Origin of the sequence: Delftia sp. ASV31, from assembly GCF_016428765.1 — a bacterium.
Lineage (GTDB): Bacteria > Pseudomonadota > Gammaproteobacteria > Burkholderiales > Burkholderiaceae_C > Comamonas > Comamonas acidovorans.
In genome coordinates this window covers 1-46206 of sequence record NZ_JAELTK010000048.1, presented here as the reverse complement: position 1 = coordinate 46206, position 46206 = coordinate 1, and the positions used below count along the sequence as shown (strand labels likewise).

Sequence of the window (46206 nt, the reverse complement as noted above, 5' to 3'; positions counted from 1 at the left end):
TGTCAAAGACCACGCCCTGGTCGCGGTGCGCATGGCGGTCCAGAACGGCGTCGATGCGCAGGCGCTCGGGCGCGTCCAGCGCCTGGTCCATCAGGCCCTGGGAAGATTGCCAGACCAGTTGTGCGCCCTGCACGCAGATGTTGAGCGCCACGCCTATGGCCACGGCCGCATCCAGCCACAGCCAGCCCGTCAGCGATGCGCCGATCAGGCCGATGACGACGCCGGCCGAGGTCCAGACATCGGTGAGCAGGTGGCGGGCATCACCCTCCAGCGCCATGGAGCGGTGCTGGCGCGCCGAGCGCAGCATGGCCACCGCCAGCAGGCCGTTGAGGGCCGAGCTGACCACGGACAGCGCCAGGCCCCAGCCCAGTTGCTCCAGCGGCTGCGGGTTCCACAGCCGCGCCAGCGCCGCCCAGGCGATGGCCAGGCTGGCGCCGATGACCAGGATGCCCTCGAAGCCCGCAGAGAAGTACTCGGCCTTGTGGTGGCCATAGGGATGATCGGTGTCGGCCGGCCGCTTGGCGATGGTGACCATGGTCAGCGCGAACACGGCACCGGCCAGGTTGACGAAGGATTCGAGCGCGTCCGACAGCAGGCCCACCGAGCCCGTGAGCCACCAGGCCAGGGTCTTGAGCACGATGGTCAGCAGCGCCACAACGACCGAGATGCGCAGCAGGCTGTGCGGCGCCATCCAGTCGGGTGCGTTGGCGGTAGATGGAGTGGACTCGGCCATGCTGCGCTGCGATAGGTGGGGGTGCTGCGGATTAGACCACTGCCTGCGCGGGCCGCATGCCAGAATCCGCGCCATGAATGGATGGCAGCGATCAGCGGGGTGGGTGCTGGCCTGGGCCGTGGCCGCAGGCTGCGGCGCGGCCTGGCTGGCGCATGGGCGCCTGCAGTCGCTGCGCGAGGTCTTCGATACCGATGCCCGCATTGCCCACCGGCTGCTGAGCCAGCGCATGGTGCAGCACGATGCCATCCTGGGCACGCTGGCGCTGCTGCAGCCGCGCCAGCCCGCGACCGACCAGACCTCGTGGAAGCAGTTGCCGCGCCTGTATCCGCAGGTGCTGGATGTGGCGCGCCGCTCGGCCGCCGCAGGCGAGTCCTGGCCCGCGCCCTGGCCGCACGGCATGGCCGAGGCCGAGCGCCGCTCCCAGGCCAGCGGCCATGCCGAACTGGCCCTGGCCGATCTCACCCGGGGCCGCCTGTACCTGGTGCAGGCCGGGCTGCCGGCCAGCTATGCATTGCTGCTGGACCTGAGAGCCACCATTCCCGCCGACGAATGGCCCATGCCACCGGCCACCAGCCCGGTGCGCGCCTGGCTGGCCCTGGGCGGGCAGGAATTCCTGATCCAGCCCGGCAGCACCGGCTCGCCAGGCTGGAACACATGGTCCTGGGAGGTGAGCAAGACCCTGGCCTCACCCAGCCAGCCGCTGGTGCTGTACCTGCGCCAGCCGCTGGACGCCTCGGTGCTGCCCTGGACGGCCATGCTGGGCTGGGCCCTGGGCTGTGCGCTGGCCGTGGCCGCGCTGCGCGCCCTGCTGCGCCAGCGCGTGGCCCGCCGCCGCGCCGAGCAGTTGCTGCAGCTGGGCCAGGTGGCACGGCTCAATACGCTGGGCGAACTGGCCGCAGGCATGGCGCATGAGCTGAACCAGCCGCTGACGGCCGTGCTGTCCAACAGCCAGGCCGCGCGCCGCCTGCTGGCCGAGGACCCGCCCGAGATGGACGCCGCCCGCCAGGCCATGACGCAGGCGGCCGAGCAGGCCAAGCGCGCGTCCGCCGTGGTAGGCCGGCTGCGTCGCCTGGTGGAGCAACCGGGGCTTGCGCCCCAGGCCGAGCCGCTGGATCTGAACCAGGCCGTTGCCGAAGCGCTTTATCTGCTGGAGCCCGAGCTGCGGCGCCGCCAGGTCCAGGTCAAGGTGCAGATGAAAGTGCAGGCCGCCGATCTGCCCGCCGCCCAGGCCGACCCCGTGGCCGTGCAGCAGATACTGCACAACCTGCTGGTCAATGCGCTGCAGGCCATGCAAGAGCAGCCGCCCGCAACACGCCATCTGCGGGTGGAGCTGGAACGACGCGACACCCGCCTGCTGGTGGCGGTGCAGGACAGCGGACCCGGCGTGGCGCCCGAGATGCGCCAGCGCCTGTTCACCCCGTTTGCCACGGGCCGCACCCAGGGGCTGGGCCTGGGCCTGACGTTGAGCCAGAGCCTGGCCGAATCCATGGGCGGCAGCCTGGAGCTGGCCGCCTCGGGACCGGGCAGCGGAGCCCGCTTCGAGCTGCTGCTGCCTGCGGCGTGCGCCAGTGCATGCGCCAATGCATCCACGGCACGCGCCGCCCCCACCGCATCCACACCACCACCACCGAACCCATGACCGCCGCGCCTGCCCAAGACCTGTCCCCGCTGATCCATCTGGTCGATGACGACGAGGCCGTGCGCGACAGCCTGGCCCTGCTGATCGGCACCGTGGGCCTGCGCGTGCAGTGCTGGGCCGATCCGCTGGCCTTTCTCGAAGGGCTGGACCGCCAGGGCATAGGCGCCATCGTGATGGACGTGCGCATGCCCGGCATCGGCGGGCTGGCCCTGCTGGGCCGGCTGGTGGAGCAGGGCGTGGACCAGCCCGTGATCATGCTCACCGGCCATGGCACGGTGGACATGTGCCGGCGCGCCTTCAAGGCCGGCGCGGCCGAGTTCCTGGAAAAGCCCGTGGACGACGAAGTGCTGATCGACGCGCTGCAAGGCGCCGTGCGCCAGCATGTGCAGTCGCGCGAACGCCAGCAGGCCGACCGCGATGCGCAGCAGCGCTTCGCCCAGCTCTCGGCACGCGAGCGCGAGGTGCTGGCGCTGATCGTGCAGGGCCTGACCAACAAGGAGATAGGCCGCAGCCTGGAGCTGTCGCCGCGCACGGTGGAAACGCACCGGGCCAACCTCTTCGCCAAGCTGGAGGCGCCCAGCCTGGCCCAGCTTATACGCCGCTACGCCAGCCTGGCGGACACGGCGGCAGGCGCCTGAGGCGCCACCTCCTCGCCCAGCAGCGCGCCTGGCTTCTCCGTATTTCTACGCAGCGCCGCGCGTAGCCGTCCGAATGGTGTGCGGCGGCGGCATTTTCTACAGTGCATGCATGCCGTCCGGGCTTGTGGCCCGGGCCGTCCTGCCCCCCCAAGGAGAAGACCATGCAACGCCACGCCACCAAGCTCGCCACCCTCGCTGCCCTGACCCTGGGCCTGATCACCACCGCCGCCCAGGCCGAGGCCGTGCGCACGGAAAAGAACATGTCGCTGGAGCTGGCCAACCAGATCGCCGCACGCAGCGTGGCCGCCTGCGCCGCCGACGGCTATGCCGTCACCGCCACCGTGGTGGACCGTGCCGGCACCGTGCGCGCCGTGCAGCGCGCCGACAATGCCGGCCCCCACACGCTGGAGGCCAGCCGGCTGAAGGCCTATACGGCCGCATCGGCCAAGAACAGCACGCTGGCCATCATGGAAGGCGCGCAGAAGAACCCCGGCGCCGCCAACCTGGTGAACATTCCCGGCTACCTGCTGCTGGGCGGCGGCCTGCCGGTGAAGGTGGGCAACGAGGTGATCGGCGCCGTGGGCATCGGCGGCGCGCCCGGCGGCCATCTGGACGACAAGTGCGCCCAGGCTGCACTGGGCCAGGTGCAGGACCTGCTCAAGTAAAGAAGCCGCGCCGCACGTGATGCGGCGCTGCAAAAAAAAGACAAGCCGCCACGGCCGCCCCGGAGGCTCGACAGCCGCACGCGCTCCCTCGCGTCAGCGGCCGCTCACCCTCGCACAAGAGCGCTATCAAAATCTCGGCGATTCCGCTATAAATCCCCAGCGAGGGGGACGAATGCCAGAGAACGTCGATGCGCAAATCACGGGGCCCAACGATACGCTGCTGCGGCTGATAGCAGATACGGCTCCGGCCATGCTGGCCTACTTCGATGCGCGCACGCTGCGCTGCCGCTTCGCCAACATCAACTACGCACGCAATTTCGGATTGACGCCCGCCGAGGCGATCGGCAAGACCGTGCGCGAGATCGTGGGCGAAGCCGTGTGGCAGCTCATCGCCGAGCATGTGGAGCGCGGCCTGCGCGGCGAACATGTGCGCTACGAGCGCGAGGTGCCACAGCCGGATGGACCGCCTCGCCATATCGAATCGCTGCTGATGCCGCATTTCGAGCACGGGCAGCTGCAGGGCGCCGTGGTGCAGATCACCGACGTGAGCCACCACCACCATGTGGCGCAGAAGGTGCGCGACAGCGAAGAGCGCATGCGCAAGTTCACCGAGGTCACGACTGAGGCCATCGTCATGCACCGCGACGGCCTGATCATCGACGGCAACGAGGCCCTGTCCCGCCTGGCCGGCTACACGCTGGACGAGCTGACCGGCCGCCCCATCCTCGACTACATCTGCCCCGAATTCCGCCTCTACGCACTGCAGTACATGCGCAGCGGCCGCGAGGACCGCTTCGACGGCGCCATCCAGCACAAGGACGGCCACCGCATCCCCGTGGAGATCGAGGCCAAGACCATGCCGGCCGAGGGCGGGCCCTACCGCATCGTGCTGGTGCGCGACATCACGCTGCGCCAGCTGGCGCAAGAGCGCATGGACTTCCTGGCCCAGCACGACCAGCTGACCCAGTTGCCCAACCGGGTGCGCCTGATCCAGATGCTGCGCCAGGCGCTGTCGCTGGCCTCGGTCAAGCAGCGCACGCTGGCCGTGCTCCTCATCGACCTGGACCATTTCAAGACCATCAACGACTCGCTGGGCCACCAGGCCGGCGACCTGCTGCTGTGCGAGGTCGCCCAGCGCCTGCGCGGCAGCGTGCGCGCCCATGATCTGGTGGCGCGCGTGGGCGGCGACGAATTCGTGGTCGTGCTCACCGATGATCCCGATCCGCAGGAAACCGAGACACAGGCCAGCCACCTGCAGCGCATCATCGAGGCGCCCTGCGCCATCGATGGCACGCCGCTGGTGATCTCGCCGTGCATGGGCATCGCCATGTACCCCGGCGACGGGAAAAACGCCGAAGAGCTTCTCAACCGCGCCGAAAGCGCCATGCACATGGCCAAGGACAGCGGCCGCCGCAACCTGCAGTTCTATGCACCCGCCCAGGACGGCCAGGCCACCCAGGCCCAGATGCTGATGCAGGAGCAGCAGCTGCGCGGCGCGCTGGAGCGCGGCGAGTTCGAGCTGTACTACCAGCCCCAGACCTTCACGGCCGATGGCCGGCTGGCGGGCTTCGAGGCCCTGGTGCGCTGGCGCCACCCGCAGCGCGGCCTGGTGCTGCCCGGCGAGTTCATCGGCTTTGCCGAGGCGCGCGGCCTGATCTCGGCCATAGACCACTGGGTGCTGCGCGAGGCCTGCCGCCAGGCGCGCCAGTGGCAGGACGAGGGCCTGGCGCCGGTGCCGCTGTCCGTGAACCTCTCGGCGTTGGAATTCCGCCAGCGCGACATGGCGCGCGAGGTGGCACAGGTGCTGGAGGAAACGGGGCTGGAGGCGCGCTGGCTGCACATCGAGCTGACCGAGTCCACGCTGATGCACACCAGCGGGCAGGTGCAGGACACCTTGCAGGCGCTGCAGGCCCTGGGCGTGGGCCTGGCCATCGACGACTTCGGCACCGGCTACTCCTCGCTGGCCTACCTGCGCCGCCACCCGATCAACCAGCTCAAGATAGACCGCTCCTTCATCGCCGACGTCCCCGATAGCGAGGACGACACGGCCATCGTCACCGCCATCGTGCAGATGGGCCACAGCCTGCACCTGGACATCGTGGCGGAAGGCGTGGAAACACCTGCCCAATTGGCGCTTTTGCGCGAGCTGGGCTGCGGCATGATGCAGGGATACCTTGTGGCGCCCCCCCTGCCGGCCGAGAGGGCGCGCGCCTGGCAATTGCACAACAGTCATCCAGTCCAACGACAATAGCCCATGGTTTTGCTTCACAACCCCTCGCAGGCCTCCAGGGCCGCAGCCACCTTGCACACCGACCCCCAGCGGGCCCTGGAGCACGTACAGCAGATCTACCGGGAGCAGATAGAGCACCTTCGCTCGAACATGCAGCGCTTCGTCTCCGGCGAAACCCCGGCCGCTCCCGTCCACGCCTACTACCCCTTCGTTCGCATGCACACGAGCACCGTGGCGCGCGCCGACACGCAGCTGGCCTACGGCTTCGTCGAGGGCCCGGGCACGCACGAGGCCACGCTCACGCGGCCCGACCTGTTCTCGCGCTACTACGCCGAGCAGTTCCGCCTGCTGATCAAGAGCCACGGCGTGCCGCTGGAGGTGGGGCTGAGCGACAAGCCCATTCCCATCCACTTCTCGTTCGCCGAGAACGACCACATCGAGGGAACGCTCACGCGCGAGCGGCGCCAGCTGATGCGCGACGTGTTCGACCTGCCCGACCTCGAAGCCATGGACGACGGCATTGCCAACGGCACCTGGCGCCCGCATCCCGGCGAGGCCCTGCCGCTGTCCCTGTTCACCGCCCCGCGCGTGGACTACTCGCTGCACCGCCTGCGCCACTACACGGGCACCCAGCCCGAGTGGTTCCAGAACTTCGTGCTGTTCACCAACTACCAGTTCTACATCGACGAATTCATCCGCCTGGGCCACGCAGAGATGGCCCGGGAGGACAGCGAATACGTGGCCTTCATCGAGCCCGGCAACGTGGTCACGCGCCGCACCGGCCTGCCGGCCCAGCCCAATGACGAGCTGGGCACGCCGCCGCCGCGCCTGCCGCAGATGCCGGCCTACCACCTGGTGCGCGCCGACCACAGTGGCATCACCATGGTCAACATCGGCGTGGGCCCGGCCAATGCCAAGACCATCACCGACCACATCGCCGTGCTGCGCCCGCACGCCTGGATGATGCTGGGCCACTGCGCGGGCCTGCGCAACAGCCAGCAACTGGGCGACTACGTGCTGGCCCACGCCTATGTGCGCGAGGACCATGTGCTGGACGAGGAACTGCCGCTGTGGGTGCCCATTCCCGCGCTGGCCGAGATCCAGCTGGCCCTGCAGCAGGCCGTGGCCGACGTCACGCAGATGGACGGGCCCGACCTCAAGCGCATCATGCGCACCGGCACCGTGGCAAGCACCGACAACCGCAATTGGGAGCTGCTGCCCAACAACCTGCCCCAGCTGCGCTTCAGCCAGAGCCGCGCCGTGGCGCTGGACATGGAAAGCGCCACCATCGCGGCCAACGGATTCCGCTTCCGCGTGCCCTATGGAACGCTGCTGTGCGTGTCCGACAAGCCGCTGCACGGCGAGATCAAGCTGCCCGGCATGGCCAACCACTTCTACCGCGAGCGCGTGGACCAGCATCTGCGCATCGGCATGCGCGCCATCGACATCCTGCGCGAAGGCGGCACCCAGCGCCTGCACAGCCGCAAGCTGCGCAGCTTCGCGGAGGTGGCGTTCCAGTAGCGCCCCGCCACCGGCCACCGCTTCTCACGGGCCACGCTTCGCACCGCCATCCAGGGACGCACATGCCATCCACGCTGCCCACCCTGGACTTTTTCTCCATGACTGCCGTCGTGGCCATCAACATGATGGCCATGTCGGCCGCCCTGCCGCTGGCCATGGGGCGGCGCGTCAGCGGTGCGGCGCGCCATGCGCAGCACTTCTTCCTGATGCAGGCCCTGGCATGGATCCTCATCCTGATCGCCAGCCGCCTGCCCCAAGGCCTGATGGGACGTGACCTGCTGTCGCTGGGCGCGGCGGCGTTGGCCGCCACCGCCCAGTGGCAGATGGCGCGCGCCCTGCGCGAATGGCTGGGGCCGCGCCCGGTGCTGCTGGAACGCGGCCTGATCGCGCTGTGCGTGCTGGGGCCGCTGGGCTTTGCGCTGCTGCTGCCCCAGCCGGCCCTGCGCACCGGCTGGTTCAGCGCCGTCCATGGCCTGTGCCTGATGGCGCTGGCCGGCCTGTGCCTGGACCCACAGCGGCCCGTGGCGCGCAGCTGGCGCTACCTGATGTGCGGCGTGGCCGCCTTCATGGGGCTGATGCTGTTCGTGCGCAGCTACCTGGCCCTGGCCACGCCCTTCCTGCCCAGCTTCACCGCAGACAGCGGCGCCAACCAGATCTTCGCCCTGCTGACCACGCTGAGCAGCACGCTGCTCATGGTGGCCGTGCTCGTGGCCTGGCGCGACGAGACCAGCCAGCAACTGCGCGACCTGGCCTTGCAGGACATGCTCACCGGGCTGCCCAACCGCCGCGCCCTGCTGGAGCGCGCACCCGCCATGCTGGCCCATGCCCAGCGCCACCGCCAGGCCCTGGCCCTGGTGATGCTGGACCTGGACCACTTCAAGCATGTCAACGACGAGCACGGCCACGCCGTGGGCGACCAGACGCTGTGCCTGTTCGCCCGCCTGCTGCAGCAGCAGCTGCGCAGCGACGAAATCGCCGCGCGCTGGGGCGGCGAGGAGTTCTGCCTGCTGCTCTACACCACGGACGACGGCGTGGACACCCTGTGCACCCGCCTGCAGTCCGCGCTGCTGCAGGCCTCGCGCAAGGTGCTGGGCTTCGAAGTGCGCTTCAGCGCCGGCTGCGCCCACGCACCCCAGGCCTGGAACGGCCTGTGCCTGGAACTGATGCTGGCCCCCGCAGACGCCGCCCTCTACGCCGCCAAGCGCCGCGGGCGCGACTGCTGGACGCAGGTGCGGCTGAGTCCGGTGGCCGCGTCCGAGGAGCAGGGGCCGCAGCCGTCGGCCTCCATCCCGGAGCAGGCCATGGCGCACGGGCGCACGCCAGGCACCTAGCGCGCGCCGTGGCGGATCATGTCCACCGCCTTCTCCGCGATCATCACCGTGGGCGCATTGGTGTTGCCGCTGACGATGCGCGGCATGACCGAGGCATCGACCACGCGCAGGCCCTTGATGCCGTAGACACGCAGCTGCGCATCGACCACGTCCATGGGCCCCGGCCCCATGCGGCAGCTGCCCACGGGGTGGTAGATGGTGTCGGCATGGCTGCGAATGAAGGCCTCGATGCCCGCATCGTCCTGCGCGCCGGCCGAGGCCGGCATCTCGCGCCCGCCCAGGGCCGCCAGCGCCGGCTGGGCCAGGATCTCGCGGGCGCGGCGCACGCCGTTCACCATGCGCCGCAGGTCCTGCGCGTCGGAGAAAAAGGCCGGGTCCACCAGCGGCAGGGCCAGCGGGTCGGCACTGGCCAGGCGCAGGCTGCCCCGGCTGGCCGGCTGCAGCACGCAGACATGCAGCGAATAGCCATGGCCCCAGACCGTCTTGCGCCCGTGGTCCACCAGCTTGGCGACGACGAAATGCAATTGCAGATCGGGCGCAGGCTCGCCAGGGCTGCTGCGGATGAAGCCGCCCGCCTCGGCAAAGTTGGTGGTCAGCATGCCGCGCCGCTGGCTGCGCCATTGGCCCACGGCGGCCAGCAATCTGCGCGCACCGCCCAGTGAAAGGCCGAAGCTGTCGGTCAGCTGCGCGCCATCGACCACCAGCACCACATCCGGGTGGTCATGCAGATGGGCGCCCACGCCGGGCAGATGGTGGACCACATCGATGCCCAGCGAACGCAGGTGATCGCCCGGCCCCACGCCAGACAGCATCAGCAGCTGCGGCGACAACAGCGCGCCGCCGCAAAGCAGCACCTCGCGCCGGCAGTGCAGTTGCTGCACCGTACCGCCCTGCAGGTACTCCACGCCCACGGCGCGCCGGCCCTCGAACAGAATGCGCAGCACCTGGGCACCCGTTTCCACGCGCAGATTGGGCCTGGCACGGTGCGGCGCCAGATAGGCCTTGGCGACGTGGTGGCGCTCGCCGTTGCGCTGGGTGACCTGGTACAGGCCCACGCCCTCCTGCGCCTGGCCGTTGAAATCCGCGTTGTGCGCATGGCCGGCCTGCACGCCCGCCTGCACGAAGGCCCGGGACAGCGGGTTGGGATCGCGCAGGTCGGCCACGTTCAGCGGCCCGCCCGCGCCATGCCAGGCATCGGCGCCGCGTTCGTTGTGTTCGGCGCGCAGGAAATAGGGCAGCACCTCGCTCCAGCTCCAGCCCGGGTTGCCCTGGGCCGCCCAATGGTCGTAGTCGGCCGGCTGGCCGCGCACATAGACCATGGCGTTGACCGCGCTGGAGCCGCCCAGCACCTTGCCGCGCGGCTGGTGGCCACGCCGCCCGCCCAGGCCCGGCTGCGGCACGGTGGACAGGCCCCAGCTGTGGCGCCCGCCCTTGGCCATGGCGGCCATGCCCGCCGGACAATGGATGAGCACGCTGGAGTCGGGGGGCCCGGCCTCCAGCAGCGCCACCTGCGTCTCGGCATCCTCGCTGAGCCGCCCGGCCAGCACCGAGCCCGCCGATCCCCCTCCGATCACGATGTAGTCCAGCATGTCTCCCCTCCCCTGCGGTGTAACCATCCACTGTTGCAGTCGCCTGCGCGGCGCCGCAAGCCGGGGCAAACCCGGTGGATGCTCCGAATCCCGCTACGATCGCCGGATCGCATTCACGTTCGCATTCACTTTGTTCGTTTGAGGAGACTGACAGTCATGGCAATTCAAACCGTAGGCATCATCGGCGCAGGCACCATGGGCAACGGCATCGCGCAGGCCTGCGCGGTATCGGGCATCGACGTGGTCATGGTGGACATCTCTGAGGCCGCCGTCCAAAAGGGCGTGGCCACCGTCTCGGGCAGCCTGGACCGCCTGATCAAGAAGGAAAAGCTGACCGAGGCAGAGAAGACCGCCGCCCTGGCCCGCATCAAGACATCGACCGACTACGCGGCGCTCAAGGGCGCGCAACTGGTCATCGAGGCCGCCACCGAGAACTACGAGCTCAAGGTCAAGATCCTCAAGCAGCTGGACGCCCTGCTGGATGCCGATGTCATCGTCGCCACCAACACCTCGTCCATCTCCATCACCCAGCTGGCCGCCGTGACGGGCCGTGCCGACAAGTTCATCGGCATGCACTTCTTCAACCCCGTGCCCATGATGGCGCTGGTGGAGATCATCGTCGGCCTGCAGACCAGCGACGAGACGCACGCCACGGTCAAGGAACTGTCCGAGCGCCTGGGCAAGAGCCCCATCACCGTGAAGAACGCCCCCGGCTTCGTGGTCAACCGCATCCTGGTGCCCATGATCAACGAGGCCTTCTTCGTGCTGGCCGAAGGCCTGGCATCGGCCGAGGACATCGACGCCGGCATGAAGCTGGGCTGCAACCAGCCCATCGGCCCGCTGGCCCTGGCCGACATGATCGGCCTGGACGTGTGCCTGGCCGTGATGGAGGTTTACCTCAAGGAATTCGGCGACAGCAAGTACCGTCCCTGCCCCCTGCTCAAGGAAATGGTGGCCGCCGGCCGCCTGGGCCGCAAGACGGGCCGCGGCGTGTACAGCTACTGATACACGGCCTTTGCCTGCCTGCCGGCCCGCTCGGGCCGGCCGTCTTCTGCGCGACTGCGCCCTCCAGCGGCCTGCTCTAAGGTCCATGCGCAGGAGACAACCATGGACATCAACACCCCCACCCCGCCGCCCGAAGGCTGCATCAGCTGCGAAGTGCGCGGCCATGTGCTGCTGCTCGGCATCAACCGCCCCGCCAAGCGCAACGGCTGGACGCCGCCCATGTTCCAGCAGCTGGCCGAGGCCTATACGCGCCTGGACGACGATCCCGAGTTGCGCGTGGGCGTGCTGCATGCGTTTGGCAGCCATTTCACGGCGGGGCTGGACCTGCCGGTGATGGCGGAGTACCTGCGCTCGGGCAGGAAGGCCATTCCGCAAGGCCTGGTGGAGCCGCACGACTACGGCCTGGTCGGTTACCGGCGCCGCGCCAAGCCCATGGTGGTGGCGGTCAAGGGCATTTGCTTCACGGTGGGCATCGAGCTGATGCTGGGCGCCGACATCGTGGTCGCGGCCGATGACTGCCGTTTTTCCCAGCTGGAAGTGCAGCGCTGCATCATGCCCACGGGCGGCGCCACGCTGCGCATGGCCGAGCGTGCGGGCGTGGGCAATGCCATGCTGCACCTGCTCACGGCCGATGAGTTCGACAGCGCCGAGGCCTATCGCCTGAACTTCGTGCAGAAGGTGGTGCCGGCCGGCGAGGAACTGGCCGAGGCCCTGCGCATTGCCGAGCGGATTGCCGCCCAGGCCCCGCAGGCCGTGGTGGCCACGCGGCTCAATGTGCTCAAGGCCATCGAGCTGGGCCAGGCCGCCGCAGTGGCCGACTTCATTCCCGTGCAGCAGCGCCTGGCCAGCAGCGAGGATGCCGCCGAAGGCGTGCGCTCCTTCATCGAGAAACGCCCCGCGCGCTTCACGGGCCGATAGGCCTTTCTCGCCCTCCCGATCTTCCCCCTCCGATCTGGAGGGATTTCATCAATTAAGTTGTGCACAATTTAATTGACAGCAATAATTCCACCCATGCCACGCAACGCCCTGCCCACCGACACCCCCGAGCTTCTGCGCCTGGACAACCAGGTCTGCTTTGCGCTGTACTCGGCGTCGCTGGCCATGACCAAGCTCTACAAGCCCCTGCTCGACGGCATCGGCCTGACCTATCCGCAGTACCTGGTGATGCTGGTGCTTTGGGAGCGCGACGGCCTGACCGTGTCGGAGATCGGCGAGCAGCTGACCCTGGATTCGGGCACGCTGACGCCGCTGCTCAAGCGGCTCGAAGGCGCGAACCTGCTGGAGCGGGTGCGCGATGCGCAGGACGAGCGCCGCGTGCGCATCACGCTCACCCCGCAAGGCCGGGCACTGCGCGATGCGGCTGAAAAGATTCCCGCCTGCGTGCTGCAAAGCACGCAGTGCACGCTGCCCGAGCTGCAGGCGCTGACGCAGCAACTCGGCGCACTGCGCCAGCGGCTGGCGCCGCGCCGCAGCGACTGATAACGGATTGCCGATTTCCTCCACCCGTCCGCACAGCCGGACAACTTTGCAAAAGGAAGACACCATGGCCCAGCTCGAAAAAGTCCTGTACACCGCACGTGCCCACACCACCGGCGGCCGCGACGGCGCCTCGCGCACCGATGACGGACGCCTGGACGTGACCCTTTCCTCGCCCGGCACCAGCGGCACGGGCACCAATCCCGAGCAACTGTTCGCCGCAGGCTACTCGGCCTGCTTCATCGGCGCCATCAAGGCCGTGGCCGGCAAGCAGAAGATCAGCCTGCCGCAGGACCTGTCCATCGACGCCGAAGTGGACCTGGGCACCATCCCCAACGCCTACGGCATCGCTGCCCGCCTGAAGGTCAGCCTGCCCGGCATGGACAAGGCCGCCGCCCAGGCCCTGGTGGACGCAGCCCACCAGGTCTGCCCCTACTCCAACGCCACGCGCGGCAACATCGACGTGCAGATCACCCTGGTCTGATCAGGCCCAGCCCGGCCGCTCCCGCCATTGCAGCCTGCGACCCCGGAGGTCGTAGCGTGCATGGCAGGTCAGCGGGCCGTGCAAGGCGTTGGCCGCATAGCTGACCAGCGCGATCTCGCCCACGGCGGCCTGCCAGTGCTCCAGCACCGGCAGGCCGCTTATCCATTGCAGCACCTGGGCGCGTGGCCAAGCGGCGTTCCAGGCGCCCAGCGTCACATGGGGCACGTAGGGGCGCAGCGCCTCGGTCAGCGCCAGTTCGGGTCTTGCCGGCCTGAGTGCACCATGCAGCATGCCCAGCGTGGGCCCGCCCTGGCTGCGGTCGCGCACCTGCAGATACGGCGCCATCTCGAAACTGCCCCAGCCGCCGAACTCCAGTTGCAGCGGTGCGGCCGGCAGGTCCTGCAGCGCGCGCAAGTCGCGCGATAGTTCCGCCGCGCCGTAGGCATCCGGCAGGGCCGCATCGCCATCCAGAAAACCGGCCGTGGCCAGGGTCACATGCAGCTGCCGCTCGTACCGCGGAACCAGCGCAGCGTCCAGGGCCTGGCGCGCCTGCGCACAGGCGCGGCGCACGGCTTCGCCCTCGGCAGGGCCCAGCGCCTGGAGCTCCAGCACCCAGACCGCATAGCGGCGCCGGCCCAGATGCCAGCCGCTCCAGTCGTCGGATGCGCCTGCCGCGCTGGAACTGGCGCTGGCGCTCGCTATGGCATGGGATTGCAGGAAATGGGGCAGCAGCGGCACGGCGGGCGAATCGGCGAAGGCTAGGCAGCCGCACAGCTTAAGCCAGCCCGGCGACAATCGCCCCATGTCCGCCACACCGCACGATCCTGATCTGAATGTCGTCTCCGACGACGACTCGCACGCCTATGCCCGCCTCACGCCCGACGTGGTGCTCGACGCCCTGGCCTCGGTCGGCCTGTGGGGCGACGGCCGGCTCACGGCCCTGGCCTCCTACGAGAACCGCGTCTACCAGGCCGTACTGGAGGACGGCGATCGCGTCGTGCTCAAGTTCTACCGCCCGGGCCGCTGGAGCCGCGATCAGATCCTGGAAGAGCACGCCTTCAGCGCCGAGCTGACGGCCGCCGAAGTGCCCGCCGTGCCCCCGCTGGTGCTGGAAGGCGCCACGCTGCACAGCCACGCGGGCTTTGATTTCTCGGTCAGCCCCTGGCGCGGAGGCCGTCCGCCCGAGCTGGACGACTTCGAGGTGCTGGAGTGGACCGGGCGCTTCCTGGCCCGCATCCATACCGTGGGCGAAGCCCGTCCGTTTGCGCACCGGCCCGCGCTGGATCTGGCCACCTTCGGCCACGACTCCATGCAATGGCTGCTGGACCGGCAAATGATTCCGCTGGAGGTGGAATCCACCTGGAAGGCCGCCTGCCAGCGCGCCCTGGACCTGATGGCCCCCGCTGCCGACGGCCTGAGCGCAGCCGGCCACTTCGGCCTGCACAGCGCGCGCACGCTGCGCCTGCACGGCGACTGCCATCCCGGCAACGTGCTGTGGACGCCGCTGGACGACGACGGCCGCGGCGGCCCGCATTTCGTGGACCTGGACGATGCGCGCACCGGCCCGGCCGTGCAGGACCTGTGGATGCTGCTGTCGGGCGACCGGGGCCAGCGCACGCGCCAGCTGGGCGCCCTGCTGGATGGGTACGAGCAGTTCCGTCCCTTCGACCGCCGCGAGCTGGCCCTGATCGAGCCGCTGCGCACGCTGCGCCTGATCCACTACAGCGCCTGGCTGGCGCGGCGCCAGGACGACCCGATCTTTGCCATCAACTTCCCCTGGTTCGGCACGCCCGACTACTGGCGCGGGCAGGTGGACATGCTCAACGAGCAGATCGAGGCCATGCAGGAAGAGCCTCTATACGCCTGAGGCCACCGGGCTGCCTGCCTCCCGAAGACAGATATCTTTACAAATTGTCCAGGCCCGCGGCGCCCTATCCAGGGCTGCGGGTTCCGGGGTATTCTCGGCCCGAAATCCCATCGGCCATGTCCTACTCCGCCTTCCCACCATCGCTGCCCAACCCGCTACAGCCCTTGCCTGCCGCGCAAAAGGTGCTGGTGGTGGACGACGTTCCGGACAACGCCACCGTCATCTGCCAGGTGATCAAGGATCTGTGCGGCCCGCTTGTGGCCTACACCGGCGAGGAGGCCCTGGCCCTGGCCCACCAGCACCAGCCCGACCTCATCCTGCTGGACATCCGCATGCCCGGGATGGACGGCTTCGAGGTCTGCCGCCGCCTCAAGGCCGACCTGCAGACCGCGCATATCCCCATCATCTTCCTCACCGCGCTGACCGAGCCCCATTGCGAGGAACTGGGACTGAACCTGGGCGCCGTGGATTTCGTGACCAAACCCTTTCGCCCGGCCGTTCTCAAGGCACGCGTGCGCACGCATCTGGAGATTGCGCAGCAGCGCCAGATGCTGCAGCTGCTGTCGCACAGCGACGGGCTGACGGGCGTGGCCAACCGGCGTTTCTTCAGTGCCCAGCTGGAGCGCGAGTTCATGCGCCTGCAGCGCCTGGGCGAGCCGCTGTCGCTGGTGATGATGGACGTGGACCACTTCAAGGCCTACAACGACCACTACGGCCATCTGGTCGGCGATGAATGCCTGAGCCAGATCTCCCAGGCCATTCAGGGCGCACTGCACCGGCCGGGCGACCTGCTGGCGCGCTATGGGGGCGAGGAATTCGTCTGCCTGCTGCCCCATACGGCGCTGGATGGCGCGGTGCTGGTGGCGCAGGGCATCGTCGATGCGCTCAGGCTGCTGGACCTGCCCCATGCCGCCTCGCCCCTGGGCCAGGCGCTGACCGTGAGCCTGGGCGTGGCCTGCATTGCGCCTTCGCCCACCAACAGTGCCCAGCAACTGCTGGCCGATGCCGATCGGCGCCTTTATCTCGCAAAAAACGCTGGTCGCGACCGCATCGTCTGGGCGGGGTGACAGGAAACACCCCCTGAGGCGCTACGCGCCTTTCCCCCCTCTCGCACCGGCTCAGCAACGTCCATCGACGCGGCAGGTCGGCACGACCTGACCGCTGGCATCACGCCATTGCACCTGGCCGGCCGGGGTCTGAGGCGGGGCGGCAGGCGCTGGCTCCGGGGCCGGGGCCGGTTGAACGTTGGAGCGTTGCGGATCGTGCAGCACGGTGGATGAGCCCACGCCCACGCCGACCCGCGCGCCACCCACACCCGTGGAGGCGCCCACGCCTGCGCTGCCCAGCACCTGGCCGCTCTGGTTGACGCCGACACCGACGCCGACCGGGCCCACGCCCGTGCCGACCCCGGCACTCAGCCCGCCGCTGCCCAGCCCCACGCCCACCGACACGGGGCCGACCGGAATTCCGATGCCCACGCCGCCGCCCACCGAGCCGCAGCCGGCCAGCAGCAGCGCGCAGGCGCCAAGCGCGGTCCACGCTGCCTTGCGGGATGGCTGGGAGGTCATGAAGGCGGAGGATGGAACTGGCATGCAGGACTCTCTGGACAAGGGAAAACACAGGGACGGCCACAGGGTACACCCGCCCGCCCGGCGCACGATGCCAGCGGTATGCCCGGGTCCATGCCAGGGGCTCGGAGGCAGCGAAACACTCAGGACACGCGGGTTTCTTAGAATTCACCCATTGGCCTGCGGGTCATTCCAGATTGCATGCGCTCCCGGACAGTGCCGTGGCGCCCCGGTGGCGCCAGGCCTGCGCGGCGCCGCTTTCCCTTCGCTTTCTTCGCGCTCCCTTTTCGCTCCCTTTTCTATGCAAACCCGTTGGCCACCCTATGCGTGGGTGTGTTTTTCCATGTGCGTGGGTGTCATGGGCACCGCCCTGGCCAGCCCGCTGTACCCCCTGTACCAACAGGCCTGGGGGCTGCAGCCCAGCCACATCACGCAGATCTTCGTGGCCTATATGTTCGGCGCGCTGGCCAGCCTGCTGTTCCTGGGCCGGCTGACCGACCGTTTCGGCTTTGTCACCGTGCTGCGCGCCGGGCTGATCCTGATGACGCTGGGCGTGCTGGCCTCCACCGTGGCCTGGAACGTGCCCAGCTTTGCGCTGGGGCGCGTGGTGATCGGCGTGGCTTCGGGGCTGATCACCACCTCGGCCTCGGTGGGCATGACCCGGCTCAACAACCGGGGCGACCTGCAGCGCGCCGCGGCCACGACCAGCCTGACCATTGCCTTCGGCTTCGGGCTGGGGCCGGTGGTGGGCGGGCTGATCGCGCAGTGGCTGCCCTGGCCGCTGGTCACGGCCTACATTCCCTCGCTGGGGCTGGGGCTGCTGGCCATCTATGCGCTGTACCAGGTGCGCATCGCCGAGCCGGCCGAGCTGGCATCCACCCAGGCACGCGCGCTGCACTGGCGCGATTTCATGCCCACCATCACGCTGCCGGAGCGGCGCTTTGCGCGCCACTACGCACTGGGCGGCATGTGCGCGTTCTGCGCCTTCGGCATGTTCAGCCTGTTCGCATCGCTGGCGCCCAGCTTCATGCAGCGCATGGTGCCCTGGCACGGGCCGGCTGTCTCGGGCCTGTCCATCGGCGTGATCCTGTTCCTCTCGGCGGGTTTCCAGTACCTGGCGCGCCCGCGCCCGACCAAGGGCTCGGCCATTGTGGGCTTTGCCTGCCTGGTGGCCTGCAACCTCCTGCTGCTGGTCAACAGCTTCGCGGGCTCGGCCCTGCTGTTCGCGCTCAGCGTGATCACCACGGCGGCGGGCCACGGCCTGTGCAACCTGGCGGGCATGTCCATCGTCAACAAGGTCTCCACGCCGGCCACGCGCACGGGCCTGCTGTCCACGTACCTGGTGGTCGGCTACCTGGGCACCATCGTGCCCATCCTCGGCCTGGGCTGGCTCTCGGACCATATCGGCATCACCGAGGCCCTGGTCGCCTACTGCATCGTCATGGGTGCGCTGGCCGGCTGGCTGTGCTGGATGTGCACGCGCACGCCCACGCTGCCCATGCCCAAGCACTAGTTCCGCCAAGGGCGCATGCCTGTTCAGCGAAAGTGCGGTCCCGGCCCGTCTTCGGCCAGGCAGTCGCCGTCATTGCGCAGCGGGCAGACCTTGAGGGACAGGCAGCCGCAGCCAATGCAGCCGTCGATCTGGTCGCGCAGCTGGGTCAGGCCCTGGATGCGCGCATCCAGCGCGTGGCGCCAGCGCGCGGACAGCGCGGCCCAGTCGGCCTGCGTGGGCGTGCGGCCGCTGGGCAGGTCCTGCAGCGCCTCGGCAATCTCGGCCAGCGGCACGCCCATGCGCTGGGCCACCTTGATGACCGCCACGCGCCGCAGCACGGCACGCGCATAGCGGCGCTGGTTGCCGGGCGTGCGCAGGCTCTCGATCAGCCCCTGGCGCTCGTAGAAATGCAGGGCCGAGACGGTGATGCCGCTGCGCCGGGCGACTTCGCCCACGGAAAGGATGGCCGGCCCGTCATGGTCGGACGCGGTGACACCGGCAGAAGACAGATTCATGGCAACAGGAAAATAGGCGCAGGAAAAATAGGTCCAAGCAGGCCTGCATTTGACCTCAACTTTGGTTGAGGTTTCACACTGGCAAGCCTCGCCGCCCGGTCCGGCCCACTCTCAGACTCCAAGCCATACATGCCACACGACGCACTTGCCACCTCCTCGGCACAGCCCGCCGCTTCCTCGGCCCCGCAACTGCACCATCTGCAGCCCGCCGGCCTCTACGACGCCACGCCCAACGGCTACACCCATGTGGTCACCGTGCACGAGCCGGCGCAATGGGCCTTCGTCTCGGGCCAGGGCGGCGAGAACCAGGCGGGCGACCTGCCCGACAGCTTCGCGGCCCAGGCGCAGCAGGCGCTGTCCAACCTCAAACTGGCGCTGCAGGCGGCGGGCGCGGACATGGGCCAGGTGGTCAAGCTGACCCTGCTCATCGTCGACCACTCGGAGGCCCGCTTCAACGACTGGCAGGCCGCCGTGCGCCTGCATTGGAGCGACGGCGCCCCCGGCGATGGCGCCCCCAGCAATACCCTGCCGCGCTTTCCGGCCTGCACCCTGATCCCCGTGCCCCGGCTGGCCCTGCCCGGCATGCTGATCGAGGTCGATGCCGTGGCCGCACTGCCCGCCCACGCCCAGCCCGCACGGCCGCCGCTGTGGGTCTGAGCCATCCGTTTGCCACCCATAAACAGATAACACAGGCATTCGTCAGATGAACAGATCCTCCCAGGCTTGCGCCCAGCCCTCCCCGCCCATGCAGGCCACCGCCACACCCGTGCTGCCACAGAGCACCCTGCTGCTCATGGCCACGGCCTGCGGCCTGTGCGCGGGCGCCAATTACTTCAACCAGCCGCTGCTGCACTCCATCGCCATCGACCTGGGCATCAGCGAGGCGCGTGCCTCGCTGACGGTGACCATGGCCCAGGTCTCCTATGCGCTGGGACTGCTGCTGCTCGTGCCGCTGGGCGACATGCTGGAACGCCGCCGCCTGGTGCTGGGCCTGATGCTGCTGGCCGCGCTGGGCATGCTGGCCAGCGGCATGGCGCACAGCTTTGCGCTGCTGGCGGCGGGCACGCTGATGACCGGGCTGTTCTCGGTCGCGGCCCAGGTGCTGGTGCCCATGGCGGCCAGCTTTGCGGCGCCCGGCGCCAGCGGGCGTGCCGTGGGGCTGGTCATGAGCGGGCTGCTGATCGGCATCCTGGCGGCACGCAGCGTGGCGGGCCTGTTGTCGGAGCTGGGCGGTTGGAATTCCGTCTACTGGGTGGGCGCCCTGGCCACGGCCGGCGTGGCCCTGCTGCTGCGGCGCGCGTTGCCCCTTGCTAAACCGGCCCAGCCCATAGGCTATGGCGCGGTGATGCGCTCCCTGCTCACGCTGGCGAGCGAGCAGCCGCGCCTGCGCAGCCGGGCGCTGATCGGCGGCATGGGCTTTGCCACGGTGAGCGTGCTGTTCTCGACCATGGCGCTGCTGCTGGCCGGGCCGGGCTACGGGTTTGGCGATGCGCAGATCGGCCTCATCGGCCTGGTCGGCGTGGCCGGCGCCCTCATGGCCAACATGGCCGGCCGGCTGGCCGACCGGGGGCTGGAGCAGCGCACCACGCTGGCCGGCGGCCTGCTGATGCTGGCGGGCTGGGGGGCGCTGTGGCTGGGCGGCACCAGCCTGTGGTGGTTTCTGGCGGGACTGCTCATCGTCGATGCCGCGCTGCAGGCCCTGCACATCAGCAACCAGAACGTGATCTATGCGCTGGCACCCTTGGCGCGCTCGCGCATCAATGCGGTCTATATGACGGGCTATTTCATCGGCGCCTCGGCAGGCTCGGCCGTGGGCTCGGCGGTCTGGCTGCATTGGGGATGGACAGGTGCCAGCGTGGCAGGCCTGATTCTGAGCCTGGCCACGCTGGCCGTCGTGGCCTGGGACAGGTCCCTCGCGCGCCAGGCACTCCAGACGGGCCAGGCAGATCGACAACAGGGCCGCGCGTAAGAAAGAGCACCAGCCTGCGGCACGCTGCGCAAGAATGCACTTCAAACGTGCCGTCTTGCGCGCCTTGCCATGCAGGAAACGCACCAATCCGATGCGCCAGCGCACCAGCATGGCTCAACCGCCACTGCATCGGATTGGCACGCTAAATGCATGACAAAGGCCGTTACAACCACCACGCCCTGTACCGCCCGTCACGCCCATGTCCGCAGCGCTACCGATCACCGCCGTGCCCGCTTGCGCCTCGGGCTGGCAGGCCATGCTGGACCTGCGCTTCGGGCACCGCGCCGGCCAGGGCAGCGTGCTTTCCCACGCACGCCACAGCGGTCCGCTGCGCGTGCAAAAACCGCTGCACCCTGAAGGCCCCGGCATCTGCCATGCCGTGCTGCTGCACCCGCCCGGCGGCGTGGCCGGCGGCGACCAGTTGCAGATCGATGTGACCGTGGAGCCCGGCGCCCACGCCCTGCTGACCACACCGGGCGCCACGCGCTGGTACAAGTCCCAGGGCCGCCCGGCCGCGCAGCGCGTGCGGCTGCGCGTGGAAGAAGGCGCCATCCTGGAATGGCTGCCACAGGAAAACATGCTGTTCGCCGGTGCCGACGCCACCATGGCGCTGGACCTGGATCTTGCGCCGGGCGCGCGCGCCATCGGCTGGGATGCCGTGGTGCTGGGCCGCTATGGCGCGGGCGAGCACTGGAACCACACCGGCGCCGCGCCCACCGCTGCCGCGCGCCTGCAGCTTCACAACCGGCTCGCATGCGGCGGACGGCCGCTGTGGCTGGAGCAAGGCGAACTGCACGCCGGCCATGCCCTGCTGTCCAGCCCCGTTGCCTGGGCGGGCTTGCCCATACAGGCCAGCCTCTGGGCCGTGGCCCCGGAACCCCTGGCGGCCATGGAGCCATTGAGCGAGCAACTGGCCGCCAGCCTGCCCTGGAGCGATGAAGTGCGCGCCGGCGCCAGCCTGCTGGCCGGCCAGGGCGGCGCACCCTCGGTGCTGCTGCTGCGCGTGCTGGCACGGCGCATGGAGGCAGCACGAGCCGTGCTGCATGAAGGCTGGCGCCTGCTGCGCCCGGCCCTGCTCAATCAACAAGCCCGCCCCCCGCGCCTGTGGGCCACCTGATCAACGGAGACTCATCGATGGAACTCACGCCCCGTGAAAAAGACAAGCTGCTGCTGTTCACCGCAGCCCTGGTGGCCGAGCGGCGCAAGGCGCGCGGCCTGAAGCTCAACTACCCCGAGGCCGTGGCGCTGATCAGCGCCGCCGTGCTGGAGTGGGCGCGCGACGGCAGGACCGTGGCCGAGCTCATGCACCTGGGCACCACGGTGCTGACGCGCGCCGATGTGATGGAGGGCATTCCAGAAATGATCCCGGACATCCAGGTCGAAGCCACTTTCCCGGACGGCACCAAGCTGGTCACCGTTCATCACCCAATAGTTTGACCCCCTGAGCGGCTACGCCGCTTCCCCCAAGGGGGACGGCGCCATCGCTGCGGGGCGGCCCTTGCTGGGCACCCCCAACCAGCCCGCTGCATCCGCTTGTGCCGTGGGCAGATCAAGTCTCGATAGCGATCAAGGAGATCTCCATGTTCAGATTCCGCAACACTTTCAACTACCTGCTCGCCCCGGCCCTGCTGGCCGCCGCCACGGCTGCCAGCGCCCATACGGGGGCCGGCGCCCACCTGCATGCCGGCGACGGCGCCATGCAGGCCCTGATGGCCGGGCTGTCCCATCCCATCGCGGGCCTGGACCATCTGCTGGCCATGCTGGCGCTGGGCCTGTGGTGCGGGCTGATGCTCCAGCGCCAGTGGCTGCCGCCCGTGGCCTTTGCCGCATGCATGGCGCTGGGCCTGGCGCTGACGCAGACCCCGCTGGAGCTGCCGGCCGTCGAGCCCATGGTGGCTGCATCGCTGCTGGCCTTCGGCCTGCTGCTGGTGGCCCAGCGCCGCCTGCCCGTGGCCCTGGCCATGGTGCTGGCCGGCGCCTTCGCGCTGTTTCACGGATACGCGCATGGCGAGGTCTTCCCCCACGCGCTGCCCGCAGCCGTGTTCTGGGCCTACATGGCGGGCATGGTCGCCACCACGCTGGTGCTGCATGCGCTGGGCGTGGCCTTTGGCCGGGCCATGCGCGGCGGCACGGCTTCGGCCTGGGCTGCACGCCTGGCCGGCGTGGCCGCCATGGGCTACGGTGCCGTGGCGCTGGCAGGCTGATCGCGGGAGCCGCACATGACCGAGCGCATCATCCCCGGCGAGCTGCTGGCCGAGCCCGGCGAGATCCTGCTGAACGCAGGCCGGCCCGTGCAGACCCTCACGGTCACCAACACCGGCGACCGGCCCGTGCAGGTGGGCTCGCACTTTCATTTCTTCGAGGTCAACGAGGCCCTGCACTTCGACCGCGCCGCCGCACGCGGCTGGCGGCTGAACATCGCGGCCGGCACGGCCGTGCGCTTCGAGCCGGGCCAGGAGCGCACGGTGGAACTGGTGGAAATCTCCGGCGACCGCATCATCTTCGGCTTCAACGCCAAGGTGATGGGCAGGCTTTGAAGTACCCCCTGAGCGGCTACGCCGCTTCCCCCTCTCTCGCTTCGCGGGAAGGGGACGACACCCTCGGTGCGGGGCGGCGCGGCCGGCATAGGCCCTTCCTCGGTGTCCCCGGGTTGGACCACGCCGGTTTTAAGTACAACGAGCAACGCATAGCGTCGTAGACAACAGAAAGGGAATGCTATGGCAAGCATCACGCGCCAGGCCTATGCCGAGATGTTCGGCCCCACCGTGGGCGACCGCCTGCGGCTGGCCGACACGGCCCTGGTCATCGAGATCGAGAAGGACCACACGATCTACGGCGAAGAGGTCAAGTTCGGCGGCGGCAAGGTCATCCGCGACGGCATGGGCCAGAGCCAGCGCATGGCCGCCGACTGTGCAGACACCGTCATCACCAATGCCGTGATCATCGACCACTGGGGCATCGTCAAGGCCGACATCGCCATCAAGAACGGGCTGATCGCAGGCATAGGCAAGGCGGGCAACCCGGACATGCAGCCGGGCGTGACCATCGTCATCGGCCCCGGCACGGAAATCATTGCGGGCGAGGGCATGATCGTCACGGCCGGCGGCATCGACACGCACATCCACTTCATCTGCCCGCAGCAGATCGACGAGGCGCTGACCAGCGGCGTGACCACCATGATCGGCGGCGGCACGGGTCCGGCCACGGGCACCTTCGCCACCACGGTCACGCCCGGCCCCTGGCACATGGAGCGCATGCTGCAGGCCGTGGACGGCTACCCCATGAACATCGGCCTGCTGGGCAAGGGCAACGCCAGCCAGGCCGCGCCGCTGCGCGAGCAGATCGCGGCGGGCGCCATCGGCCTGAAGCTGCACGAGGACTGGGGATCGACGCCCGCCGCCATCGACTGCTGCCTGGGCGTGGCCGACGAGACCGACACCCAGGTCGCCATCCACACCGACACGCTCAACGAGGGCGGCTTCGTGGAAGCCACGGTGGCCGCCTTCAAGGGCCGCACCATCCACACCTACCACACCGAAGGCGCGGGCGGCGGCCACGCGCCCGACATCATCAAGGTCTGCGGCGAGGCCAACGTGCTGCCCTCGTCCACCAACCCCACGCGGCCCTACACGGTGAACACGCTGGACGAGCACCTGGACATGCTCATGGTCTGCCACCACCTGGATGCCTCGATTGCCGAGGACATCGCCTTCGCCGAAAGCCGCATCCGCCGCGAGACCATCGCCGCAGAGGACGTGCTGCACGACCTGGGCGCCTTCTCCATGATCTCCAGCGACAGCCAGGCCATGGGCCGTGTGGGCGAAGTGGTGCTGCGCACCTGGCAGACCGCGCACAAGATGAAGGTCCAGCGCGGCAGCCTGCCGGGCGACAACGCGCGCCACGACAACTTCCGCGTCAAGCGCTACGTTGCCAAGTACACCATCAACCCCGCACGCACGCATGGCATCGCCCATGTCGTGGGCTCGGTCGAGGTCGGCAAGCTGGCCGACCTGGTGCTGTGGCGGCCGGCGTTCTTCGGCGTCAAGCCCAGCCTCATCCTCAAGGGCGGCAGCATCGCCAGCGCCGCCATGGGCGACCCCAACGCCAGCATCCCCACGCCCCAGCCCGTGCACTACCGGCCCATGTTCGCGGGCCAGGGCAGCGGCGTGGCGGCGGCCAGCCTGACCTTCGTCTCGCAGGCCGCCCAGCAGGCCGGCGTGGCAGACCGCTACGGCCTGCGCAAGCGCACCGTGGCCGTGGAAAACTGCCGCAGCGTCAGCAAGCGCGACATGGTGCACAACGACTGGCAGCCCGACATCAGCGTCGATCCCGAGACCTACCAGGTCGTGGCCGACGGCCAGCTGCTGACCTGCGAGCCCGCCACCGAGCTGCCGATGGCGCAGCGGTATTTTCTGTTCTGATCACCCCATGCTCACCGTCAACAAACACATGCCCCAGGGCGGGGGCCTTGCCGCCGTGCTGGTCAGGCGCGCCGCCACGCTGGAACTGGACTGGGACATGCGCCAGAAGAGCCGCTTTGCGGCCATCGACTCCATGGGGCGCGAGCTGGCCGTGGTGCTGGCGCGCGGCAGCGTGCTGCGCGGCGGCGATGTGCTGGTGGCCGAGGATGGCAGCCTGGTCGCCGTGCGCGCGGCGCCCCAGGCGGTGTTGCGCGTGACGGCGGCCACGCCGCTGGGCCTGCTGCGTGCGGCCTACCATCTGGGCAACCGGCATATCCCGGTGGAGGTCACGCCCACGCACCTGCACCTGGAAAACGACCCCGTGCTGCACGACATGCTGCTGCGCCTGGGCGCGCAGGTGGCCCTGGTGGATGCGCCCTTCGAGCCCGAGGCCGGTGCCTATGGCGGCGGCCACCGCCACGGCCATGACGCCAGCTTTGCCGAGGACCAAGCGCTGGCGCAGAGCGTGTATGCGCTGCATGACCATGGGCACGAACACGGCCATTCACACGATCATTCCCACGGGCATGAACATGGCCACGACCACAGCCATGACCATGACCATGACCACAAAGGCTGCTGCGGACACGGGCACGGCCACGACCATCCGCATGGCTGACCTGTCGATACAGGGGCTGTGCGCCCTGCTGCACCTGGCATCGCCCCAGCTGCCCGTGGGCGGCTTCAGCTATTCGCAGGGGCTGGAGGCCGCCATCGAGCATGGCCTGGTCACGGATGCCGGCACGGCGCGCACCTGGATTGCCGATGCGCTGGCCCACGGCTTTGCACGCTGCGAGGCACCACTGTGGCTGCTGCTGCGCCGGGCCTGGAGCGCAGGCGACGAGGGGGCGGTGCACGAATGGAACCAGTGGTTCATCGCCAGCCGCGACAGCCGCGAGGCCCGTGCCGAGACGCTGCAGATGGGCTGGTCGCTGCACAGCCTGCTGCGCTCCGTGCCCTGGGGCGGCGAGGCCTTTGCGCCCCGCATCGCACAACTGGGCGCCCTTGTGGAGGGACCGGGCCTGGCCTATCCCACAGCCTTTGCCTGTGCCTGCGCCGCCGTGGATGCCGACGAGGACCACGCCCTGCTGGCCTATGGCTTTGCCTGGCTGGAGAACCAGGTGGCCGCCGCCATCAAGGCCGTGCCGCTGGGCCAGGTGGCGGGCCAGAGCCTGCTGCTGGCCCTGCACCCGCTGCTGGAGCAGGCCGTGGGCGAGGCACGCCGCCGCGCCAGCGAGGCGCCGCCCCGGCTGGACACCATGCTGCCCCAATGGAGCGTGCTGCAGGCGCGGCACGAACACCAGTACTCCCGGCTCTTCCGGTCCTGATCACTCAATCCAAGTCCACCATGAACACCCGCACCAAGAAACTCCCCCCGCTGCGCGTCGGCATCGGCGGCCCGGTCGGCTCCGGCAAGACCACGCTGCTGGAGATGCTGTGCAAGGCCATGCGCGCCCACTACGACCTGGTGGTCATCACCAACGACATCTACACCAAGGAAGACCAGCGCCTGCTGACGGTGGCCGAGGCCCTGCCGCCCGAGCGCATCATGGGCGTGGAGACCGGCGGCTGCCCGCACACGGCCATCCGCGAGGACGCCTCCATCAACCTTGAAGCCGTGGACCGCATGCTGCGCCAGTTCCCCGAGGCGGACATCGTCTTCATCGAAAGCGGCGGCGACAACCTGGCCGCCACCTTCAGCCCCGAGCTGTCGGACCTGACCATCTACGTGATCGACGTGGCCGGTGGCGAGAAGATTCCGCGCAAGGGCGGCCCCGGCATCACCAAGAGCGATCTGCTGGTGGTCAACAAGACCGACCTGGCGCCCTACGTGGGCGCCAACCTGTCCATCATGGAAGCCGACACGCAGCGCATGCGCGCCCACAAGCCCTATGTGATGGGCAGCGTGAAAAGCGGCAAGGGCCTGCGCGAGGTGATCGACTTCATCACCGAGCGCGGCCTGCTGCCGCCCATGCCCGCGCAGGGCTGAAGACGGCCGCGCACGGCCTTCAGCGCTGCGGCGTGCCGCTGGTGGCCTTGGCCTTGGGCAGGGTGGCCGCGCTGCTGGAGGACACCAGCGGATGGCCGGTGGAGGTGGCCGCGCCATCGGTCTGGCGCCAGGCCGAGGGCTTGGGTGCCACCATGGGCTGGGGCGCGGCGGCAGGCGCGCGGCTGCGGTTCCAGGCCGGAAGCAGCACGCGGCGCACAAAGCCCATGTCCAGCGCCAGCCACAGCAGCACCGGGCACAGCGTGGGCACCATCAGCCCGCCCATCTGGTAGGCGTAGACGATGGCCTCCAGCTGCCATGTCTGTATGCCCAGCACGTTGAGGTCGAGCCGCGCCGCAAGGCACAGCTGCATCAGTACCTGCGAGACCACGCTGAAGGTCTGCAAGGGCAGCAGCGCCACATAGCCCACCAGGATGCGCCACCACCGGCCCGGCCCCCAGGCCGCCAGCAGCATGGCCACCAGCACCGGCAGGCCGTAGCCGTAGCGGGCGGGATCGACCTCGACGATGGCCTCGGCGCGGCGCCAGCCGGTCTGCTCGTTGGAGACCTGGACCGAGGAATTGACGACCAGGTTGCGGGGCGTCTCCAGGTCCACGCGCTGCACCCAGCCGTTGGCGGCGTTCTCCAGCACCCACTTGCTCATGCCGGACACCGGCACGGCCAGCCAGCCGGCCGCCAGCGTCCAGGCCAGGGTCAGCACCACGATGCCGCCCATGGCCAGGGCCGCGAAGCGCGAGATGGGATTGCGTCCGATCATGGCCTGCTCCTCAGGCGGCCACGGCGGCGGAAGCTGCAGCGGCGGGCGGCAGCGGCGGCTGGCCGCCATCATCCTGCGACGGCGCCTTGCGGCCGCTCCAGCGCACCCACAGCAGCCAGAACACCAGCACGTCCAGCATGATCAGCGCCTGCCAGAGGTATTCATGCGCGAAATTGAAGGCCGTGGTGCTCCACTGGCCCAGGTAGAACAGGCTGATGACGCGCAGCACGTTGATGGCCTGCACGGCCACGAAGCCGGCCAGCAGGCCCGCCAGCTTCTGGCGCCATGACGAGGGGAAGGCCATCACGGCGGCAAACAGCACGATGTAGGCCTCAAGGCCGTTGCAGCCGGCCTCGATGGAAACGCCGAAGCCCGTGGCCGTGTTCCACAGCACCTTGCCCGTGGCCGAGGCCGTGCTGTCGAACCAGGTCACCAGCGAGGCGCAGATGTGCGCCAGGAACGCCGTCCAGGGCAGCACGATGTGCTGCTGCACCCAACTGAGCAGGTTCAGCCCGAACATCGTCAGCTGGATGGCCAGAAAGATCAGAAAGAAGCGCAGCATGGCAGGTCTTGGAGTGTTGGTTGCCGGGCTTGCGACCTGGCGGTTGCGAAACAGTGTCCCTCTATAGGCTCGCATTATCTTCGGACCGCTCAAAGACGACAAAGGCCGGTGCGTGAATCACGCCACCGGCCCTTGCCGTCACGGGCGCATCACCGACGCTCGCGCCTGCGCATGGTCCCCAGCGCCATCAGCGCCAGCAGGGACGACATCAGCATCAGGCCCCACTGCGACAGCGTGGGAATGCTGGCCGTGCCGCCCGGCCCCGGCTTGAGCGGCGTGGTGGTCGTGCTCTTGTCGTTGTCGGGATTGCCATCACCGGGTACCGAGACCGTTGCCGAGTTGACCAGCGGGCGGGCGCCCTTGTAGGGCTTGTCCAGCTTGGTCTCCAGCGTGAAGACGGCCGTGCCGCCCTGGGCCAGCTGCGGCACGCTGCAGGTCACCGTGCGCGTGCCGCTGGCATAGCTGCAGCCTGCCGAGGCCGAGACGAACTCCAGCCCTGCGGGCAACACGTCGGTCACCGAGCCGCCCGCGGGCGACTGCGGATCGCGGCCGTAGTTGGTGACGGTCAGCGTGTAGCTGGCCGTGTCGCCATCGTCCAGCGGGCCGGCGGGGCCCTGCTTGCCGATCCCCAGGTCCACGGCATTGCCCTGGCGGCTGGTGGAGGTCCGGTCGGTGGTGGTGTTGTTGACGATCACATCGCCGCCATTGCTCAGCCATTCCGTCTCGAAGGGCTTGACCGAGGCCTCGTGGTAGATGGTGCCGCCCGATGCCTTGTCGGGCAGGGTCTGTGCGCGCATCTTGAACTTGATGGTCATGCTCTGGCCCGGAGCCAGCGCCGGGATGGTGCACTGCAGCGGCCCGCTGGTCGCGTTCAGCGCCGGCTGCACGCCGCACCAGGATGCGGAGGCGCCGGGAATGCCGGCCAGCGCCAGGCCGTTCTGGTAGCTGAAGGTGGCCGTGGAGCCCGATGCGGGGAACTTGTCGGTCACGACGACCTGGGTGGCGTAGGAGGGGCCGGAGTTGGTCACCGTGATGGTGTATTCGGTGTCCTCACCCAGCACCAGGCCGTCTGCCGTGTGGCGCATGCTGATGTTCACATCCAGCTCGGCGCGCTTGAGCCGGGCCTTGGCCTCGGCCTGGTTGTTGGCCTTGGTCAGCTCCTCGGTGGTGGTGTCCACGGCGACCGTGTTGAGGATCTCCGTATCGGCCGCCAGATCGCCGCGCGAGCGCATCTTGTAGGTCACGGTGTACTGCGCGCCTGCAGCCAGCTGATTGGTCCAGGCGCATTCCAGCGTGCCGCCCTGCACGCCATCGGTGGCAGCCGGAGTACAGGTGCCGCCGCCGGTGACCGTGGGCGTGCCGATGAAGATGGCGTCTGCAGGCAGCACGTCCTTGAGCGTGACATTGGCGGCCGACGAGGGGCCGTAGTTGGGCACCGTGACCGTATAGGTCAGCGGCTCGCCCGCAGCCGCCACCTTGGGCGAGACCTGCTTTTGCGCAGCGATTTCCGCGATGGCCTGCACGGTGATGCTGGCCGTAGAGGAATCGTTGCCGGGATCGGCGTCATGGATGTCCAGGGACTGGGCCGAGGCCGCGTTGGCATAGGTGCCGGTGGTGGCGCGCTTGGGACGGATCTTGACCTCGATCACCACCTCGGCCTCCGGGGCCATGGAGGTGATGTCGCAGGTCAGATCGCGCGTCTCGCTGTTGACGCCGCCCGAAGGAGTGCCGCAGCTGGCGTTGGCGCCGGAGACGATGCGGCTGGAGACAAAGCCGCCGCCCGGGTAGGTGTATGGCACGGGATTGCCGGCCTCGTCCACCGGGTTGCCGCCCACGATGCGCACGCCGTCGGTCTGCTTGACCAGGGACTGCAGCGCGTCGCGCACGCGCACATTCGTCACCGTGGTGCTGGCCGAATGGTTCTTCACCACCAGCTGGTAGGTGACCTCTTCACCGCTCTTGATGGAGGCCGGCGGCACAGGGCTGACCACGCTCTTGACGATGCCAACATCCACCTTGTCGGCCGACACGGTGACGGTCGCGGAGGTGGTGGCCGACGCATTGTCCCGGCCGACCACGCCCGCCGAGGCGTTGTTGGTGAAGTCCAGATGGCCCGAGGCCAGCGTGACCTTGGCCCTGACCGTGATCTGGCGGCTGGCGCCCACGGCCAGGCCCGCTGTCGAGGTGCAGCTCTGGGTGGCGCAGGTCCAGTCCCCCGCGCCGGTGCCCGCACCGGACATGCCGATGACGGTCATTCGGTTGTCCGCAGGGGTGTCGGATACGGTGATCAGCTGATTCGGCAGCACAGGCATGGGACCGTTGTTGGTCACCGTGATCGTGTACTGGAACTCCTCACCCGCCAGTACCGGGCGGCTGGGGCCGGCCTTGACGAGGCGCAGCCGCGCATCGTTGCTGAAGTTCACCGCCGCGCTATCGGTGTTGTTGGTCTTGTTGGGCTCGTTGAGTTCGGGTGGGACCCCGATCACGCCCTGGTTGACCAGTTGCGCACCCGGCGTTCCACCCGCAGCCACGCTGGCCTTGAAGCGGATGGCCTGCATGTTGGCGTAGCCGGCCACCGGGTACTCGCCCGCATGGGTGCAGGTGATGGTGCCGCTGTTGTGGCCGCAGTTCCAGGGTGCCGTGCTGCCGTCGAAGCCCGTGAAGGTCACGCCGGCCGGCAGGGTGTCGGTGATGGTGAGATCGCGCGGCACGAGGGAGCCGCCTTCGCGGCGCGGCTGCAGCGTGTAGGTGACCTCGGTCGCCTGCAGCGCATCCAGCACCGTGGGCGCCACCTGCTTGCGCAGCGAGACATCCACGAACTCGCTGCCGCTGGAGACCACGGCGGCGCTGGCGGTGTTGTTGCCGGACTGGCCGTCGGGCATCTCCGTGCTGGCGTCCTTGTAGCCCTTGACGCTGGCAGCGCCGGCAATGGTGCCGCTCATGTTGGCGATGGCCGGCACGGAGATGGAAGGCAGCACGGCGCCCGGCAGCACAGGGCCGCCGCGCGTGCAGCTGAGTTCACCCGAGATCAGCGGATAGCCCGAGGCGGGCGTACAGCTCCAGCCGCTGCCTGAGGGCACGCCCGTGACCACGGCGCCGTTGGGCACGGGGAAACGCACCACGGTACGGCCACCGGCGGGGACCTCGGACGGGCCCTTGTTCTGCACGTCGATGGTGTACTGGAAGGCGCCGCCGTTGGCGACGCTGGCGGGAGCCGCCATCGCGATGGCCAGATCGGCGGCCTCGGTGGTGGTGAAGTTGCGGTCCAGCTGCGTGTTGTTCTGGTCGTTGTCGTAGTCGGGCGAGGCCATGCGCGCGCTGGCCACGGCGCGCCAGTTGGTGCCGACGGTCGGCAGGATGACCTCGAAGCCCACGGACTTGAAGCCATCGGCGGGCGCCAGGTTGCCGATGTTGCAGACCAGCGTGTTGTTGCCTGCGGTGAGCACCGTACCAGCTGCGGGTGCCGTGCAGGAGATGCCGCCCGGGCTGCTGCTGTAGCCCTGGAACACGGCGCCCATGGGCAGCACCTCGGTCAGGGTGACGCCTACGGCGTCGGGACCGATGTTGTTGTGCCTGACCTTGGCCACATAGGTGAAGGTGCCGCCGGCAGGGCCTGCCGATGCGTCCTGTCCGTCATAGAGACCGTCCTGGTTGACCAGGATGTCGGTGTCGGCCGGCGCCGCCACGGCAGCCGCTGTTGCCAGCAAGCCGCCGGACAGCAGCGCACGCGCCAGCCAGCCCTTTCTCGTGAAAGCCATACAAACCTCTCTTTTGCTTCGTTGACAGCGCCGAATGCCGCAGGCACGGACGCACGAGGTGCCCGGCTGGAACAGCTCTGTCAGAAAGCCGGCTACCGGGCGCACCAAAAGGAGGCATGATGGTTCTTTATTACCAAAAGTAAATATGATCTGGAATTTTTAACAAAAGTGAGTATTTAGAAGTATTTGTGAGTTTTTCGTGAGTCGACCTTTTCCGGTCGTTTTTCCTCACGGAACGCAGACGTGAAAAAGCCGGTGGCAGCTTGGCTGGCACCGGCTTGCAATGCTGATCTGCCGCGCGCTGGCGCGGCAGTGAGCAGGCACTAAGGCCTAGGGAATGCGGCGGGGCAATCCTCGTGAGGAACTCACGCCAGCAGCGCGTTCACGCGCCTGACGTAGGCGGCCGGGTCTTCGGGCATGCCGCCTTCGGCCAACACGGCCTGGTCGAACAGGATGTTGGCCAGGTCATGGAAATGCACCGAACCGTCCAGCTTCTTGACCAGCGGATGCTCGGGGTTGACCTCCAGCACGGGGCGGGCGTCCGGCGCCTGCTGGCCGGCCTGCTTGAGCAGGCGCGCCAGCTGCAGGCTCATGCCGCCGTCCTGCACCACCAGGCAGGCGGGCGAGTCCACCAGGCGCGTGGTCACGCGCACGTCCTCGGCCTTGTCCTTGAGCGCTTCCTTGAGCTTGGCCAGCAGGGGCTTGAAGGTCTCGGCAGCTTCCTCGGCCGCCTTCTTTTCCTCTTCGTCCTGCAGCTTGCCCAGGTCCACGGCGCCCTTGGCCACGGACTGCAGCGGCGTGCCGTCGAATTCGGTCAGGTAGCCCATGGCCCATTCGTCCACGCGGTCGGCCATCAGCAGCACCTCGATGCCCTTCTTGCGGAAGACTTCGAGCTGCGGGCTGTTGCGTGCGGCGGTCAGGGAGTCGGCCGTGATGTAGTAGATCGCGTCCTGGCCTTCCTTCATGCGGGCCTTGTAGTCGGCCAGCGAGACGATGGCCTCGTCCTGGCTGGTGGAGGAAAAGCGCAGCAGCTTGGCGATGCGTTCCTTGTTGGCAAAGTCCTCGCCCAGGCCTTCCTTGAGCACGGGGCCGAACTCGGCGTAGAACTGGCTGTACTTGCCTTCCTTGGCCTTGTCCTCTTCGCTGACCACGTCGGTGACGCCGTCGGCCGCCGCGTCAGCGGCAGCGTCGTGGCGATCGTGCTTGGCCAGGTCTTCCAGCATGGACAGCACGCGCTTGGTCGAGCCGTCGCGGATCAGGCGCACGTCGCGGCTTTCCTGCAGCAGCTCGCGGCTGACGTTCAGCGGCAGGTCGGCCGAGTCGATCACGCCCTTGACGAAGCGCAGGTAGCCGGGCATCAGCGCCTCGGCGTCATCCATGATGAAGACGCGCTTGACGTAGAGCTTGACGCCGGCCTTCTTGTCGCGGTTGTAGAGGTCGAACGGCGCCTTGGCCGGGATGAACAGCAGCTGCGTGTACTCGGTGTTGCCCTCGACGCGGTTGTGGCTCCAGGTCAGCGGGTTCTCGAAGTCGTGGCTGATGGCCTTGTAGAAGTCCTGGTACTGCTCGGCCGTGATGTCCTTCTTGGGACGTGTCCACAGCGCGCTGGCCTTGTTGATGGTCTCCCACTCGCCCGTCTTCTCCATGGTGCCGGGCTGGTCGTTCTCGCCGTCCTTCCACTCCTCTTTTTCCATGAGGATGGGCAGGCTGATGTGGTCGGAGTACTTGCCGATGACCTGCTTGATCTTCCAGGCGTTGAGGAACTCCTCGGCCTCGGGGCGCAGGTGCAGCGTGATGCTGGTGCCACGCTGGGGGCGCTCGATCTGCTCGACCTCGAACTCGCCCGTGCCGCCGCTGGTCCAGCGCACGCCTTCGGAGGCCGGCAGGCCCGCGCGGCGCGTTTCCACGGTGATCTTGTCGGCCACGATGTAGCCCGAGTAAAAGCCCACGCCGAACTGGCCGATCAGCTGCGAGTCCGACTTCTGGTCGCCCGACAGCTTGTCCATGAAGGCCTTGGTGCCGCTCTTGGCGATGGTGCCCAGGTTGTCGACGGCTTCCTGCTCGCTCATGCCGATGCCGGTGTCGGCAATGGTCAGCGTCTTGGCAGCGGCGTCGAAGGACACGCGCACTTCCAGGTTGGGCTGGTCCTCATAGAGGGAGGCATCGTTCAGCGCCTCGAAGCGCAGCTTGTCGCAGGCGTCGGAGGCGTTGGAGACCAGCTCGCGCAGGAAGATCTCGGGGTTGGAGTACAGCGAATGCGTGACCAGGTGCAGCAGTTGCGCAACTTCGGCCTGAAAAGAATGGGTTTGCTTGCTCATGCAGACAGTGTCCTATGTCCTATGGGTTCACAACAGGGAAAAAATCAGCCCTCATCTCGGGCCGGCGAGCGCATTATCAAGACCCCGCCGCCCCTGTGGCGGCGCAGGCTCTGGACGATTGTTCACTTTTTCGCCCTCACGGCGGGGCTGGCGCAGGGCTATAACTGCGCCACTTTCCGCTGTGCGGCGGACGGTGCGCGCAGGGCCCGGGCGCAATGGCGGGCCTGCTTCAGGAGATTTTCCATGCACAGCTCTGTTCAAAAATGGTCCGCCGAATTCCTCGGAACCCTGTGGCTGACCCTGGGCGGCTGCGGTGCGGCCGTGCTGGCCGCCGCCTTCCCGCAGGTGGGCATCGGCCTGGTCGGCGTCTCGCTGGCCTTCGGCCTGACGGTGCTCACGGGCGCCTATGCCTTCGGGCCCATCTCGGGCGGGCACTTCAACCCGGCCGTCTCCGTGGGCCTGGCCATGGGCGGGCGCTTTGCCTGGAGCGAACTGCCGGGCTACATCGTCTCGCAGGTGCTGGGCGCCATCACGGGCGCGGCCATCCTCTATGTGATCGCCACGGGCAAGGCCGGCGCCGACATCGGCGGCTTTGCCACCAACGGCTACGGCGCGCATTCTCCGGGCGGTTACGGCATGACGGCAGCCCTGGTCACCGAGGTGGTGATGACGGCCTTCTTCATCCTGGTCATCCTGGGCGCCACGGCCAAGCGCGCGGCGGCCGGCTTTGGCGGGCTGGCCATCGGCCTGTGCCTGACGCTGATCCACCTGATCTCGATTCCCGTGACCAATACCTCGGTCAACCCCGCGCGCAGCACGGGCCCGGCCCTGTTCGGTCCCGAGATCGCCATCTCGCAACTGTGGCTGTTCTGGGTGGCCCCCATCGTGGGTGCGCTGATCGGCGCCGTGATCTACAAGGCCCTGCTGGCCAACCCGGCCAACGAATAAGGCCAGGGACGGGCGCTGCAGGCGCCCCGCAGCAGACTCAAGCGGCTGGCGACAGCCGCTTTTTTCATTGAATCTTTGGTGAAACACGGTTTTCGTTTGTTGCATGGCGGCAACGCGAAGGACTTTCACCCGGCAAAAACCGGCCAACTTTACGAAACAGAAACCGAACGCTAGTGATTCGCAATAACAATTCGCGGGCTTTCATCGGAGTGAACATGAGCAAAATCCAACAAATCCTCCCCCCCGCGAACGTCACGCAGCTGGCCCTTGCCGCTGCCCTGTGCCTCGCGGGCACCTCGGCCTTCGCGCAGACCAGCACCACGCTGGGCACCGTGAACGTGACGTCTTCGAGCGAAGCGCCCGTCAAGACCGACAACGCCTCCTCGGCCAAGTTCACGGCCCCGCTGGTGGACACGCCCAAGACGGTGCAGGTCATCAACGAGGAAATCATCAAGCAGACCGGCGCGACCAGCCTGCAGGAAGCCCTGCGGTCCACGCCCGGCATCACCTTCGGCAACGGCGAAGGCGGCAACCCCTCGGGTGACCAGCCCTTCATCCGCGGCATGGATGCCCAGGCCAGCACCTTCGTGGACGGCATGCGCGACATTGCGGCCGGCACGCGCGAGGTGTTCAACCTGGAAGCGGTGGAAGTCATCAAGGGCGCCGATTCGGCCTATGCAGGCCGTGGCGGCGCTGGCGGCTCCATCAACCTGGTGACCAAGAAGGCCAGGAACGAGAACTTCATCAGCGGCGACGTGGGCCTGGGCACGGACAGCTACCGGCGCGCCACCATCGACGCCAACCGCGTGCTGGGCGAAGGCGTGGGCCTGCGCCTGAACGCCATGGTGCACGACGCCGACGTTCCCGGCCGCAGCGGCCCCGAGAACAAGCGCTGGGGCATTGCCCCCACGGTGACCTTCGGCATGGGCACGCCCACCGAGGTCTCGCTGTCCTGGCAGCACCTGCAGACCGACAACATTCCCGATGGCGGCGTGCCCTACCTGTACAGCAGCACGGCTGCGGCCGGCCTGCGCGGCGGCAGCGTGGTGCGTCCCACCTACGGCAACAACCGCGACAACTGGTACGGCCTGACCAGCCGCGACTACGAAAAGGAAAAGAGCGACCTGTTCACGGCCACCGTGGAACACAAGTTCACCGACACCCAGAAGTTCCGCAACAGCCTGCGCTACAGCAAGACCGAACAGGACTACCTGTGGACCCAGCCCGACGACAGCAAGGGCAATGTCGTCAATGGCTATGTGTTCCGCCGTGGCAATGCACGCGTGGCCGACATCAAGACGCTGCAGAACCTCTCGGAATTCACGGGCAAGGCCCAGACCGGCAGCGTGGGCCACAGCTACGCCTTCGGCCTGGAACTGTCCAAGGAAAAGGCCGAGTCCCGCACCGCCGCGCTGCAAACCACCAACACCACCTGCACGGCCGCCAGCCTGTGGTGCGCCTCGCTGAACAACCCCGACAGCAGCCCGCTGTGGAACCTGCCCGTGACGCTGGGCGACCCCAGCCACAACCAGATCGACACCGTGGCGCTGTACGGCTTCGACACGCTGAAGTTCAACGACCAGTGGCTGCTCAATGCCGGCCTGCGCATGGACCACTACAAGATCAGCTCCTCCGGCCCCGCCGGCCGCACCACGCCGGCCTATGACCTGAGCCGTTCGGACACATTGTTCAACTACCAGCTGGGCCTGGTCTACAAGCCGGCCACCAACGGCAGCATCTACGCCAGCATCGGCACCTCCTCGCGCCCCGGCGGCTCCATGCTGGGCAACGGCAACGAGGACCTGGGCATCTCCACCGACCAGCTGGCCAACCTAGCTCCCGAGAAGACCCGCTCGCTGGAGCTGGGCACCAAGTGGGACCTGATGGAAAAGCGCCTGGCGCTGACGGCCGCGCTGTTCCGCAACGACGTGACCAATGCGCGCATCACCGAAAACGGCGTCACCTACATGGGCGGCAACAAGGTGGTCAACGGCGTGGAACTGGGCTTCACGGGCAGCGTGCTGCCGGGCCTGAGCGTCTTCGGCGGCTACACCTACATGGACAGCGAGCAGAAGAACGCAGGCGCTGGCAGCGTGGCCAATGGCCAGCCCTTCCCCAACACGCCCAAGCACAGCTTCAGCCTGTGGACCAGCTACAAGCCCATGGCAAAGCTGACCTTGGGCCTGGGCATCTACGCCCAGAGCAGCGTGAACCAGAGCTACATCCTGTCCACGGTGGATGGCGGCATCGTCACCAAGGGCGCCAGCGGCTATGCGCGCTACGACGCCATGGTGGCCTACCAGATCGACCGCAACCTGACCGTGCAGCTGAACCTGTACAACCTGGGCGACAAGGTCTACTACAGCGGCATCCGCTCGCCCCACTACGCGACCATGGCCGCAGGCCGCTCGGCCGTGGCCTCGCTCAAGTGGACGTACTGATCTGCTGATCGCCCCGGGCGAACGCGCAGCGGCTTGACGCTGCGCAGATCACCGCAAAGCCCCGCAGGCCATCGCCGCCTGCGGGGCTTTTTTGCGGGACACTCGCTGATTCCCCCTGAGGACCGCCTGCCATGATGCTACGCATACCCGCCCTGCTCAGCCCCGACGAAGTGCGCCAATGCCGCCAGGCGCTGGAGCAGGCCCCGTGGCAGGACGGCCGCGCCACGGCCGGCCCTCTGGCGGCCCAGGTCAAGGCCAACCTGCAGCTGCCGCTGGACAGCCAGGCCGGCCAGGCGATAGGCAACCTCATCCTCGACAAGCTGGGGGCCAGCGCGCTGTTCATGTCGGCCACCCTGCCGCTGAAGGTGCTGCCGCCGCGCTTCAACCGCTACGAGGGCGGCGGCACCTACGGCAACCATATAGACAACGCCATCTTCACCATCCCCGGCACGGCCATCAAGGTGCGCAGCGATGTCTCCACCACCGTGTTCTTCAGCGAGCCCGACGAGTACGAAGGCGGCGAACTGATCGTGGAGGACACCTTCGGCCACCAGAGCGTGAAGCTGGCCGCGGGCGACGCCATCGTCTACCCCGGCACCAGCCTGCACCGCGTCAACCCCGTCACGCGCGGCACGCGCTACGCCAGCTTCTTCTGGACGCACAGCCTCGTGGCCTCGGACGAGAAGCGCCGCATCCTGTTCGACCTGGACCAGCAGATCCAGCAACTGACGGTGCGCCACCCGGGCGACCCCGCGCTTTCCGCGCTGTCCGGCACGTACCACAACCTGTTGCGGATGTGGTCGCAGGCCTGACGCCGCAGGAGCCCAGGCCCGGCATGTAGGTCTTGTCGAGCAGGTTGCCGGAAATGGAGCGCACTCCAAACACCGGCACCGCCACAAGTGAGTGCGGCCCGTTGCGCAAACGTGCGCAACGGGCCGCAGGGAATGCTCACGCGGCGTCAAAAGCTCTCGTGTGCACCCAGGTAGCGCCACTGGCCCACAGGCAGATTGCCCAGCGTCACGCGGCCGATGCGGATGCGCTTGAGGCCCACCACGCGCAGGCCCACCAGTTCGCACATGCGGCGGATCTGGCGCTTCTTGCCTTCGGTCAGCACAAAGCGCAGCTGCTCGGGGTTCTGCCAGTCCACCTTGGCGGGCTTGAGTGCCTCGCCGTCCAGCGACAGGCCATGGCACAGGCGTGCCAGCTGCTCGGCCGGGAACACGGATTGCACGTCGATGTCGCGGTCACCGTAGGTCACGCGCACCAGGTACTCCTTGTCCATCTCCGAGTCTTCGCCAATGATCTGGCGCGCCACGCGGCCGTCCTGGGTCATGACAAGCAGGCCCACGGAGTCGATGTCCAGCCGGCCGCAGGGCGCCAGGCCCTTGAGCTGCGCGAAGTTGAAGCGCGTGCGGCTGGTGTCTTGGTTCCAGTGGTTCTGGGGCGTGACCAGGACCACGGCGGGCTCGTGGCCGTCCTCGGCCTGGCCGCTGACATAGCCCATGGGCTTGTGGATCAGGATGGTGACCTGCTGGTCCTGGCGCTCGCGCGCTTCGCGCTCGACGGTGATGCGGTCGGCCGCCACCACGTTCTGGCCCATCACGGCGAGTTCTCCATTGACGCGGACCCAACCCTTGTCCACCCACTCGTCGGCCTCGCGGCGCGAGCACAGGCCCATGTCGGCCAGGCGCTTGTTGATGCGCACGCCACCGGGAACCTGCTCCTGCAGCGGCTCGGGAGCACGCTTGACGGGGATTTCGCGGCTGGCGCCACCGTCGGCGGGACGGTAGGTGCGGATGCCGCTGAGCGGACGGTAGGCGGGCTCGGCCTGGGGCGCCTCGTCGCGGCGCGGTCCGCGCGCATCGTCACGGCGGGGGCCGCGGGCGTCGTCCCGGGGACGGTCGCGGAAACCACCTTCACGCGGGCCGTCGCGGGGTCCGTCGCGCTGGCCGTCACGTTGGCCATCGCGTTGACCATCACGCGGACGCTCATCGCGCTGGCCATAGGGCCGGTCGCGGCGATCGTCCGGGCGGGGCGGGCGCGGGGGGCGGGCATCGCGCGTATCACGGGCATCGCGCATGTCGCGCTGCTCGCGCGGGGCACGGTTTTCGCCGCCGCCCTGTTCGCGCCAGTCGCCACGCGGCTGGGAACGGTCCAGGTCCTCGGCACGGCCGAAACCGCCGCTGCGCGGGCGCTGGTCACGGGCGTCGTCGCGGGGTGCTGCACCGCGGGCATCGCCTCGGGGAGCCGCACCGCGGGCATCGCCGCGAGGGGGGGCATCACGGCGGTCGGAGCGCTCGTAGCGATCATTGCGGCCGCCACGGTCGCCGCCACGTTCATTGCGGTCGTTGCGGTCACTGCGCGGGCCGCCGCGTGCGCCCGCAGATTTGCCCGCGCCACCCGAAGGGCGGCGGGCATCGCCAGCCGGCTCGGCCTGTGGCTTTTCGGGGCGGCGCAGCACAGGGCGCGCGGAGGGCGCTGCCGCCTCGTCGGCGCCGGGCCGGGACGGTTTGGAAGAAGTAGGGGATGACATTAGACCGCCATTGTCGCGCGGCAAGGCCCGCAGCGGCTGCGCCCTGCGGCCAATACGGGCATTGCGCTCGGCTATCGGGCGACTATCGGGCGGCCTGCGGGCAGGCCGCCAGGGCCCCCTTGCCAGCCCCGCCGCCCGGCCCTGCGCCCCGGCGGGCTCGCCATGTTCCGCACCACACATTCATGAACCATGCAATGCGCCTGGCGGCCGAACCATCCCGATCGCTGTATCCGTCGCGATATGCACAACCGGATGAATCCTCAATGAAAAATCGACAAGAAGCGAATCACATCGGCAAAACATCTTCAATCCGGCCGATTGGGATCTTGCAATGCACGGCATGCAATATGTAAAAAACTGTATTTTATTTGGGCGATTCCATTCATTGGCGATTGCAAATCAACCCATTGGGCTTGCCATTGCCCATACATCTCCCCATAGAATGGCGCCCGTCCAGAAACGGGGGCTCTTTCGAGACAACAGCCCTTCGCGCAGCGCCTGCTGCGGTATCCAGACCATCCCGCCCGGACTCCCGCCTCATTCAACAAGGAAAACCATGAGCGATACACCCAACCTATCGAATTCCACTCCATTGAAAGAACAATTCAAGGCGCTGCTTATCACCAAGCCGGACTTGACTGGAATCGAGTGGTCCGATATGGAGACGGCCATCGGCCCGAATGCTGAGAAATACCGGCCACTGTGGGAGCGCATGGTCAGCGGGAAAAAGGGCTTTTTCGCATCCATGAGTCCCTGCTGGACCGCCATTCCCTTTATGGGCGTTTCCTGGGCCATTGCGCGCCGCGTCTACGCCTATGCCGTGGTGGCCTTCATCACCCTGTTGATCATCAATCTGCTGATGCCCGGCACGGGCGGCGCCGGGCGCGTGCTCGGCATCGCGGTGGCCATCTCGTTCACGGTCAAGCGCACCTACCTGCAATGGCTGATCACGCGCATACAGCAGATCAACCAGAGGGGCCTGGTGGGCGCTGCGCGCGAAGAGGCGCTGCGCCAGATCGGCGGCCTGGACCAGAAGAACGGCTGGATCTCCTTCGGCGTGCTGCTGGCCATCGGCATCGTGCTGGCCGCCTTCTGAAGCTCCAGGCCCGCAGATCAGCGGTCCACGGGCAGCCGGTCGCACAGGGCCACCAACTGCGCCAACTGGGGGCCCACATCCCGGATCAGCGTGCGGGCCGGCATGCGCAGGCCCGGCACGGCGCAGTTGAACAGCAGGCGGCGCGACCCGTAGCGGATGCGCGAGGCCGCACCCACGGCGCACACGCCCAGGCCGGAGTCCCCCATGTTGACCGCGAAGCCCCGGGCGGCATAGTGCGCCAGGCTTTCGCTGGCGTTGTCCCTGCAGCGCGCATATTCCTCGGGCCGCTGGCTGCGCACGCGGTCCAGGAAGCGCTGCAGTTCCCCGGAATCGAGCTGGGCCAGCCCTGCCCGGCCCATGGCCGTTTCCAGCACGCCGCGCACGGCGCCCACGCCGGGTCGCTTGAGCGTGCCGCCCTCCCAGGCGCAGGTATCCAGATAGACCACATCCAGGTCCATGACCACGCCCACCGACACCGCCCCCTTCACACGGTCGGCCAGCGCCTGCATGGGCAGGCGCAGCGGGCCGAGCAAGGGCGTATTGATCACATAGGGGTAGCCCAGGGCGACCGCGGCCGGGCCGACGAAGTAGCGGTCCAGCCGCTCGTCATGGTCCAGGTAGCCCATGGTCTGCAGGCTGCGGCACAGCCTGGACACGGTGGGGCGCGGCAGGCCCAGGCGGCGGGCCAGTTCGCTGTTGGCATGCGGGCGCGGGTCGCTGACGAAGCACTGGAGAATCATCAGCCCCTTGGCCAGCGTGCCCGCGAAATACGGGTCCTGCTCGCGGATGCGGCAGACATCCTGCGAGTCCCTGGGTTGGTGGGCAATGGGGGTGTGGGGCACGTGGCGATTGTGCGGACCACGGCCGCAAAGCCGCAACTGCATTTCAATATTTGAAACTGCATTGCAGCCCTGGTGCCCGCGCTTCCTACAGTGCGGCCCATGAGCCAAGCCCCCACCCCCCACCCCGCCGACGCCCGCCTGCAGGCGTTGATCGCAGACATCCGCCATTTCGTGCGCCACCGCTGGCATCCGCTGGAGGAGCAGATCGAGCGCGACGACAGCATTCCGCCCGCCGTGGTCCAGGAGCTGCGCGACAAGGGCTATTTCGGCTGGAGCATTCCCCAGGCCTACGGCGGCCTGGGCCTGAGCACCGAGGAGCTGGTGCGCTGCGCCTTCGAGCTGTCCCAGGCCTCGGTGGCGCTGCGGGCCCGCGTGGGCACCAACACCGGCATTGGCTCGGAAGCCCTGGTGGCCGACGGCACCGAGGCGCAAAAGCAGCGCTGGCTGCCGCGCATGGCGCGCGGCGAGCTCACGGGTTGCCTGGCGCTGACCGAGCCGGACGCGGGCTCGGAAGCGAGCAACATCCAGACCACGGCGCGCCGCGAGGGCGACCACTACGTGCTCAACGGCAGCAAGCGCTTCATCACCAATGCGCCGCTGGCCGATGTGTTCACCGTCATCGCCCGCACCGGCGAAGGCAGCACGGGCAGCGAGGGGCTGACGGCCTTCTTCGTGGAGCGCTCGCCGGGCCTGGTGACGGGCCAGCCCTATCGCAAGATGGGCCAGGCGGGCTCGCCCGTGTCCGACGTGCATTTCCAGGACTGCCGCGTGCCGGCCGACCAGATCATCGGCGGGCGCGAGGGCCAGGGCTTCAAGACCGTGATGAAGGTGCTCAACAAGCAGCGCCTGCACCTGGCAGCGCTGTGCACGGGGCCGGCGATCCGCATGCTGGACCTGGCGCTGGCCCATGTGCGCCAGCGCGAGCAGTTCGGCCAGCCGGTGGCGAACTTCCAGCTGGTGCAGGCCATGCTGGCCGACAGCCGCACCGAGATCTTCGCGGCGCAATCCATGATCCTGGAGGCCGCCCGCGCCCGCGACCGGGGCGAGGACGTGGCGCTGTCCGCCTCCATGTGCAAGTACTTCGCCTCCGAGATGTGCGGCCGCGTGGCCGACCGCGCCGTGCAGATGTTCGGCGGCGCAGGCTATGTGGCCGACTTCAGCCCCATCGAGCGCTACTTCCGCGACGTGCGCCTGTTCCGCCTCTACGAAGGCACCAGCCAGATCCACCAGCTCAACATCGCCAAGCTCATGCTGCGCGAGAGCGCCTGACATCGGAGGCCCCCATGACATCCCCCCTCACCCCGAAGCACCTGGCCACCCTGGGCCTGCTGGCTGCGCTGTGTGCCTGCGCGCAGGCGGCCCAAGCGGCACAGACGGCCCAGGCGACTTTTCCCGATCGGCCCGTGCGCGTGATCGTTCCCTTTCCCGCAGGCGGCAGCACCGACCTCGTGGCCCGCGCGCTGTCGGTGGAACTGGGCCAGGCCCTGGGCCAGCCGGTGGTGGTGGAGAACAAACCGGGCGCAGGCAGCCTGGTCGGCTCGGAACTCGTGGCCCGCGCCGCGCCCGATGGCTACACCCTGCTCATGGCAGGCCTGAGCAATGTCTTCCTGCCCCATGTGCACGCCAACCTCAAGTGGAATCCGCTGACCGACTACGAGTACATCGGCCTGGTGGCCGACCTGCCCAACGTCATTGCCGTCAACGCCAAGACCCCCTACCGCACGCTGGCCGAACTGGTGGCGGCCGACAAGGCCAGGCCCGGCACGCTGTCCTTCGGCTCGGCCGGCACGGCCACGCCCTCGCACCTGGTCTGCGAGATGGTCAACCACCGGCTCGGAACGAAGATGCAGCACCTGCCCTACAAGGGCAATGCCCCGGCCGTCAACGACCTCATGGCCGGCCACATCCCGGTGATGTGCAACAACCTGGGCGGCACCCTGCCCTACATGCAGGGCGGGCAGATCCGCATCCTGGCGCAGACCGGCAAGAGCCGCTCGCCCGCAGCGCCCGACATTCCCACCTTTGCCGAGCTGGGCGTGGCCGGGCTGGACACCGGCCTGTGGGTGGGCCTGGCCGCGCCCAAGGGCACGCCGCAGCAGATCGTGGCCACGCTCAACCAGGCGCTGGCCAAGGCCATGGCCTTGCCCGAGACACGCGACAAGCTGGCGCGCCTGGGTGCCACGCCGCTGCCCACGCAGACGGCGGACTTCCACAAGCGCGTGGCCGAAGACCGCCGCGCCTGGGAGCCCGTGCTGAAGAACGTGGACCTGAAAGGCAACTGATGCAGCGCCAAGGCTATCCGCTGGAGGGTGTGCGCATCCTCGACATGGCCACGGTGCTGGCCGCCCCTTTCTCGGCCACCCTGTGCGGCGACCTGGGCGCCGACGTCGTCAAGCTGGAGTTGCCCGGCGGCGGCGACACGCTGCGCAGCCTGGCCCCCGTGCACGACGGCCACGCCGTGTTCTGGAAAACCGCCAACCGGGGCAAGCAGGGCATCTCGCTGGATGTGCGCAAGGCCGAGGGCCGCGCGCTGTTCCTGCGGCTGATCGAGGATTTCGACGTGCTCGTGGAGAACTTCCGCACCGGCACGCTGGACCGCTGGGGGCTGGACCTGGCCACCTTGCATGCCCGCAACCCGCGCCTTATCGTGCTGCGCCTGACGGGCTTCGGCCAGACCGGTCCCTATGCGCGCCGGCCGGGCTTTGCGCGCATCTTCGAGGCCATGAGCGGCTTCGCCCACCTGACGGGCGAGGCGGGCGGCCCGCCCCAGCACATGAACTACCCGCTGGGCGATGCAGTGGCCGGCCTGTTCGGCGCCTTCTCCATCGCGGCCGCACTGGCCGAGCGCAACGCGCAGCCGCCCGGCGAACGGCGCGGCGTGGAGATCGACCTGTCGGCCACCGAAGCCATGCTGCGCCTGCTGGACCCGCTGGCGGCCGAATTCCAGCTGGGCGGACAGGCACGCAGCCGCACGGGATCGTGCGCGGGCTACACGGCGCCCTCCAACGTCTACCGCACGCGCGACGGCGCCTGGCTCACCGTGGTCGCCACAGGCGATGCCATCTTCACGCGCCTGTGCCAGGCCATGGACCGCGCCGACCTGGCCGCCGACCCGCGCTTTGCGGACAACGCCGCGCGCATCCGCCACCTGCAGGCACTGGATGCGCAGATCGTGCAATGGTGCGCAGCCCTGGACTGCGCCCAGGCCACGGCCGCGCTGGCCGCGCACGACATTCCGTTCAGCAAGGTCTGCTCGGCCGAGGACGCGCTGCAGGACCCGCATTTCGTGGAGCGCGGCAGCTTCATCACCCTGCCCGACCCCGACCTGGGCCCCCTCGCCGCCCCCGCGCCCGTGCCACGCTTCACCGGCCGCCAGGCCCCTTCGCCCCGCAGCGGCCCGGCCACAGGCCAGGACAATGCACGCATCTATGCGGAGTTGGGGCTGGATGCGCAGCAGCAGGAGCGGCTGCGGCGCGAAGGCGTGATCTGAAGGTGTGCAGTGCTGGCGTCAGATGACCAGCCGTGCGGCCAGCAGGTCCGCCTGCTCGGCGAACTTGCGGGGATGGGACGTGCGCAGCTGCGCCAGGTTCTGCACCTTCCATCGCACGCCGGGCAGGTGTTCGAGATGGGCGATGTCCAGCGCCGGCCAATCGGGCGCTCCTGCGGCCAGCGACAGCAAAAAGCGCCGCTCGCTGGCACCCAGCCCTTGCTGGAGCTCCCGCAGCAACCGCTCGCGTGCTGCTAGCAGAGATTGCAGCGGC

41 protein-coding genes and 1 pseudogene are annotated in these 46206 nt (G+C 68.6%); 30 read left to right on the top strand and 12 right to left on the bottom strand.

Annotation, left to right across the window (positions count from 1 at the left end; genetic code table 11):
- Positions 1–733: cation diffusion facilitator family transporter (locus JHD82_RS17625; protein WP_199137830.1), on the bottom strand; the 733-nt coding region annotated here is incomplete at its 3' end.
- 73 nt (positions 734–806) lie between these two features.
- On the opposite strand from JHD82_RS17625, the gene JHD82_RS17620 reads away from it, so the two are divergent.
- The 6 genes from JHD82_RS17620 (at position 807) to JHD82_RS17595 (ending at position 8757) form a co-directional block, all read left to right on the top strand.
- Positions 807–2372, top strand: coding sequence for a sensor histidine kinase (locus JHD82_RS17620; protein ID WP_199137828.1), 1566 nt, complete (start codon positions 807–809; stop codon positions 2370–2372).
- The gene (locus tag JHD82_RS17615; RefSeq protein WP_013804314.1) at positions 2369–3010 is read left to right on the top strand and encodes a response regulator transcription factor; all 642 of its coding nucleotides are present in this window, start codon (positions 2369–2371) and stop codon (positions 3008–3010) included. Before JHD82_RS17620 ends, JHD82_RS17615 begins: the two co-directional genes overlap by 4 nt.
- A 161-nt stretch (positions 3011–3171) precedes the next feature.
- Positions 3172–3675: a heme-binding protein gene (locus tag JHD82_RS17610; protein WP_170962090.1), complete on the top strand. Its 504-nt coding sequence runs from the start codon at positions 3172–3174 to the stop codon at positions 3673–3675.
- Positions 3676–3847: 172 nt separating this feature from the next.
- On the top strand, positions 3848–5926 hold the full coding sequence (locus JHD82_RS17605) for a bifunctional diguanylate cyclase/phosphodiesterase (RefSeq protein ID WP_199137826.1): 2079 nt from the start codon (positions 3848–3850) through the stop codon (positions 5924–5926).
- Positions 5927–5929: 3 nt separating this feature from the next.
- The gene (locus JHD82_RS17600) at positions 5930–7426 is read left to right on the top strand and encodes an AMP nucleosidase (RefSeq protein WP_012203132.1); all 1497 of its coding nucleotides are present in this window, start codon (positions 5930–5932) and stop codon (positions 7424–7426) included.
- A 62-nt stretch (positions 7427–7488) separates the two neighbouring features.
- On the top strand, positions 7489–8757 hold the full coding sequence (locus JHD82_RS17595) for a GGDEF domain-containing protein (protein ID WP_199137824.1): 1269 nt from the start codon (positions 7489–7491) through the stop codon (positions 8755–8757).
- On the opposite strand, the gene JHD82_RS17590 is transcribed toward JHD82_RS17595, so the two are convergent.
- Positions 8754–10346: a GMC family oxidoreductase gene (locus tag JHD82_RS17590; protein ID WP_199137822.1), complete on the bottom strand. Its 1593-nt coding sequence runs from the start codon at positions 10344–10346 to the stop codon at positions 8754–8756. The two genes, JHD82_RS17595 and JHD82_RS17590, sit on opposite strands and share 4 nt — an antisense overlap.
- A 156-nt stretch (positions 10347–10502) precedes the next feature.
- Here JHD82_RS17590 and JHD82_RS17585 point away from each other — a divergent pair, with 156 nt between their 5' ends.
- The 4 genes from JHD82_RS17585 (at position 10503) to JHD82_RS17570 (ending at position 13311) form a co-directional block, all read left to right on the top strand.
- Positions 10503–11351, top strand: a complete 849-nt coding sequence (locus tag JHD82_RS17585; RefSeq protein WP_013804319.1) for a 3-hydroxybutyryl-CoA dehydrogenase — start codon at positions 10503–10505, stop codon at positions 11349–11351.
- Between the two features lie 102 nt (positions 11352–11453).
- Complete coding sequence (locus tag JHD82_RS17580; RefSeq protein ID WP_199137820.1) at positions 11454–12269, top strand: crotonase/enoyl-CoA hydratase family protein; 816 nt, start codon at positions 11454–11456, stop codon at positions 12267–12269.
- A gap of 93 nt (positions 12270–12362) precedes the next feature.
- Positions 12363–12830 carry a MarR family winged helix-turn-helix transcriptional regulator gene (locus JHD82_RS17575; RefSeq protein ID WP_065345319.1) on the top strand — a complete coding sequence of 156 codons (468 nt, stop codon included), beginning with the start codon at positions 12363–12365 and terminating at the stop codon, positions 12828–12830.
- 64 nt (positions 12831–12894) lie between these two features.
- The gene (locus JHD82_RS17570; protein WP_012203126.1) at positions 12895–13311 is read left to right on the top strand and encodes an organic hydroperoxide resistance protein; all 417 of its coding nucleotides are present in this window, start codon (positions 12895–12897) and stop codon (positions 13309–13311) included.
- Here JHD82_RS17570 and JHD82_RS17565 read toward each other — a convergent pair whose 3' ends face one another.
- Positions 13312–14115 (bottom strand): 2'-5' RNA ligase family protein, encoded by an 804-nt coding sequence (locus JHD82_RS17565; protein ID WP_050771826.1) that lies wholly within the window; start codon positions 14113–14115, stop codon positions 13312–13314.
- On the opposite strand from JHD82_RS17565, the gene JHD82_RS17560 reads away from it, so the two are divergent.
- Together JHD82_RS17560 and JHD82_RS17555 are read left to right on the top strand one after the other, a co-directional pair.
- Positions 14114–15178 (top strand): serine/threonine protein kinase, encoded by a 1065-nt coding sequence (locus tag JHD82_RS17560; RefSeq protein ID WP_199137818.1) that lies wholly within the window; start codon positions 14114–14116, stop codon positions 15176–15178. The two genes, JHD82_RS17565 and JHD82_RS17560, sit on opposite strands and share 2 nt — an antisense overlap.
- A gap of 116 nt (positions 15179–15294) precedes the next feature.
- Positions 15295–16245 (top strand): diguanylate cyclase, encoded by a 951-nt coding sequence (locus JHD82_RS17555; RefSeq protein WP_199137810.1) that lies wholly within the window; start codon positions 15295–15297, stop codon positions 16243–16245.
- A 51-nt stretch (positions 16246–16296) separates the two neighbouring features.
- On the opposite strand, the gene JHD82_RS17550 is transcribed toward JHD82_RS17555, so the two are convergent.
- On the bottom strand, positions 16297–16770 hold the full coding sequence (locus JHD82_RS17550; protein ID WP_013804323.1) for a hypothetical protein: 474 nt from the start codon (positions 16768–16770) through the stop codon (positions 16297–16299).
- Between the two features lie 277 nt (positions 16771–17047).
- On the opposite strand from JHD82_RS17550, the gene JHD82_RS17545 reads away from it, so the two are divergent.
- Positions 17048–18259 (top strand): MFS transporter, encoded by a 1212-nt coding sequence (locus JHD82_RS17545; RefSeq protein WP_374191651.1) that lies wholly within the window; start codon positions 17048–17050, stop codon positions 18257–18259.
- Positions 18260–18282: 23 nt separating this feature from the next.
- Here JHD82_RS17545 and soxR read toward each other — a convergent pair whose 3' ends face one another.
- Positions 18283–18753 carry a redox-sensitive transcriptional activator SoxR gene (gene soxR / locus JHD82_RS17540; RefSeq protein ID WP_012203120.1) on the bottom strand — a complete coding sequence of 157 codons (471 nt, stop codon included), beginning with the start codon at positions 18751–18753 and terminating at the stop codon, positions 18283–18285.
- Between the two features lie 129 nt (positions 18754–18882).
- Here soxR and JHD82_RS17535 point away from each other — a divergent pair, with 129 nt between their 5' ends.
- The 10 genes from JHD82_RS17535 to ureG all read left to right on the top strand — a co-directional run bounded on the left by JHD82_RS17535 (position 18883) and on the right by ureG (position 27172).
- Positions 18883–19410, top strand: a complete 528-nt coding sequence (locus JHD82_RS17535; RefSeq protein WP_199137802.1) for a RidA family protein — start codon at positions 18883–18885, stop codon at positions 19408–19410.
- 46 nt (positions 19411–19456) lie between these two features.
- The gene (locus tag JHD82_RS17530; RefSeq protein ID WP_199137800.1) at positions 19457–20722 is read left to right on the top strand and encodes an MFS transporter; all 1266 of its coding nucleotides are present in this window, start codon (positions 19457–19459) and stop codon (positions 20720–20722) included.
- A gap of 199 nt (positions 20723–20921) precedes the next feature.
- Positions 20922–21839 (top strand): urease accessory protein UreD, encoded by a 918-nt coding sequence (locus tag JHD82_RS17525; RefSeq protein ID WP_012203117.1) that lies wholly within the window; start codon positions 20922–20924, stop codon positions 21837–21839.
- 17 nt (positions 21840–21856) lie between these two features.
- Complete coding sequence (locus JHD82_RS17520; RefSeq protein ID WP_012203116.1) at positions 21857–22159, top strand: urease subunit gamma; 303 nt, start codon at positions 21857–21859, stop codon at positions 22157–22159.
- Between the two features lie 143 nt (positions 22160–22302).
- The gene (locus JHD82_RS17515; RefSeq protein ID WP_013804329.1) at positions 22303–22926 is read left to right on the top strand and encodes a HupE/UreJ family protein; all 624 of its coding nucleotides are present in this window, start codon (positions 22303–22305) and stop codon (positions 22924–22926) included.
- Positions 22927–22953: 27 nt separating this feature from the next.
- The gene (locus JHD82_RS17510; protein ID WP_175403235.1) at positions 22954–23259 is read left to right on the top strand and encodes an urease subunit beta; all 306 of its coding nucleotides are present in this window, start codon (positions 22954–22956) and stop codon (positions 23257–23259) included.
- Between the two features lie 180 nt (positions 23260–23439).
- Positions 23440–25143 carry an urease subunit alpha gene (ureC, locus tag JHD82_RS17505; RefSeq protein ID WP_012203113.1) on the top strand — a complete coding sequence of 568 codons (1704 nt, stop codon included), beginning with the start codon at positions 23440–23442 and terminating at the stop codon, positions 25141–25143.
- Between the two features lie 7 nt (positions 25144–25150).
- Entirely contained in the window at positions 25151–25801 is a 651-nt protein-coding gene (gene ureE / locus JHD82_RS17500) for an urease accessory protein UreE (protein WP_199137798.1), read from the top strand.
- On the top strand, positions 25794–26510 hold the full coding sequence (locus JHD82_RS17495) for an urease accessory protein UreF (RefSeq protein ID WP_034398124.1): 717 nt from the start codon (positions 25794–25796) through the stop codon (positions 26508–26510). Before ureE ends, JHD82_RS17495 begins: the two co-directional genes overlap by 8 nt.
- 20 nt (positions 26511–26530) lie before the next feature.
- On the top strand, positions 26531–27172 hold the full coding sequence (gene ureG, locus JHD82_RS17490) for an urease accessory protein UreG (protein ID WP_012203110.1): 642 nt from the start codon (positions 26531–26533) through the stop codon (positions 27170–27172).
- Positions 27173–27191: 19 nt separating this feature from the next.
- Here the strand turns inward: ureG and JHD82_RS17485 are convergent, their stop codons facing one another.
- The 4 genes from JHD82_RS17485 to htpG all read right to left on the bottom strand — a co-directional run bounded on the left by JHD82_RS17485 (position 27192) and on the right by htpG (position 34585).
- On the bottom strand, positions 27192–27947 hold the full coding sequence (locus tag JHD82_RS17485; RefSeq protein WP_012203109.1) for an exosortase H-associated membrane protein: 756 nt from the start codon (positions 27945–27947) through the stop codon (positions 27192–27194).
- A gap of 10 nt (positions 27948–27957) precedes the next feature.
- Entirely contained in the window at positions 27958–28509 is a 552-nt protein-coding gene (xrtH, locus tag JHD82_RS17480; protein ID WP_071954271.1) for an exosortase H, read from the bottom strand.
- A gap of 149 nt (positions 28510–28658) precedes the next feature.
- A complete protein-coding gene (locus JHD82_RS17475; RefSeq protein ID WP_199137796.1) occupies positions 28659–32267 on the bottom strand; it encodes an IPTL-CTERM sorting domain-containing protein in 3609 nt (1202 codons plus the stop codon).
- Between the two features lie 365 nt (positions 32268–32632).
- Positions 32633–34585 carry a molecular chaperone HtpG gene (htpG, locus tag JHD82_RS17470; protein WP_199137794.1) on the bottom strand — a complete coding sequence of 651 codons (1953 nt, stop codon included), beginning with the start codon at positions 34583–34585 and terminating at the stop codon, positions 32633–32635.
- A 243-nt stretch (positions 34586–34828) separates the two neighbouring features.
- Here htpG and aqpZ point away from each other — a divergent pair, with 243 nt between their 5' ends.
- The 3 genes from aqpZ to JHD82_RS17455 all read left to right on the top strand — a co-directional run bounded on the left by aqpZ (position 34829) and on the right by JHD82_RS17455 (position 38786).
- Positions 34829–35533, top strand: coding sequence for an aquaporin Z (aqpZ, locus tag JHD82_RS17465; protein ID WP_012203105.1), 705 nt, complete (start codon positions 34829–34831; stop codon positions 35531–35533).
- A gap of 215 nt (positions 35534–35748) precedes the next feature.
- Entirely contained in the window at positions 35749–37974 is a 2226-nt protein-coding gene (locus JHD82_RS17460; RefSeq protein ID WP_199137792.1) for a TonB-dependent siderophore receptor, read from the top strand.
- A 131-nt stretch (positions 37975–38105) separates the two neighbouring features.
- On the top strand, positions 38106–38786 hold the full coding sequence (locus tag JHD82_RS17455) for a Fe2+-dependent dioxygenase (protein WP_012203103.1): 681 nt from the start codon (positions 38106–38108) through the stop codon (positions 38784–38786).
- Between the two features lie 146 nt (positions 38787–38932).
- On the opposite strand, the gene JHD82_RS17450 is transcribed toward JHD82_RS17455, so the two are convergent.
- Positions 38933–40507 (bottom strand): pseudouridine synthase, encoded by a 1575-nt coding sequence (locus tag JHD82_RS17450; RefSeq protein WP_233174778.1) that lies wholly within the window; start codon positions 40505–40507, stop codon positions 38933–38935.
- Between the two features lie 556 nt (positions 40508–41063).
- Between JHD82_RS17450 and JHD82_RS17445 the strand changes: the two genes are divergently transcribed.
- Entirely contained in the window at positions 41064–41603 is a 540-nt protein-coding gene (locus tag JHD82_RS17445) for a hypothetical protein (protein WP_043825781.1), read from the top strand.
- A gap of 17 nt (positions 41604–41620) precedes the next feature.
- Here the strand turns inward: JHD82_RS17445 and JHD82_RS17440 are convergent, their stop codons facing one another.
- Positions 41621–42487 carry an IclR family transcriptional regulator gene (locus JHD82_RS17440; RefSeq protein ID WP_199137788.1) on the bottom strand — a complete coding sequence of 289 codons (867 nt, stop codon included), beginning with the start codon at positions 42485–42487 and terminating at the stop codon, positions 41621–41623.
- A gap of 57 nt (positions 42488–42544) precedes the next feature.
- Between JHD82_RS17440 and JHD82_RS17435 the strand changes: the two genes are divergently transcribed.
- Genes JHD82_RS17435 through JHD82_RS17425 form a run of 3 tightly spaced genes read left to right on the top strand, consistent with a single transcriptional unit; the run spans position 42545 to position 45935 of the window.
- The gene (locus JHD82_RS17435; protein ID WP_180318188.1) at positions 42545–43714 is read left to right on the top strand and encodes an acyl-CoA dehydrogenase family protein; all 1170 of its coding nucleotides are present in this window, start codon (positions 42545–42547) and stop codon (positions 43712–43714) included.
- Between the two features lie 14 nt (positions 43715–43728).
- Positions 43729–44727 carry a tripartite tricarboxylate transporter substrate binding protein gene (locus JHD82_RS17430; protein WP_199137786.1) on the top strand — a complete coding sequence of 333 codons (999 nt, stop codon included), beginning with the start codon at positions 43729–43731 and terminating at the stop codon, positions 44725–44727.
- Positions 44727–45935 carry a CaiB/BaiF CoA-transferase family protein gene (locus tag JHD82_RS17425; RefSeq protein ID WP_199137784.1) on the top strand — a complete coding sequence of 403 codons (1209 nt, stop codon included), beginning with the start codon at positions 44727–44729 and terminating at the stop codon, positions 45933–45935. Before JHD82_RS17430 ends, JHD82_RS17425 begins: the two co-directional genes overlap by 1 nt.
- An 18-nt stretch (positions 45936–45953) precedes the next feature.
- On the opposite strand, the pseudogene JHD82_RS17420 reads toward JHD82_RS17425, so the two are convergent.
- Positions 45954–46206, bottom strand: a pseudogene (locus JHD82_RS17420) (nucleotidyl transferase AbiEii/AbiGii toxin family protein); the annotation flags it as partial.

Bases quoted from the DNA above. Each gene is read 5' to 3' on its own strand.
- aqpZ (WP_012203105.1), top strand. From the start codon at position 34,829: ATGCACAGCTCTGTTCAAAAATGGTCCGCCGAATTCCTCGGAACCCTG.
- JHD82_RS17575 (WP_065345319.1), top strand. From the start codon at position 12,363: ATGCCACGCAACGCCCTGCCCACCGACACCCCCGAGCTTCTGCGCCTG.
- ureE (WP_199137798.1), top strand. From the start codon at position 25,151: ATGCTCACCGTCAACAAACACATGCCCCAGGGCGGGGGCCTTGCCGCC.
- JHD82_RS17590 (WP_199137822.1), bottom strand. From the start codon at position 10,346: ATGCTGGACTACATCGTGATCGGAGGGGGATCGGCGGGCTCGGTGCTG.
- JHD82_RS17530 (WP_199137800.1), top strand. From the start codon at position 19,457: ATGAACAGATCCTCCCAGGCTTGCGCCCAGCCCTCCCCGCCCATGCAG.
- JHD82_RS17475 (WP_199137796.1), bottom strand. From the start codon at position 32,267: ATGGCTTTCACGAGAAAGGGCTGGCTGGCGCGTGCGCTGCTGTCCGGC.
- JHD82_RS17440 (WP_199137788.1), bottom strand. From the start codon at position 42,487: ATGCAGTTGCGGCTTTGCGGCCGTGGTCCGCACAATCGCCACGTGCCC.
- JHD82_RS17485 (WP_012203109.1), bottom strand. From the start codon at position 27,947: ATGATCGGACGCAATCCCATCTCGCGCTTCGCGGCCCTGGCCATGGGC.
- JHD82_RS17515 (WP_013804329.1), top strand. From the start codon at position 22,303: ATGTTCAGATTCCGCAACACTTTCAACTACCTGCTCGCCCCGGCCCTG.
- JHD82_RS17610 (WP_170962090.1), top strand. From the start codon at position 3,172: ATGCAACGCCACGCCACCAAGCTCGCCACCCTCGCTGCCCTGACCCTG.
- JHD82_RS17615 (WP_013804314.1), top strand. From the start codon at position 2,369: ATGACCGCCGCGCCTGCCCAAGACCTGTCCCCGCTGATCCATCTGGTC.
- soxR (WP_012203120.1), bottom strand. From the start codon at position 18,753: ATGAATCTGTCTTCTGCCGGTGTCACCGCGTCCGACCATGACGGGCCG.
- JHD82_RS17535 (WP_199137802.1), top strand. From the start codon at position 18,883: ATGCCACACGACGCACTTGCCACCTCCTCGGCACAGCCCGCCGCTTCC.
- JHD82_RS17560 (WP_199137818.1), top strand. From the start codon at position 14,114: ATGTCCGCCACACCGCACGATCCTGATCTGAATGTCGTCTCCGACGAC.
- xrtH (WP_071954271.1), bottom strand. From the start codon at position 28,509: ATGCTGCGCTTCTTTCTGATCTTTCTGGCCATCCAGCTGACGATGTTC.
- JHD82_RS17430 (WP_199137786.1), top strand. From the start codon at position 43,729: ATGACATCCCCCCTCACCCCGAAGCACCTGGCCACCCTGGGCCTGCTG.
- JHD82_RS17555 (WP_199137810.1), top strand. From the start codon at position 15,295: ATGTCCTACTCCGCCTTCCCACCATCGCTGCCCAACCCGCTACAGCCC.
- JHD82_RS17585 (WP_013804319.1), top strand. From the start codon at position 10,503: ATGGCAATTCAAACCGTAGGCATCATCGGCGCAGGCACCATGGGCAAC.
- JHD82_RS17445 (WP_043825781.1), top strand. From the start codon at position 41,064: ATGAGCGATACACCCAACCTATCGAATTCCACTCCATTGAAAGAACAA.
- JHD82_RS17435 (WP_180318188.1), top strand. From the start codon at position 42,545: ATGAGCCAAGCCCCCACCCCCCACCCCGCCGACGCCCGCCTGCAGGCG.
- JHD82_RS17460 (WP_199137792.1), top strand. From the start codon at position 35,749: ATGAGCAAAATCCAACAAATCCTCCCCCCCGCGAACGTCACGCAGCTG.
- JHD82_RS17450 (WP_233174778.1), bottom strand. From the start codon at position 40,507: ATGTCATCCCCTACTTCTTCCAAACCGTCCCGGCCCGGCGCCGACGAG.
- htpG (WP_199137794.1), bottom strand. From the start codon at position 34,585: ATGAGCAAGCAAACCCATTCTTTTCAGGCCGAAGTTGCGCAACTGCTG.
- ureC (WP_012203113.1), top strand. From the start codon at position 23,440: ATGGCAAGCATCACGCGCCAGGCCTATGCCGAGATGTTCGGCCCCACC.
- JHD82_RS17600 (WP_012203132.1), top strand. From the start codon at position 5,930: ATGGTTTTGCTTCACAACCCCTCGCAGGCCTCCAGGGCCGCAGCCACC.
- JHD82_RS17595 (WP_199137824.1), top strand. From the start codon at position 7,489: ATGCCATCCACGCTGCCCACCCTGGACTTTTTCTCCATGACTGCCGTC.
- JHD82_RS17545 (WP_374191651.1), top strand. From the start codon at position 17,048: ATGCAAACCCGTTGGCCACCCTATGCGTGGGTGTGTTTTTCCATGTGC.
- JHD82_RS17550 (WP_013804323.1), bottom strand. From the start codon at position 16,770: ATGCCAGTTCCATCCTCCGCCTTCATGACCTCCCAGCCATCCCGCAAG.
- JHD82_RS17455 (WP_012203103.1), top strand. From the start codon at position 38,106: ATGATGCTACGCATACCCGCCCTGCTCAGCCCCGACGAAGTGCGCCAA.
- JHD82_RS17425 (WP_199137784.1), top strand. From the start codon at position 44,727: ATGCAGCGCCAAGGCTATCCGCTGGAGGGTGTGCGCATCCTCGACATG.
- JHD82_RS17565 (WP_050771826.1), bottom strand. From the start codon at position 14,115: ATGGGGCGATTGTCGCCGGGCTGGCTTAAGCTGTGCGGCTGCCTAGCC.
- JHD82_RS17605 (WP_199137826.1), top strand. From the start codon at position 3,848: ATGCCAGAGAACGTCGATGCGCAAATCACGGGGCCCAACGATACGCTG.
- JHD82_RS17570 (WP_012203126.1), top strand. From the start codon at position 12,895: ATGGCCCAGCTCGAAAAAGTCCTGTACACCGCACGTGCCCACACCACC.
- JHD82_RS17495 (WP_034398124.1), top strand. From the start codon at position 25,794: ATGGCTGACCTGTCGATACAGGGGCTGTGCGCCCTGCTGCACCTGGCA.
- JHD82_RS17525 (WP_012203117.1), top strand. From the start codon at position 20,922: ATGTCCGCAGCGCTACCGATCACCGCCGTGCCCGCTTGCGCCTCGGGC.
- JHD82_RS17620 (WP_199137828.1), top strand. From the start codon at position 807: ATGAATGGATGGCAGCGATCAGCGGGGTGGGTGCTGGCCTGGGCCGTG.
- ureG (WP_012203110.1), top strand. From the start codon at position 26,531: ATGAACACCCGCACCAAGAAACTCCCCCCGCTGCGCGTCGGCATCGGC.
- JHD82_RS17580 (WP_199137820.1), top strand. From the start codon at position 11,454: ATGGACATCAACACCCCCACCCCGCCGCCCGAAGGCTGCATCAGCTGC.
- JHD82_RS17520 (WP_012203116.1), top strand. From the start codon at position 21,857: ATGGAACTCACGCCCCGTGAAAAAGACAAGCTGCTGCTGTTCACCGCA.